Source organism: Vibrio sp. RE88 (assembly GCF_013113835.1).
In the GTDB taxonomy this organism is placed as follows: Bacteria; Pseudomonadota; Gammaproteobacteria; order Enterobacterales; family Vibrionaceae; genus Vibrio.
In genome coordinates, this window is the sequence record NZ_VTYQ01000003.1 from 285,301 (window position 1) to 342,971 (window position 57,671).

Consider the following 57,671-nt stretch of genomic DNA (forward strand, 5'->3'; position numbering starts at 1 on the left):
ACATCGTCAGTGCCAACTGTCTATTTATATTAATCATTTTTTGTCCAAAACTGACTGAACGACTCAAATTCTCATCAATCGATAAAGTTAATACTTATCTTTAAGCTCAATTCACCGTTAATATAAGAGTATATGTTCGCCTAAATCCAATAATTGTGAAAGCATCAGATTTAAAGAAACTACTCGACTCCCTTCCTGAAGGCCAAAACCCTAACATTGTCACGGGTGAAGAATGGCTGCCCGAACGGTTGGTCAATACTCACCTAGACGATGAGATGCTGTTTTTGGAGTTTGATAACGCACCGGAAGAAGCCCAAGGTGAAGAGGAAGGACGCGGTTTTGTCGAGCATGAAGTTGACATGATTCGTAAACGATTCGAACAAATTCTTGACGAAAGCTCCGATACAAAAACCAAAGCAGATGCTATGCTGGCCCTCTTTCTTATGGGTCATGAGATGTCGAGCTCCGAGATCATCGAAATCATGGAAGACCCTGAAGTACCTAAGGATCCAACAGAGAACCAATGAAACCGACGCCTGAATTACCCTTCCTATTAGCCGGCCCGATATTAAGAAAATCCACCGCAGAAGAGCTTGTCTTCTGGCTGGTCACCAGTCGCCCTCTTGAAGGCCAATTTGTCCTTCATCATGAACCGGATCATGGGGTGGTATTTCAGGAAAACCTCAGTCACTGCCATCAAATTCAAGTCGGTACTCACTGTTTTGTCACCTTGGCGCATTTCAAACATCATTTTCCAACCGATGTCGCGCTCAGTTACGAATTTGAGACTCAGCTAGGCCCGCTTAGTGAGCTAAATCCGCATTTACTGTACAAGGATGAAGAAAAACTCACGTTTAAGATTTCAACCAAAGCGGATTATGTCCTGCACGGTTCTTGTCGCAATCCACACCACCCAAGCAAAGATGCGTTAGTCAGCATCGACACTAAACTAGCCGCTCAATCACTGGACGAGCGACCAGACATGTTGGTCATGAGTGGCGACCAGATATATGCCGATCATGTTGCGGGGCCTATGTTGGATGTCATTCTTCAAACCATCGACATGCTTGGCTTACCTTCTGAATCGTTCAGTGACGCGCCGATTGATTCCGCTGAAGCTTTGTACGCGCATCCAGACTGCTTTTACGGACGGGATAAAATACTGCCCCACTATGTGGATGATGGTTCCTTACTAACCAAACTTTTCCCTAAACGGCATGTGCCGATCTTCAGCTCGCGTGAGAATGAAAACCATCTGATCACCTTCGCTGAGTTTTTCGCCATGTACATTTTGGTGTGGTCACCAACACTTTGGCCGTGCCTCAACCTGACACGTTTGCTCGACAAAGCATTCACTCACAATGGCAAAACACTATCGCCTAAATGGCAGCAGCAATGGCGTGAAGAAAAGCACATACTGGAAGATTTCATTCAGGGCTTACCTCAGGTCCATAGGCTGTTTGCTCACGTGCCGACTTATATGATTTTTGATGATCATGATGTCACAGATGACTGGAATCTGACGGTGGGATGGGAAAAAGCGGCGTACAGCAACCCGTTCTCTAACCGGATTATTGGTAACGGGTTAATCGCTTACTGGTTATGCCAAGGCTGGGGGAATGAGCCAGATAACTTCAATGATGAGTTTTTGTCTGTCGCTCTCAAGTATTTAAAAAGCCCCACAGAACAACACCAAGATAATTTCATTCGTTATCTATACAGTTTCGAAAGGTGGCACTTTACTATCCACACCTCCCCTAAGGTAGTGGTGTTGGATACCCGAACTCGAAGATGGCGATCCGAATCTCGAATGAACAAACCATCTGGCCTGATGGACTGGGAAGCTCTGATTGAGTTTCAACAAGAGCTGATGCATCAGGACAAGGTGATCGTTGTGTCTGCCGCGCCTATGTTCGGTGTGAAATTTATTGAAGCACTGCAAAAAGGCATGACGACCCTTGGTCAGCCACTGGTAATAGACGCAGAGAACTGGATGGCCCATCCAGGGAGCGCTAATACGCTACTGAGTATTTTCACCCACACCAAAACACCAACCAACTTTGTTATCTTGTCCGGCGACGTGCACTACTCTTTCGCTTACGACATTAAGCTGCGCTTTCGACGCTCCAGTCCTAATATTTACCAAATCACTTCCAGTGGATTTAAAAACCAGTTCCCAGAACCACTATTGGCGGTGTGTGATCATATGGACAGGCTACTCTACTCACCTCGTTCGCTACTGAACTTTCTGACCAAGCGAAAGAGATTAAAAATCAAAAAGCGCGACCCTAATACCGAGGGCGTTCGTCGTTTGGTCAACACCAGCGCCATTGGCGAGCTGAAACTTGACGACCACGGCAAGCCGCTACGCATTTCGATATTGACGGGGGACGGCAAGGAAATTGATTTCCCACCGATAAAAGAAAAGTAATCTTTTTGTAAAGACACTTGTGCTCGCCTCATATAATCACTATCTATAGAAATAGGAACAAATTTTGAGGCGCATCACATGTTGAATTCAATCACGACCCTATTTAAACAACTCATCGATGGTCAGGATCTGGGAAACCACGCAGGTACCGATCCAAATCTCGCCATCGCTTGTTTACTGTGCGAAGTCGCGGGGGCGGATCATCAAATCAATCAGACAGAGACCGAAGCCAAACTTCAACTGCTGACAAGATTGCTGGATCTAAGCAACGAAGAAGCCATAGCGCTACTCGACCGTGCAGAAGTAAAAAGTAAAGAATCTGCCTCCCTTTATGAGTTTACATCTCAGTTAAGAGAACTCAGTCAGGAAACCCGCTTCGACTTGATCAAAGCAATGTGGGAAGTTGCCCATGCCGACGGCGAGATTGACCCACTGGAAGATGCCGTCATTCGCAAAACCGCAGAACTATTGTATGTCGATCATAGTGAATTTATTCGCGCCAAATTGCAGATAGTTGAAGGGCAAGACGGGCAATAATCATGCGTCATTAATTGAGCCATTGTATCGGTTAGCACGCCTCAAAAGGGAATCTGCGATCTTTAAGCAAAAAGTTTACTTTTTATGTATTCAGTTACCTAACATACTGTTACCGTACGGAAAATACTAACAATACATGGTGAAAGTAAATGAACAAAGCGTCTCTCAAAGTAGCGATCATAGGGGCTGGACTTAACGGTCTGGCGCTGGCGTTATCGCTTCGCTCATTCGGCATCGAAGCAACGATCTATGAAAAGTCAGATAAACCTCGGATCGACGGCACAGGTATCATTATGTGGCCCGAGGGAATGCAGGTCCTCGCGGCATTAACGGATGCGGCCAAGATCAAAACGCTAGGCAACACTGTCGATATTATCACCACAGCGACCTTTAACTCCGATATCCTGAACCAGCTTTCAATGCGTCAGGCAGGGAGCAAAGTGAACGCCGATGTCGGCCTGTTCCATCGCCGCGATCTCTACCAATTGCTGCTTGATACCTACGGTGAAGATAACATTCGCACTGGCCAACATTGTACGGTCGAAAACGATACCATTATGATCAATGGTGAGCCGTTGATTGCAGATGTAATTGTGGGTGTAGATGGTGTCTTCTCTCAGGTGAGAAAGTTTGTTGCGCCAGAAGTTAACCTACGTCAACCAGGCGTTTACTGCTGTCGAGGCATGGTTGATTACCATAACCCTGCAATTAGCGACGACGAGTGTTATGTGTTTGCGGGTATGCAGTCACGCATCGTGACCTACACCTATGATCGTGAAACGCATGGCAAGTACTGGTTCGCCGCTTGTAAAGTTGAGCCGGGTGAAACACTCGACAAAGCCAAGATTCTCGATAAATTCAGCCACTACTCTCCATACCTACTGGAAATGATCGAGCAGACCCCAGAAGAACAGATCCTGCCCTCTCCTTTGGTCGACGTTGCCCCCTTTGAGCAATGGTCTCGTGATAATACGGTACTGCTGGGTGATGCCTGCTGCGCGGTACTGCCAACCATGGGAATTGGTTTTAGCCTTGGCATTGAGAATGCGTTTATCCTCGCGCAAAGCTTGGCTTCCAACTTCTACGATATTCCTGCGGCATTCGAACGTTATCAACTGCGAGCGCAGCAACGCTCTCACGAATTGCAAAACATCACACATCGTCTGAGTGAGTTAACGTATACCGAGGCGTTCAACCCCGTAGAAGTGGCAGAACTCTATCAGCAGTTCACTATCGTTAATAGCCGCTCTCCGTTCTAATTCAGGCTATGAAAAGAAAAGGCTACGCTTTGTGATAAAGCGTAGCCTTTGATTTAATGAGCCAAATCCGAATCGAATAAGCCTTACTACTCATTCTCTCGGAATATTACAGTTCCAGCTTAAAACCGAGCTTAGTCACAGACACTCCTGCTAACCCCAGTCTCACTGCGTCCAGTTGCTCCGCAATGGTCTGTGCATCCTGTTCGCTTTTTGCCAGTACCGCAATTGAGTAAAGAGGCCGGACGAACTCACTACCCGCCACCCCCTCGTTCTTCAAATATGCCGACGTCACCTTGCCTTGGTTAGTCCAATCGACCACTTTCTGTAAATCTGACGCCAACACTTTATCGACGAGCAACACGTCAGATGGTTCTTTCCATTCCAACTCTACTGAGTAATTTTCGAAAGCAGGGACACTGTCGAGCCATTTACTGCCCAGATCGCGAATCTCTTCTATCTCAACTAACTCTTGTCGGTAGAAAGGCAAATTGCCAACGCGATCTCGAACCTGTTGCTCACTATCAGCCTCCATCACAAAGCGAATGATCGGAAAGTCTTGCCCTCCAACCTGACTGGAAGACACGAACATATCTTTGATGTATCCGGCATCAATCAAGTTCGCAAACGCTTTTTTTTGTGAAGGCATATTATCGAAAATTGCCTGTGAGTCTTCGGTTTTCCAAGCAATTGAGACTCCATAGGAAGCGGCATTAACCTGTATTGGCACGCTCACTAATGCTGCCATCAGAAAGGCTCTAAAATTGAATTCCATTTTTTTCCTCATTGAATTGTTGTTCTGGTCAGCGAACAGTCGAGATACTAACAAGGAGTTATAGCGAGGTAAGGAAGGCACGACATTTTTAATATGAATTAAAAATTAATTTATAATGATCAAAGAGATATTGCGGTTTTTAGCTCTCTTTATATTACTTTTTAGGCTTCTAAAATCCAAAAAAGGGAGCCTAAGCTCCCTTTTTACATCTCTCTTTCATCACAGCATCGTCAATGCTAATTTGGCGAGGTTATACGCGTCAACGTACCCGGAATGCTGCCGCCCTTCCCACTCAATATTTTGCGCTTCCTGAGCAGCTTTGTGACCAATGCGTTTATCTTTGAGGCGGTGTTGAACGCGATACAAAGTGGCTAAGTTGATGAATTCTTTAAACGGCATTTCAATGCCTTTGTCTTGGCACTCTTGCGCCAAAATACGATCATCACGACCCCACGATGCGTAGATCTTATTCGCGCCGCCAAAGTTTTTGATCATCGACTTCAATACTTCTTCAAGCGGGCGGCCCTGCTTTTCAATTTTACGTGGCGTAATTCCGGTGAGCTGCGAACAAAACAGGGAGACTTCATCCTGTTCGGGTTTGACATAGTACTGAGCACGCTTAACGATCTCGCCTTTCACAAGATCGATTTCTGCCAGCCCGACTTCGATGATTTCACCCGTAGTACCGACACCGTTTTCATTCCAACAGCACATTTCCAGATCGAAACAAACTATACGGTTATGGTTCATTGCTCGCCTATGTTTAGTATTCTGATAAAGCGCCGAATTCTACCTCAGTTGAGGTCAAAACTCGAATGCCACCGAATTGATTGAGCAGATCTTCTGCAATCTTCTGTCGAACTGCCCAGTCATTTTGGTCAACTTACCTATAGTGTGACTAAAAATGACTAAAAACAAATCAATCAGGCCTGTTACCGCCTCTTTTCTGAAGGCCTGTAGACTTGAATGTGATAATATTTGCCCCAATTTAACCCAATAATTACGACAATAGCAGTCAAAGTGTGACTCCTATTTCTTCCATCAATTAAGAGAAATGTCATGACGTTCGATTTACAAATGATCCCTCAAACGTTCGATATGCTGCACGCTGGCCTGACGGCTTCAAGCGTCCTTTTACTTCTGATTGCGGTTTCGCGCAAATCTAAAGTCGTCGAAAAAGTGGTTGAGAAACCAGTTGAGAAAATCGTCGAAGTTGAAAAGCCTGTCGAAAAGATCGTTGAAGTAGAAAAAGTGGTCGAAGTTGAAAAAGTGATTGAGAAAGTCGTGGAAGTGGAATCAAAACTTGCTACAGCTTCTACTGACTCTGCCATGCAACTACTATCTATTATGCAGCAAGAAGCTCGCCTGATTGACTTCCTGAAAGAAGACCTAACATCGTTCTCAGACGAAGATGTCGGCGCTGCGGCGCGTGTTATTCACACTGGCGGCCAGAAAGTACTGAACGACTACGTGACGCTTGAACACATCCGTAATGAAGATGAAGAAACGCGCGTTACTATTGAAGAAGGCTTTAACCCACAAGAGGTTCGCTTAACGGGTAACGTGACAGGCAGTGCGCCATTCAGCGGCACTCTGGTTCATAAAGGCTGGAAAGCGCGCGAAATGAACCTTCCAAAACTGGCTGAAAACTACGATGCTTCTGTTATTGCTCCTGCTGAGGTTGAGCTGTAATGGAAAACCTGAACACCATTCAGGCTGAAACGCCAAAGTTTAGCGTGGGTATCGACTTAGGTACTACTCACTGCGTACTGTCTTATGTGGATACATCGAGCGAAGACGCGCGTGTTGAAGTCATGTCGATTTCTCAGCTGACCGCACCGGGCACCGTAGAAACTCGCAACCAGCTAGGCTCGTTCCTGTATCAACCACACGAGCACGAGATGAACCCTTCAGCTCGTGTATTGCCTTGGTCCTCTGAGCCTAAGGCGCTTGTGGGGGCAATCGCTCGTAACCTTGGTTCAAAAACGCCGATTCGCCTTGTAGCAAGTGCAAAATCTTGGCTTTGTCACGCTGATGTCAACCAACGTGATGCGTTCCTTCCAGCTGGCAGTCCAGAAGAAGTAGAGAAAGTATCTCCGCTTCGCGCAACGGAGCTGTACCTCGAGCATCTCAAAGATGCATGGAACCACACTCATCCTAGCGACCCGCTTTCAGAGCAAGATGTGACGATTACCGTACCGGCATCTTTTGATCCTGCGGCTCGTGATTTAACGGCTGAAGCTGCACGCAATGTTGGCTTAACTCACCTGACACTGTTAGAAGAACCTCAGGCGGCTCTATACAACTGGATCGACAACAGCAATGACAAATGGCGTGATGAAGTCGAAGTTGGCGACATCGTGCTGGTTGTCGATATCGGTGGTGGTACCACTGACCTTTCTCTGGTTGAAGTCACCGAAGACGAAGGCAACTTGACGCTAAACCGTATCGCGGTAGGTGAACACATCCTACTCGGCGGTGACAACATGGACCTTGCCCTTGCGTACCGCTTGAAGATGAAGCTAGCGCAAGATGGTAAAGAGCTACAACCATGGCAAGTTCAAGCGATGACGCACGCCTGTCGTGACGCTAAAGAAGCACTATTGAACGACAGCGAGCTTCAGTCAGTGCCTATCGTAGTACCAAGTCGCGGCTCTAAACTGCTTGGCGCAACCTTGAAGACGGAACTGACGCAAGAAGAAGTTCAGCAAACACTAGTGGACGGTTTCTTCCCGAAAGTTGCCGTTACTGAGCATCCAGTTCAGCGTAATCGCGGCGCCCTGACTCAAATGGGTCTTCCGTATGCACAAGATGCAGGGATTACACGACACATCGCGGCTTTCCTTTCAAAGCAGGCTAATGCTCAAGGTGGAGAAAGCGCTTCAACCGAGTTCAATCCATTTGCTGGAATGCCAGGTATGGGAGGCGCTGAAGCACCTTCAGCCGACTTTATCAAACCAACGGCCATTTTGTTCAACGGTGGCGTTTTAAAATCAGACCTGCTGGCGAATCGCCTTGAAGAAACCATCAATGAGTGGTTGATAGACGCTGATGCTGAAATGGCTCAACGTCTGACGGGTGTAGACTTGGATCTGGCGGTTGCAAGTGGCGCTTCTTACTATGGCTCCGTGCGTCGCGGCCAAGGTGTGCGAATTCGTGGCGGTATTGCATCGAGCTACTATGTTGGCATCGAGAGTGCGATGCCAGCTATTCCGGGCATGGCCCCACCAATGGAAGCTCTATGTGTAGCACCATTTGGTATGGAAGAAGGCTCTGCGGTTGAAGTACCAAGTCAGGAATTTGGTCTCATCATCGGCCAGCCTGTGAACTTCCAGTTCTTTGGCTCGACGGTTCGCCGTGAAGACGAAGCAGGTACACACCTTGATCACTGGGGCCCTGATGAGTTGGAAGAGCTACCAGAGATTCAAGTTACTCTACCTGTCTCTGAAGGTCGTCGTGAAGGTGAAGTGGTGCCAGTTACCCTAGCTTCTCGCGTGACAGAGCTTGGTACGCTTTACTTAGAAGCCATTGCCGCAGATAACGGTCAAAAATGGCATGTTGAGTTTGATGTACGCGAAGACGCGAAAAGCGACTCAAACGAAGAAGAATAAATAAAAATCAAACGGCATCCAATCGGGTGCCGTTTTTAAATACACGAAGGTTTGTATGGCATCTCCTCGTTTTCTTGTTGGTATTGACCTTGGCACCACAAACACTGTGGTTGCCTACTGTGAAATCACCGACAACCTTGAACAATCCGAAGTATCCCTATTTGATATCGACCAATTGATTGGTCCGGGTGAAGTGGTTCGTAAGCCACTGCTGCCCTCTTTCCGCTACCACCCAGCCGTTGGTCAAATCTCCCCTTCTGACCTGACACTTCCTTGGGAAAACGAATCCGTTTCTGGCGACATTAGTAATGTCATCGTTGGTGAATGGGCGCGTGAATTAGGCGCGAAGGTAGAAGGCCGACAAGTTTCCAGTGCCAAAAGCTGGCTCTCGCACCAAGCAGTAGATCGTAGCTCAGATATCCTTCCATGGGCTGGTGCACAAGACGTCGACAAAGTCTCGCCTGTCATTGCCAGCGCAAGTTACCTCAACCACATTCGCCAAGCGTGGAACTATCGTCACCCAAGCAACAAGCTAGAAGATCAAGACGTCGTCGTAACTGTTCCTGCTTCGTTTGATGAGACCGCGCGTAAGCTCACTCTGGAAGCCGCTGAACTGGCGGGTTTGAAGAAAATCGTCTTACTCGAAGAGCCTCAAGCGGTGTGTTACGACTGGTATGCACGCCACCAGCAAACGGCTGCAGACGAGCTCAAAGAGTTGCCGCTAATTCTGGTCTGCGATGTCGGTGGCGGTACCACCGACTTAAGTTTGATAGAAGCGAAGTATCACAACGATGAGTTAGCATTGGATCGAATTGGTGTTGGCGAACACCTGATGCTTGGTGGTGACAACCTCGACTTAGCATTAGCACACCTCGCGGAAAGCCGCTTCAATCAAAGTAAGAAGCTCACCGCAGCAAGCCTAACTAAACTGATTCAACAAACTCGTAAAGCAAAAGAAGATTTGCTGTCAGTGAGCGCGCCTGACGAAGTAAAAATCACCATGCTAGGCAGTGGGTCTAAGCTACTTGGTGGGACAAAGAGTATTGGCCTCAGCAAGCAAGAAGTCCATCAAATTGCTCTGGATGGTTTTTTCCCACTTTCTGATTTCAGTGAAGTACCAGACAAACGCCGCAGTGCGATGGTCGAGTTTGGATTACCGTATGTTGCAGATCCAGCGGTCAGTAAGCACGTAGCAGAGTTTCTTAATCAGCATCAACAAGTCTCTTATTCCGCACTGGGACAGGAAGTCACATCAACGCCTGCCGTTCCGGTCGGCCTGCTACTAAACGGTGGTGTATTTAATAGCGAGCTGGTTACTGAGCGAGTCACAACCCTACTTGGCAACTGGCGCGGCGCTCCCGTGACAGTACTCGATAACCCACATCCTGATTGGTCAGTCGCTCTTGGTGCCGTCGCATTTGGTAAGGCTCGCCGTGGCGCTCAGCTCAAAATTGGTGGCGGTGCTGCACGTTCCTACTTCCTGCATTTACAGGAAAAAAATAAGATGGGCAAAGCACTTTGTCTTCTGGCGAAAGGCACGGACGAAGGGCATGAGATTCGCTTAAGTGGACGTCGATTCTCCTTAACACTGGGTGAGCCAGTTCGCTTTAACCTGCTGACATCAACCCACGACACTCTGACCCATAACACCGAAATTCAAAACGGTGTGATGGTCGAAGTGGACCCAGATATCTTCTCGCCTCTTCCTCCCTATATTTCAACTCTGGAAAGTGAAGGGACTGATCTTCAAGCTAATCAGAAAGAACGTGTTGAAGTACAACTGGCCTGCCAGCTAACTGAAGTTGGCACGCTAAAAATGGAATGTGTCAGCGTTGAAGATGACAACAAACGCTGGGAGCTGGAATTCGAAGTTCGCAATCAACAAGCGGACGAAACAGAGCAAGAGCAACTGCACCCACGCCTGACAGAATCTAAAGAGCTCATCTCTCGCCTCTACAGCGGCAACAAGAAAAGCGCCGACGCAAAAGAAATCAAGACACTCGCAAAAGACTTAGAAAGAAAGCTAGGTAAACGAGACGACTGGGATTTCACGACCTTACGTCACCTGTTCGATGCTTTTGCACAAGGCCGTAAACGCCGTCGCCGCTCAGAAGCTCATGAAAAAAACTGGCTTCGCTTGGCTGGGTTCTCACTGCGACCTGGCTTTGGCGATGCCACCGACTCTTGGCGAATCGAACAAGTGTGGGGCCTTTACCAACAAGGTATTCAGTTCAAAAACCACCAAGGCTGGACAGACTGGTGGGTGTTCTGGCGTCGCATCGCGGGCGGGTTAAGTCAGGAGCAACAAGAAACACTATTGGCTGATATTGCCAAATACTTACACCCCGGTGCGATGAAGAATCCTCAGTCAGCCAAAGCGGCACAAGACATGGGTTACGAGTCGATGGTTAGACTTTCTGCATCACTTGAGCATCTTGAAGTGGAAGATAAAGTGCTGTTAGCCAGCTGGTTCTTAAGCAAAGCCATCAACCACAATCAATTTGAACAAGCTCATTGGTGGGCGTTGGGCCGCCTAGCGTCACGAACACCTTTGTACGGTAGCCAGCATAGTGTCATCCCTCGTGAACAAGCGGAACAGTGGCTGCCTAAATTGCTCGAACAGAACTGGCTCAAGGAGCCGATGATTGCATTTGCTGCCGTGATGATTTGTCGTAAGACAGGTGACCGTTTATTCGATATCTCAGATGACTACCGCGAACAAGTTCTAACTAAGCTAAAACAAAGTAAGGTTCCAGAATCTTGGGTCTCGCTGGTTGAAGAAGTCAAAGAGCTATCCGAAAGCGAATCGAAACGTGTCTTTGGTGATGCACTGCCAAGCGGTCTCACTCTCGTTCATAACTAAAACGTTATTACCAATCTGCCAGCCGTTTGCTGGCAGATTTTTTATTGCGCCGATCAATGCAACGCTGACACAGTTTTCCTACTCTCTTACTCCCTTTACTCGCTCTCTGTAGCACTTTTAGCATTTCATGCGGAAAAACCCACACTCCTCTGAACCGCCTAGTTGCATATATAGAATGTTCATCACATACTGCTCTCGACCTTAAAAATCGAACAATAAATCATCAAAACAAATACTATTAAGCAAGGGATAGCCATGAGAAATATTACTATTCTGGGTGCTGGGCAGGCAGGCTTACAGCTAGCGATTGGTCTACAACAACAGGGCTACCAAGTCCGACTTGTCACCGACCGACAACCGCAAGACATTGAGCATGGCTACGTAATGTCGACTCAGTGTATGTTCCATACTGCGCTGGAGTCAGAACGCAAACTCGGTCTGGATTTCTGGCAAGATGATTGCCCTAAAATCGAAGCAATTAACTTGTGCATCACAGCGCCAGATAACCCGGTTCATATCGCTATCGAGTGGCAAGGACAACTCGACAACCATGCCCAGTCCGTCGATCAGCGCATCAAATTTCCAGCTTGGATGACACAATTTGAAGAGTTAGGTGGAACTCTGGAATTCAAAACGCTTTCAGAGCAAGATCTCGAACACTACGCATCAACCAGTGATCTGGTCATCGCAGCTACTGGAAAAGGCAACATCGGTGAGATGTTCACACGAGACGAACAGCGCTCCGCCTTCACACAACCACAAAGACACCTTTCTCTGTTCTACGTTTCTCACCCGCAATCTGGAAGCCAGCTAGATAAAGTCAAATTTAACGTGATTCCTGGCATTGGTGAGTACTTTGTGATGCCAGTACTCGGCAGCTCTGGCCCTTGTGAAGCGATGCTATTTGAAGCGATTCCAGGTGGGCCAATGGATTGCTTTGATCCTAATTCTTCCCCTCAAGAGCGCTTCAATAAAGCCAGAGAGCTACTCCATACCTACCTTCCATGGGAACTTGAACGCATAGACCAAGTGGCCTTAACCGACGATAAAGCCGCACTCACTGGCCGTTTTACCCCTGTAGTCAGAAACCCTGTTGCTACATTACCTTCCGGGGCAGCGGTATTAGGTCTAGCTGACGCTATTTGCCTTAATGACCCTATCACAGGGCAAGGTTCGAACAACGCAGCAAAAGCGGCACAAATCTACCTGCACAGCATTATCGAGCAAGGAGATAAGCCGTTTGATGAAGAGTGGATGACGGCAACGTTCGAGCAGTACTGGGAGCAGGCACAATGGGTCACTCAGTGGACCAATATGATGCTGTCACCTCCACCGCCTTTTGTGCTCAATATTCTAGGTGCAGCGAGTCAGCATCAATCGCTGGCGGACCGTATTACCAATGCGTTTGACGATCCTAAAGACCTGTTCCCTTGGTTTGCCGATGAAACGGAAGCGGCTCGCTACCTCTCTGAGTTATCCGAAAACAGAGTAAATTCGCAAACCTAGTATGTCCATCTTCGCCTCTGAAATAAGAGCATTCAGAGGCGAAGAATGAATAAACTCCTTCCTCTTTCCCCCTAGTTTGGCATTGGCTCTTTTTTGACCTACATCAACAATAGAGCCTTTAGTTTATTTATTGATTTGTAAACAAAAAGTTATTGTTACCTTGCCAATGCCTTATGCATCAACGCCCTTAAGCTTATTGTTCATTTTAACATCGATTTTTACCATAAAATCTATCGATATTTTGCGTTTCATCGATAGCTGCTATTTCTTTATGTTGAGTTCCGAGCACGCCCCGTCAGAAGCGTGCCGATCTGGTGAGAATAAACCATCACATCAAAAGGAATTCATAATGAAAACACTATTAGCAGTGAGCATATTGTCAGTCTTAACTTTCAACGCACACGCTCAACGTCAGAACAACGAACCAATCAAAGTGATTGAGCCCGCAGCAGGGTTAGACAGTCAAAAAGTGGAGCTAGGAAAAAACCTATGGTTTGAGCCTCGCATATCCGCCTCTAATACCATCTCATGTAACTCATGCCACAACTTAGCCAAAGGAGGCGTAGACAATTTGCCGAGCTCAATTGGCCATAAATGGTCCATTGGTCCGATAAACTCACCGACGGTTTTTAACTCTGATTTGAATTTTGTTCAGTTCTGGAATGGACGTGCAAAAGATCTTCAGGAACAAGCTGCCGGGCCTATTGAAAACCCTCTGGAAATGGCGTTTAGCCACCAGCTCGCGGTAGACACCCTACAATCCATTCCGCAATATCGCGATTGGTTTAAGCAAGCCTACAACGCCGACACCATAACCATCACCGAAGTGACGGATGCTATTGCCACATTTGAAAAAACCCTTAGAACACCTAACGCCCCATTTGATCTATGGCTGAAAGGCGATGATTCCGCGCTCTCAGCAGCACAGATTGAAGGCTACGCGTTGTTTAAAGCCAAAGGCTGTACCGCTTGCCATAGTGGCCCGCTTGCTGGTGGACAGATGTATCAAAAAATGGGGCTGGTTAAGCCTTATGAAACGAGCAATCCAGACATCGGACGCAAAGCCATTACAGGTAAAGAGTTTGATAAGTACGTATTCAAGGTGCCAACGCTGAGAAACATTGAGCTGACTTACCCGTACTTCCACGACGGTTCCGTTTGGGACTTAAAACAGGCGGTAGAAATCATGGCAGACATTCAATTGGGTCAAAAGCTCACCAGTGACGAATCTGGAAAAATCACTGAGTTCCTGAAATCACTCACCGGTGAGCAGCCACAGGTGACGCTGCCCTACCTGCCACCATCAAGTAACGAAACGACACGACCGAATATCTAGATAAAGGCTGAGTTTCAGAATAAAACAAAGGAGTCGCACTGGCTCCTTTTCATTTTTCTCAATAACAACACCAATTTATAAAATTGATGGAATTTAAGTCACAATTCATTGATGAATCTAATGCTAACTTATACATCAGTTTCGCTACCGTATGTTCAGTTCTGACGTATAAACCTTGTTGTGTTGTCTGGCTTATCTCAGGATCTCCACCTTGCTTGGTCTTAGGAGAATGAAATGATAAGGATTTGGTTGATCATTGCTTCGGCATTTTTACTCTCAGCTTGTCAGTCTACACCACACAACGAAATCGGTGCTTTTGCTCAAGCAACACAAGAAATTATCTTGCAAGTCGATGAGGTCATCGTCGAAATTAACCAAAGTCATATCAACAAACAACTCATGGATATCGCCACGCAACATGGTAGTGGTCAAGAACCATTGACTAGAGAGGCATTGCAGTCAGTCACTCCACTCTTTGATCAATCAGCCCAAAAACAAATGGCTATCTATCGCGCTAATCACGCTTTGAATCGCTACGCTAAAGGGCTTCAGGCATTAAGCGGTGCAGTTAATCAGGCTGATATCGATATTGCGGCCGCTGAGCTAGCCAGCGCAATGAACGGGATGAATACCAGCTACACTCTCCTCACCAACAACGACGACCTATTCCAACCCAAAGACATGTCGATTGTGGCAAGCGCTGTTGCAGCATTGGGAACCTCCATCGTTGAAAAACAACGTCAGGAATCCTTGAAATCTGTCATTACTCAGGCCGATGAAAAAGTGAACCTCATTACCGATCAGTTAGTCATCCAATTGGCGGATTCAGGCTTGGAAGAGCTGTTGGTATCGAGCAGAAGTACCCACCTAAAACATGCCCTGAGGGACTATAGTAAGCGCGCTTCCAGTCAACCGATGGCCTTCGAACAGAGCTACAGCGAGACTCAGGCACTGTACGAGCTGTACATCATCATGTCCCAGACCAAGCTCTCACTACACCAGACCCGACAAGCTATCAAAGCCGTCAAGAAAGCACACAATGGCATCACCAAAGAAGTTCAGGCGGACAGGTTTAACAGCAAAGGCATTATCGCCATCGTCGGCGAACTGAAAAACCAGTGGGAGCGATACGACGATTTCCGAGAAGTCGTCACCAGTTGTGAGAAAGGCTACGAGCTAACAGGGGACGACCCTCGTACTCAAGTTGTGTCCTGTAAACCCTGATATTTTGAGAGGAGCCGAATATGGCAGAACTTCCTGAAACCAACCGCCGCTTGAAAGCCGATATCTTGTCGACCATTCTCGAACTCGATAAGCGCTATGAGTTGGAAATGAATGATCAGCTTGCGCTCAACCTAAACAATGCCAGTGCTGAGCTTCACCTGCGGTTGGCTCATATCATTCAACACCAACTAAGTGGTACCTCTGCTGAGTTTGACGCGGCATTACAGAGTCTTAGTCGGCTGGCACAGCGCTGTAATGACAAAGCCGACTCACTGGATAACACAACGGAAGTACTCGGCTCGATAACCGATGCCATCAATAAGGTCAATAAGCTGGCAGGAAAAGCGGCGAAACTGATAAGTTAATAGCAGCTACTTATTGAGTAGTGTCACACACTCATCAAAAGACGGGTTGTCACCTATTCCAATGTCCCATAGCTGCTTAGCGGCGTAATGGGAAAAGCTCGGATCCGCTGGAAACAGCGCCTGCCTGGAGCGTTTCTTACTCAGATAAAGCACTTTTATTTCTTTCAGTTCTGACCCGAGAATATGCCTCGAATTAGCACATATTTCCGCAAGCCCTTCGTATGCATAGGCGTTAACTTCTGCCATGTTGATACTTGCCAAAGCGCTAATGGGTGACATAGAAACCAACAGCAACACTTTTATGCGTTGACTCATGACACTTACCTCCGTACAGACTGCGTCTAGGTATGTTATGCCCTTTAACAGCGTGAGCCTCCGCCAAACACGTCAATTAGTCGGCATGGTTAGCCTTCGAATCACTCAACGTAAGTATAGCTACAGTCCGAACCGCTTATGTGATCGCTCAATGAGAGGAGCTTTGCGTTATCATCCTCTGTATTGGCTCGGCGCCCTGCCTGACCAGCGCCTAAAACTTCGCCTGAAATTGGCGCTGTCACTGAATCCAAGCCGAAAAGCGATTTCTTCTATCGTCAAATTGGTTCTTAACAAGAACTCTTTAGAAAGCTCAAAACGTACTTCATCCAGAAGTTCGCGGTAACTGGTTTGCTCCTGATTGAGCTGCCTTCTTAGAGTCCGAGCCGAGCAGCCATGTCGCACTGCAATGTCATCAATGGTAGGGAACACACCAACACTCTGATAGAGCAAGGCTTTGATTTGATTGCTCAATCGCGTAGGTGATTGCAATACTGCCATCACGGACTCACAAGAGTGGAGATAGGTACTGAGTAGATCTGAATTATGGGAAGCCAACTGCCAATCCATGACCTTGGCGTTAAACGTTAGCACGCACCGAGGTTGTTCGAACAGCACATTACAACGGAAGCGCTCTGCGTAGTGCGTGGCGTAATCGGGTTTTGGGTATGGCAGCTCTAGCTTCTGTAGCACCAACCGCTGCCCAGTCAGTTCAAAAAACAAAGAGGCAATAGAACTGAAAAAGTACTCCGTACAAAAAGGAAGTAGCTCGCCAATCTCTAAGTCATTTTCAATCTCAATTACTGCGTTGTCATCATCACGCCATACTCTTACAGAAAAAACAGTGCCATTGAGATCCAGATATTTAAACCCCGCTTTTATTGCCTCAAAGACAGTCTGACTACTCAGAACCGCATAGCCAAGAATACCAAAATGGCTCAGTGTCGCACGCTCGCCAAGCAACAAGCCCAGACCAATATTGGGGAAATACTTCTGTACATAGTGGAATAGCAAAAGCTTATCCGAGTAACTGATATGGCTTTCTTGGCTATGCAAATCTATATCACTTAAGCCAGCATGGTTTAGTAAGCTATCCGCATCTAGCCCATATTCCTCCACGACACTAAGCAGTAAAGAGATATCTAAGATCCCCAACTGATATCGATGATCAACGGGCAGATATTCTGCGATGACTTCCATGTCTACTCCTCGTGTAATCCAACATTCAGGATAACGGAGTTCACCCTCTCCAATCGTGACAATGATTCACTTTATGACCGAAAATGACCTGTTTAATAACACTCAAACGCGTAACACTGATTGAAATGTTATTGGATTGTGAACTTATCATGATACTTAGCCAAACTGCCCCTGAATACCTTATCCATTCAAATGGAAAGCCCTGTTTTGGTCATTTCGATGGTGTGCCAAAGCAATTGGGAATCCACCGCTTTGAGTACCGTAATAACATGGATCGCAAAGTCGGTAAGCTGAAAAAGTACTTTCACTACAAGCAGTTTCAATTTGTCAGCATCATGACACCACGCTATGTGATTGGCCTAGCTATTGCTGATATTCGCTATGTAGGCTCTGCGTTTTGCTATGTTTACGACGTCCAGACAGATACTCTGGTCGAGCAAAGCTGGTTAAGGCCTTTGAATATCGACAAGCAAATGTCCCCATCCCCACACGGAGGCTACAGCCATATCGCGGCCAAAAAGCTAGCGTTTGAGATTACTTACCCCAATTGGCAGGTCAAAGCCAATACCGAGCTATTACAACTGGATGTTTCCCTCCAACCGCCAAGCAGCAGCTTGCCGCTCTCACTGTGCACTCCTACTGGCTATAACGGCTGGACCTATACCAAAAAGCACAACGCGCTCGCAGTTAAGGGAAACATTACGGTAGGTGGAAACCAGATCGACACTTCTCTCGCATTGGGTGGCTATGACTTTTCAGCGGGCTTTATGAGGCGCGAGACGAGTTGGCGATGGGCCAGCATCAATGGCTGCAGTGACAAAGGCAAGCTTGGCCTCAACTTAGCCGCTGGGGTCAACGAAACGGGCAGTCACGAGAACGCATTGTGGGTTGATGAGGAACGGCACTTACTAGGGGCTGTCCACTTCCTTTTTGATCGCCAAGCGACACAAAAAAAATGGCGTATTTTCTCTGATGATGGTCGAGTCGAATTGACTTTTACGCCACTCAACAGCAGAAGTGAAAAGCTTAACCTATGGGTTTTGCAAAGTAATTTTCGTCAGTTTGTTGGCCACTTTTCTGGCTATATCGTGGATGGAAATGGTTTACGCCACACACTTCACCACCAGCTCGGGTTAACCGAAGATCACTTCGCTCGCTGGTAACATTTTCGGAGCTTTGTATGGACTTCAGTATTCTTATCGATAACCCTGAATGGCTTCTGATGCTATTAGCGCCTCTTTTCATTAGTTTGATGTTGGCTGAGTACTTCATCGGGCAAAAGCGAGGCCACCTTCCAGAAAACTCATCCTATTTGCTGCCTGAAGTATTATGTAACTTTGCTCTCGCGGGTATGCATCAGTTGGCGGATTTGCTAACCGGGCTTCTGATCGTTCAACTCTATATGTGGATATTTGGCTGGCGACTGATGGACATAGAAATGGGTCTTGCGAGCTTTATTGTTCTGCTCATACTGCAAGATTTCTTCTATTACTGGTTTCATCGTGCCAGTCATCGCACCCGTTGGATGTGGGCCGCGCACGTTGCGCACCACAGCTCTGAACGCATGAACTTCAGCACTGCTTTTCGCCAGAGCCTAATGTACCCCATTGCGGGAATGTGGCTTTTCTGGGTTCCTCTTGTGATCATCGGATTCGAACCTAAATGGGTCATTTTTGCCGTATTATTAAACTTAGGTTTGCAGTTCTTCGTCCACACACAATGGGTTCGCACTCTTGGACCATTGGAATATCTGTTTAACACCCCTTCTCATCACAGAGTGCATCATGGCAGTAACCCTCAGTACATCGATAAAAACTACGCTGGCGTACTGATTATCTGGGACAAAATGTTCGGTACCTTTGAACCTGAAGTTGAAACCGTACGCTACGGTGTCACAAAACCCGTCGAGAGCTTCAATCCGCTGGTAGTTACATTTAAGGAATGGGGTGAAGTTGGTCAAATCCTGCTAAATAAACAACTGAGCTACAAAGAGAGATTTCTCCGCATTTTTTCTCCGCCAAGCGATGACGCTTAATTCTAATTAGACACGAATTTGTTGTTAGAAAACCTTGAGTTCCATACGTAGCTAGGTGCCGACGCTGCACAATCATTACAAACAACCAGTAGCTCAGGAGAGGCGGCACCCCAAGGGGGCACTATCCACTCCGTTGTTAAAAGAGAACTACCACAAAAAGGGCAGTCCTCAAACTGTTGAGGCTCTATAGTCTCGCTGCTCATGTTACAGCCTAGAAGCAAAATTTTTTTCTATATCATCCAGCCAGGACTTACGCTTTTCTTGCGAAACTGACTTCACGCTGGCGAAGTTAATCCAGTTTCTTTTCTTCACTCCAATTTTCCAGAACGTTCCCATAAGCATCGCTTTCTTAATCGCATTACCAAATAAAAAACGATATATGAGTGATGGCGTATTCATGGTGGTAATCATGGTGACACCTGTTAGTTTAGAGAGAGTGCAATACATGGAAGAAGACTCGCCTTTGTAGTTATAGGCAATACTTGGAAAGATAAGCTTATCGATAAAACCTTTCGTCATGGCAGGCATGAGCTCCCACCAGATAGGGAAAATAAATACGATATGCTCCGCCTCTTCTAACCTTTCTTTGTAATGCATGACTTGGCCACTCAAAAGCTGCTGTGCTTCTTGGGGCGCTTTTCTCGCCAGCGCAAAAGCCTTGAGTTCCTGAGCTCTTATTACCGGATCAAACTCTTCGTTATCTAGGTGAATTAAATCAACATTGTGACCTGATTGATTAAGTGAACGAGTGACTGAGTTGAGGATGGCATTGCAGTAGCTACCCTCATATGGATGATTGAATACGACAAGTACACGCATGATTGGATTCCAGTAAAACGATAGGAATGCCAATCATATGGTCATATTCAAATTTCAAACGATAACATTTGTTATCAATGTGGATAATTTCGACACCTGATTCTGCTTAAAGATACCGAGGTAATACCCAGATAAGATGCAATATAGTGTTGAGGAATTGCCCGAATTAACTCCGGAGATTGTTTGACCAGTTCCTCATACCTTTGTTGAGGAGTATCTTTAATACGAGAAAGAAACAGGCGTTGATAGTGCCTCAACCTTTCGCTAAGGAGAGTAAAGGCAATGTCTTTTAAACTAACATTGTTATCCATAATATCCTTGAGCTCAGAAGCTTGAATGGAGTGGACTATAGAAGGCGTTAAAGTTTCGTAAGTGAAAGAGCTTGGCTCACCAAATAAAAAGCTGTCACATGCGGTGATGATGGTATCACTCATGAAAAACTGAAAAGAAACGTCTTTACCATCTTGATTAAACCAAGATCGAACACACCCACTTTCAATGAAATAGACAGTCTCACAAAAGGTTCCTTCATGAATAAGAGTGTGTTTCTTATTGACTTCTAACCTCTCAGTGAATGGCTTCACTATCTCCCAAATTTGTTTGGCGCTATTCATGGCGTAACTCATTTGTAAAAACAATTATAATAATAAGCTACGCGACTTTAACTTTAAAACAAACCCTTGCGTTAATGTCTGCCTGCTAATCGATTCATTGTAGTGAGCCGCATGCTCTATACTGAGTTTCACCCAACAACCAAGAAACCCAACGCCTTCTGGAGTTAAGGACAAACGCTTCATGAAGGCTGATGCCATCAACAATCCAGACATCCGCTTCACCTTCACCAAACTCAGTGAACCTCCACTCTTTGCTGTTGACTCGCTCCCCTTGGACAAGAGCCTCATTCAGCTCTTTACTCATGACAATCATCTTCATACCGCCAGCACTGCCGATGCTCAAACCAGAATCAGCAATTTGGCCAATTGCAACGGGCACTTTCATCGTACAGTGGTTACCAGTTTGGTCCACCCAAGTGTAGCTCCCCTCACCCACACGACCATGTAACCAAAGCAGTTTACCAGATGTCATATCATTAACTTCCAATACACCAATCGCCTCTTCTGGCAAAAGATGGGGTTCTTCATCCGCTATCACTTGATAAGCAAATATAAGCGTGCTTAAAAGTATCCATCTCATAACAAACGTCCTCCATTATTTAATGGCAAGCTGCTTTGTTGAAGGAGCAGATATGTGAACCAGAATGGCCCAATAGCCGGAATAAAAAACACCAATCCCCATAAGCCAGATTTACCAATATCATGCATACGCCTCACGATTAATGCGACGAGCGGAATGAAACTTACCACACTATAGAGAACATCAAGCCAAGGTAATGAAAAGCCTACATCCATGGCAATAAGCACCATACTTACTGCCATGTGTACGATTACGAACATCCAAAATTCTCGCCTTGAAGAATGGCCCGAAAAGTCCAAACCTCGTTGCCACGCCAGCCAATAGAAATACATTTTTAATCTCCCCAATACGTAAAATGAGTCTCTATTCTGAGTTCGAAGGGGTAATAAATACGTCCTCAAACTGGTTTTAGGACGTCCTGATACCGGTTTTGGTCTAGCGTGGGCTTCTAATTCAGTTTCATATCGTTATGCTATGACGAATTCAGAAACTATATTCTTCTCCAACTCAGGACCAACTATGCTCGCGATTCCTGTCCCTTTTGTTGTATCACTGCTTTTAGGGCTGCTGGCAGTGACTTTGTATTTGGGTAACCGAGAGCAAGCCAGATTTGCTTGTTGTTTTTTAATTTTATGTGCCTTAACCACAGCTATAGTTGGGTTGAGATGGACCTTCCAATCCTCTCTATTCTTAATTACTCAACCAATATTCGCAGCTTTGATTCCCATCTCAGCGTGGTACGCGTTCGCACGCACAGGGGACAGGCATTTGAAATCAACATACAAGCATGCTTTAGCACCCATAGTTGTGGTGCTTTTTGTCTTCACCCAAACATTATGGCTTCCACCTCTCGATGAATTGCTAACGGCTATCTACCTTTTTTACGGTATTGCATTAATGAGGGTGTCGTCTGAACAGGATTTGTTGGTTAACGTAACACTGGGACGTTGGGAAGGAGTTCAAAAGGCAAGAATTGTCGCTGGATGGATGCTCATTTTTTCCGCCTTTATTGATGCTTTTATCTCGCTCGATTTTGCCTATAACCGTGGAGATTTAACGCTTTATATACTGACGCTGGGGCATCTAATCCTATTACCCATACTCTCTTTGGCCGTTGTTATCACAGGAATAAACACAACACCTAGTCCTGATGAAACTGAGCCTGAGCAAAAGTCGCCAGTGCCTCAATCTGTTATGTCTGAGCATAGGGCAAAGGAAGTCACAACACTGTTGAATGAAAAGATCCTAGAAAAATCCCTCTATCTAGACCCAGAACTGACGCTCTCACGATTATCTCGCATAATCGGTGTTCCAGCTAAACAGATATCGACGGCCGTCAATCAGGTACATGGAAAAAACATATCAAAGCTGGTCAACGAATATCGCATACGTCATGCGCAACAAGCCCTTGCTGAAACCGATGAATCGGTGACACAGATTTTGATGAACTCCGGTTTTCAGACCAAATCCAATTTCAATCGAGAGTTCAGTCGAACTACCGGAACAAGCCCGAGCGAATATCGAAAGCAGTTAAAACAAAAAAATGGCGAATAACCTAATAGCTAGAGTCATTTTTGTTTTAACCTGCGGCTAAATTGTCCCGGAGTAATCAACGCGAAGTTTTTGAACTCTCTCGTCATATGCGCTTGGTCGGAAAAACCTTGATAGACTGCCAGTTCGGCCAAAGAGAGTTCAGGGTTGTCTCTCAGCTCTTGAATGCTGGCGTGGACTCGACGAAGACGTTGGAAATGCTTTGGGCTCATACCCACCCAATGTTTGAATTTACGTTCGACCTGCCTTTGGTTTTCTCCAAAGCTCTCGCCTATCTTGCCATCCTGCGCAAGATGAATCAGTTTAGCCCTGTCTATATCGGTATCTATTTGAGATACATTTTCTAAACACCAATCCATAAGCAGCGCTATTCGCTTGTTGTGGCTCTGGTGCTCGGATAGTTGCTTAACCAAAGCCTCTGAAGGTTCGAAACAAAGCACGTCTTGATGGTTTTTTCTATTTGCTTCAACGAGCTCTTCAAAAAATGAAAACTGCATACCTGGGTGAAAACGGACGCCGCAAAGCTGAGCCTCGCAGGAAATCGTGATGTTCTTGGTGACTCTGCTGTATGGCTGATACATCACGCTTTCACCATATATTTTGCCTTCTAAACTCACCTGCCCTTGCAATACAAACATCACCCCAGAGCCTCCATCACAATAGAGAGGTTCGGAGACAGCTTGTCCACAAGACACTTTAGCCGACCATATTGCCTGAACATGGTCGGCTAGCAGGCCGTCTGGATTGACTATTTCAAAATCCATTTGTTGAGCAATACTCCTGTCGTTACTCTGCCGACAGACTGCCTATCTCAGGCTTGAACGTTTTGGCAACACGATTCCAGCTGTTAATTGCGTTAATCGCCAGCGTGAGGATTACCAGCCCCTGTTCACCAAACGTATTCAGTGTTGCCTGATAGGCACTTTCGTCGACATCGCCGCCTTTTGTGATACATTCAGCCCAATGTAGCGCAACTTTTTCCTCATCGCTATATTCAGGCATATCCCGCCAAGCATTAAGCCCGATTAGACGAGAGTATGACTCTCCTTGCTTCAGTGCATCTTTACTGTGCATATCAATACAAAACGCGCACTGGTTAATCTGCGATACGCGAAGCTTAACCAACTCCCATATTGTTATCGATAGAGTGTTTTGTTGCTCAAACTGGGTGCGAAGGTAATTTTCCTGCTCCATCAGAATTTGGATGCCTTCAGGTGCGGCGTTGAAGTAATTAAGTCTTGGTGTCATATGGGTATCTCCTGGTTTGATACCGATAGCCTATCTGTTGCATCAAGCGAAATATTGAATATTTTCGACATCTGCAATGAGCCACAGCCCCCACACAAACTGAAGTTTCATGAATAGAGTTTCCTCTTCCTCCGGTCATATTCATGAAATGAATTGTCCAAATATTCTAAACTGATATCTTAGTGGCTTACAGCCTTAAAAAATCAATAAGATAACAGCCTGGGCTTAGGTCAAGTTCAACGTATCTAATCAAATCCAAGCAGGAGAAAGTGCAATGGATTACCTCTCAACACTGAAAGTGAAAACACGGCTAGGGATCGGCTTCGGTATCTTAGTCAGTTTGATGGTGACGCTAACCGTTCTGGGTATTCAGAAAGTAAACTTCATCGACATGGTACTTTCAGAAATGACCGACATTAACTCGGTAAAACAACGTTACGCCATCAACTACCGTGGCAGTGTTCACGACAGAGCCATCGCGATTCGAGATATCGCCATCGCACGCAACCCTCAGGAAATTTCCGCATTAGAGCAAGAGATCAAAGAACTGGAAGATTTTTATCGTGAGTCCGAGCAAAACATGCAAGCCATGATAGCTAAAGGGGTGATGTTTACTGCTGAAGAGCGCCAGATCCTCGCCCACATTGATCAAATCCAAGCCAAAACACTCCCTCTTGTTCGCCAGATCATCGCTGATAAGAAAAACGATCAAGTGATGACAGAGGTTGTTCTCGATCAGGCAAGACCCGCTTTTATTGAATGGCTCAACACCATTAACCAGTTTATTGATTACCAAGAGAACCTGAACCAAACCCTTACTCCTGAAGCTCGTGGCGAAGCTGGCGGTTTCCAAGATTTGATGCTTCTATTAACCGCTATCGCGTTAGCGATTTCTGTCGTTGTCGGTATCGCTATCGAACGTAGTTTCCGCAAGTCTCTAGGCGGAGAACCCTATGAAGCGCAAAGTGCTATCCGCTTAATGGCAGATGGCGATTTGACCCACAATTACGGCGAACGCGTCAATGGCAGTATTCTTAATTCTCTCTCTGGTATGTCGACGAAGCTCACTCAAATAGTCAGCAATATCGTATCGGCGTCTGGTCAGTTGGTTGAGCAAGTGGATGAAGTGGCAGATGGCTCAAGCCGTGTTTTGCGCTCTGCGCAGCAACAAGCTAGCTTGACTCAAGAGACAGTCGATAAACTGGATACCATGCGTCACAGCATTGACCAGATTGCCCAAGTAACAACACAGACAGAAAACAACTCGGTCATGACGACAGACAACGCACGCAGTGGCCGCGAATTGGTGTTTGATGTCGCAGCAGAAATGGAAAATATCTCCGCAACGATTTTTGCAACTGTGGAGCAAGTAAAGCAATTGGAAGCTCGCACCAAAGACATTGGTGGCATCGTTAACGTGATCAGTGAGATTTCAGAGCAAACCAACCTACTGGCTCTGAATGCTGCCATTGAAGCCGCGCGTGCGGGAGAGTCCGGTCGTGGTTTTGCGGTTGTCGCCGATGAAGTCCGAAGTCTGGCTCAACGCACCAATGATGCAACCTCGCAGATTGAGTCAATGATCAACGAAGTTCAAACTCAAACCGCTGCCAGCGTAATCGCGATGGAAAATACCCAGCCTCAAGTAGAAAAAGGCAAAGAGAAAACCTCTCAAGCCAGCCAATTATTGGTTGATATTGAACATCAGGCCGAAGACACGCTTAGCCATATCCGTGACGTCGTGCAGGCAACCAATGAACAGGTAGAAGGTGTCAGAGACATAGCCGCGGCTATGGAGCAGATTTCGAGTATGTCGGATGACTCCGTTAACTCCATGGAGAGTAACGAAAACGCTGGCAGAAAGCTCAATCAGCTCGCCAACCAACTCAAACAGGAAGTGGGCTTCTTCAAAATTTAACCCTTCCTCGTCTCGTACCTAGAACCTCAGGCGTAAGTCTGAGGTTTTTTTATGTGCCTTTTCGTTTCAGGACTGCATCTGCCTTTAGATAAATATTGTCTATGCTGTTAAAGCAGCAACTGAGATAAGGAATGAGTCAATGCACAATCTGAAACTGATGTTCTTTAGCCTGATGTTATTAGCGTTACCAGTCCGTGGGGATGTCCTCACTCTCACTTCTCTGGAATGGCCTCCCTACGCTGGAAGAAGTCTCGACTCTCAAGGCGCTTCTGTAGCCGTTGTCAAAGCCGCTGTTGAAGCAATGGGGCATGAGTTAACCGTTGAATTTTACCCTTGGGAACGAGCCGTTCACCTTGCAAAGAATCAAGCCAAGTACGCCGGTTACTTTCCTGAATATTATTTTGAAGCGTCGGACCTAATCTTTTCAGAGCCGATAGGAACAGGCCCTCTAGGCTTCGTTGAAAACAAAGCTAATCAGATATCATGGAGCAGTTTACAGGACTTGAAATCGACCAAAATTGGCGTGGTTCGCGGTTATGTCAACACCGAAGAACTCGACAGCATGATTGCCAGTGGCGCGCTTCAATCCGAAGCAGTAACCAGCGACAGTCAAAACCTGAAAAAAGTCTCGGGCCAACGTATCCCTCTCGCTGTAATAGACAGTAATGTTCTCAGCTATTTGCTGGCCAGTGATAAGAGCCTCAAAGGAGCGAAAGACAAGTTACAGATGAACGCTAAGCTATTGGAAGAAAAACAACTATTCATTGCATTTGGCAATGACGAAACTGGTAAGAAATGGAAATCGATCGTTGATCAAGGGCTGAAAAAGATCGATGCCAATCAAATTATGTCTGACTACTTCAATAAATAACCTTTGTGTTACGTAAGCAAATGGGAGCAAAGCTCCCACTTGCCGTTTGTACCAACCCGAATCACAGATAACGATGACTGATCGCTGTCCATTCCTTATCACCTATTTCCTCACTTACTGCGGTAACAAACTCTGCTGATAAGCTTCCATCAGTTTCAAAGTTCAATTGACTCATCAAGCTGTCTAGACTTGAGCCTATGTGATTCAAAGCTGAATCCAATTCATACCAAAACGCAGAGCCTTTAAAGTAAAACAATGGGTAATATTGACCTGCTCCTTGTTCATTGTAGAGGCGGTTTGCTTCAACCAACCCTGTTTTCGAGAAAGGAAACTTTTTAGCAAAGCCAAGCCAGAAATGAGTCGGTTCCTCCGCAGCATAAGGTGTTGTTTGCAGTGATTTGATCGCGTAATACTCTGCAAGACTTTCCGCAGCCCAAGTCGGCCTGCTGGCTGTATCTAAAACATGGACTGACTCATGCGCAGCAATCTTAAGAAGCATCTTTAGTGAAACTGGTGTGAGTTTTCCTTGCTCTAGCCAGGCATTAATCAAAATCATGTTCTGACCCGCGGCTCCACTTAAACTCCCTGACGAGCGATCCTTTTTGAAGAACGCCATCTGCCAGTCTTGTCGCTGTGTATTCGAGAATACGCTGCTCAAGTAACGTAGTGACGTTTCCAATACCGGCTTCCATCGCTCTACTTGCTGCATCACTTGAGGCGCATCGCTGAAAACGGTGACTTGTTTATCGTTGATGTTTAGTTCTGTACTTTCCATTCCCCAAACAACAAACAATGGTGGCTGTGATAACTCAGGAATCGTCTGGCAGTTCTGCTCAGGGGTACAAACGCGAATCTCGTTAATCCCTTTGACACGCGGCAGGGAATTCCACTCACTAATGAAATACCAACCATCACCGATACTCCGGCTGTCAATTTGTTGCGAGATATCCATTCCCTGTTCAGGCGTATATTCCATTTGCAACGACCATTGAATCTGCTGGCACTTCTGAGGACTAGGTTGGTCTAAAGCCGTGATCCTACCCGAAGGCAATTGGCACGATATCAACGGCTGAACTGCACTGGTTAAAGTGCGAGCAGGGATCATCTCTACTTGCTCTAAACCACTCGTGTCCACTGTGACGATGACTTTATCAGCGTCATCAGGATCGACAGATAATTGATAAGTCAGAGACGGGTTAGCGAACACCCCAGTTGAGGCAAGCAAAGATAAAACGAGCAAAACACCTTTAAAATTAGACATAAACGAGTGGAGTTAAGAAATTTGCTAGATAGGACATCCAATGCATAAATAAAGTTCGACCAGCAAAACGAAAAACTGAATATTTATCATCGCTGGCAAATCAGGTAAGCTAGACGCAATTCGCTTTTGGGTTCATTGTGTTGTTAAAGAATCGTTCATTACCTATTGTTTTTCTTATCACTTTTGCACTATTTTTTACTGGTGCAGCGGTAGGCGTACAATCTGGCGAAAAAGCATTAATCCAGTTGACTCACAGTACTCTGAGTCAAGAAATCCTCACTCAGATTCATCCAATAGAATGCCCAAAGCCCAATCACAATGAGGCTCAATCATCGCATCACTGCTGCGCCTCAGTTTGCCTGCTGAAAGTGCCTTATATCTCCGGCCTGTCATTGGCAGGTACCATCCCTACTTCACTGGCACTTATCAATCAAGATAAGGCCGAAAAAGCAGTGGCTCGAATTCAGACTCTGTTCCGCCCTCCTATTGCGTAATTCTTAATTTTCACATTCAACTCCGGCTTTACACCGGTAAATAACTGTATTTATTAGGAATTAATTCAATGAAAAAACTATTCGCCCTATTTGCCACATTGGTATTTTCACTGGCTGCTAATGCCGCTAAGTTCGAAGAAGGCACACATTACAAAGTGCTTGAAACGGACAAGTCGAAAACTCCGAAAGTCACCGAGTTCTTCTCTTTCTATTGCCCACATTGTTATAACTTTGAACCTGTGATCGATCGCCTCAAAACATCGCTTCCAGAAGGCGCAAAATTCGAGAAAGTGCACGTTGCCTTTATGGGTAGCGACATGGCGATTCCAATGGCCAAATCCTACGCGACCATGGTGGCACTGGATGTAGAAAAGAGCTTGGTTCCGGCCATGTTTAAGCAGATTCACGAGCGTCGTAGTGCACCTAAAGATGAAAAGGCACTTCGCCAAATCTTTATCGATAATGGCGTTGATGCGAAGAAATTTGACTCGGCTTACAACAGCTTTGTGGTGAATTCGATGCAAAAGAACTTCGACAAGCAGTTTAAGCAAAGTACGCTGACTGGCGTACCGGGTGTGTTGGTAAACGACAAATATATTGTTAAAGCCGATAAGATTCGCTCATTTGAAGAATACAATGAGCTGGTCAACTACCTGTTGACGCTGTAACTGCCAACTAACCCAGAATCTCTGGGCTATAAAGTAACAACACAAAAAAGATCTCCATTTGGGGATCTTTTTGTATTTTGGACAACTGCTCTCATTGATGCGTTTAGTGCAAATACACCGCTCCCCTCTATATAAACGCTTAGCCATACATTAACTTCTTTCTTATCGAAGAACATGATGAAAGTTGCTGTTTTAGGGAAATCACTAAAGAACAGAAATCGTCATTAGCTTTTGAGTCAAATAATCCAGAAACACCCGAAGCTTAATAGGCATATGTTCACGCTCAGGAAAGATCGCATAAATGCTTTTTTCTGGCATGGCGTAATCGGGCAGCAACTGGATCAGCTCACCTGATTGGAGATAAGGTGCGGCAATAAAATCAGGTAGCCGAGCGATTCCTAAACCCTGAATCGCAGCAGTTAACAAAACCTCACTGTTGTTGACACGATAGTTACCCTCTACCGCGACACTTTCGATTTGATTCCCCTGAGCGAATGTCCATTCCGAGGTTTCAGATGTGTGTCGATAAATTAACGCATTATATTGAGTCAATTCTGACGGGTGAACTGGAGCAGCCCGTGACGTCGTCACGAAATAACTGGGAGACGCGCATACCACGCTATGACTTGTGATGAGTTTACGTGCAATTAAGCTGGAGTCGTCTAGGTCTCCACCGCGAATAGCCAAATCGTATCCGCCCGCCACAATGTCCACGTAATCATCACTCATTGTCATATCAATTTGAATACTAGGAAACTGTTCGAGAAAAGACGGTATGAGCGGGGCGAGCGTCAGCCGTCCAAAAGACATCGGCGCACTGATCTTCAAGGTGCCAATCGCCTTACTTTGCTGACTGGTTGCTGCGTCTTCGGCTTTTTGTAACCAATAATACGCTCGATTGACGTGCTGGTAAAAATGTATCCCAGCTTCTGTAAGAGACACCTGACGAGTCGTTCGGTGCAACAAACGGACACCGAGACTATCTTCCAACTGAATAACACGCTTGTTGACGGCTGAGCGAGAAACGCCCAGCTCCCTAGCTGCTTTGGCAAAACTGGCATGCTTTACCACCTCAAGAAAAAAAGGAATAGCGTCTAAGTTTGTCATGATTGTCGCCTATTTGGATACAGTATGAATATTATATGCTCTATTCTCTATACATACGAACCATCGTAAGCTTTCTTTAACCGATAACCGAGGAAAGCAGACGATGAAGGCATTCCCCACAAAAGCCATGCCACAAGAAGGCGCTTGGTCAAAGAAGCTGGTCTATATCCTCTGTATTGGCGTGCTAGTGGCAATCAACTTTGCTTTGTCCAAATACGCAGTAAACCACGGAGTGGATCCGCTAGACGTCGCCGTCTTTCCCATGGCGGGCGCCGCAGCCCTATTAATGGCACTATTAACCGGCCAACGTCAGTGGAAACACGCTGAATTTCGTCACTTTCGCTATTACATCATCGCAGGGATGTTAGGTGTGAGCCTGCCTAACTTGGCCGCCAGTCTCGCTTTGAAGAGTCTCAATACCAGTACGTTCAGTGTAGTGGTGACCCTATCACCCATTTTTACTCTGCTGTTTGCCATTCCCTTTGAGCGACAAACACTAACTATGTCGAAAGTTATAGGCGTCTTCATGGGGTTGCTGTCAGCTCTACTCGTGACAGTTGTCCCTTCAATAGAGAATCAGGTTGATGGCCGTAGCATCATGGTTGCGTTGCTGGTGCCGCTTTTATTAGGCGCGGGCAACGTATATCGAAGCCGGGCATTTCCTCTCGGCGCTAACCCTCTCGCCCTTGCAGCGGGCATGCTCGCTGTACAGAGTGCACTTTGGCTCCCCGCTGCAGATCTTTCTTTCTGGTTTGAGCCGAATGATACCAAATGGGTACTGGGAGTGATGTCCATCAATACCGCCCTCAGCTATTTGCTCACTTTTCGATTCCAACGAGTGACCGATGGAGTTGGGCTTAGTCAGGTTGGCAATGTCGTCACGATAACGGGCGTCTTACTGGGTGTCGTCGTGTACGGAGAAGCAATCACGATTGAGCTCTGCGCTGCGGTTCTACTTCTCGGGGTCAGTTTATACCTATTTAACAAAACTTAACCACCTACGGAGAAACACCATGTCTCACCATAATGAATTCGTTCTGAACCTGTATCGTATCGTTGATAATAAAGACGTAACGGCTTTAGCAGAACTGCTTCATCCAAACGTTGTTTTTACTTTCTCCAATGCGGAGAGCATTACTGGTCTCGAAGCGGTAAAAGCCGCAAATTCTCAATTTTTTGCAAGCATTCACTCAATGAGCCATACCTTTGCAGGTGTTTACGAAGCAAACGGGATTCTCATCTGTGATGGGCAAGTGAACTATGTGCGCCTAGACGGAAGTTTGCATAGCGCCAAATTCGCCACGATTTTGGCATTAAAGGATGGCTTAATACACCAGTATAAAATCTTTGCCGATATATCAGAGCTCTAGCGCTTTCATCACAATGCTAGACACTGAGCTGCTAGTTTTTACTCCAAGGTCAGAAGCTTAATACATTTACGCCCTCTGTAAGCGCTTGTTTGATCACTAACAGAGGGTCGAATGGGCGCTAAGATCTGGCCTTCTATTATACTGACGCAGCCTGTTCCCAGCCGGTAAGCAACTTCATGATCTGGTAGGAGTCTTCAAGGGTAGCACTTGGTCTGCTCAAGCTCTTCTTACCCTCTTCAATGGCTTTGCGTATGTTAGCCACTTGATAGAAGAATCCGTCCCCTTGCGCCTCTACCTCTACTTGTCGCTGTAACGTTTCATACACTTCCACACTGAACTGGTTGCATTGGGTTGCCAGCCAAGGGTTTGAATCAAGTGTGATAGCCCCTTTGCTTCCCAAAATCGTGAAACCATGTTTCAAGCCATGATCTTCCGCTGTGTGAATTTGAACTGTGAGAGCATCACTAAAGCGAATTAACGCAGAAGATTCACAAATATTGCCATCCTGACCAAGGCGACCTAACGCCTGCATCGAGTAGTTATCGAATATTTGATCACCAAACTGCGATTGAAGAATCAAATGCACCAGAGACATTGGGTAACAGCCAAGGTTGTATAGCGCACCTTTACTGCCCGGATTGGTAAACTGTGAGATCGCCGCGATATACGAGGCCTGAATTGAGCGAATTTCGCCAATAGTGCCTTGTTTCAGCTCTTCGAGAATAGCGCTAGCCAGCGGATGGTTCAGGTACATCAAACCCTCTGCAAAGAAGACACCACTCTGTTTAACAGCATTTAGTGCCTGCAGCGTCTTTTCCATGTCCACCGACAGAGATTTCTCGCACAGAATCGCTTTGCCTTTTTGCGCAGCTTTGACAACGTACTCGTGGTGAACATGATTAGGCAGCGCGATGTAGACGATATCAATCGCGTCATCATTCAAAATTTCATCGTAGTTCGAATACGCTTTAGCTGGGCTGTAGTTCGCCACAAAATCATCTAGAGGTTGTTGAGAGCGCCCTGCTACTGCGTAGAGCTCACTGCCTTCATCATTATTGATCGCTTCCGCCATCACACCTGATATAAAACTGGTTCCGAGTACACCCCATCTCATCCTGCTATCTCTCCACTTTGCGATTCAAATACTTGCACTAAGTCCGTTATACCCAAGGCAATAAACGCTTGCGTATGAGGCATGGTAAAATGCGCTTCAATCGCCGCTCTATCCTGATACTTTTCCCAGAGAATGACACGGCTTGGTTCCTTAAGATCGTACGTTGCTTTAGCTTGTAAACAGCCCGCCTCACTTTCCATATCACGACAAAATTGCTCAATGGCATCTTGCGCATGTTGTATTTCCATTTCAGGCTTTATTTTCAGCTCGGCGGTCACGTAAATCATCTCATTCATATCGGTATTCTATTCATTATTCAGACTTCATAATGTAATTATCTCCGCTCAATTGATAAACTTAGCTTTAGTTGATTATTTATAAACTCTGAGTGTTCAATGGACAAATTCACCAGTATGAAGGTCTTTGCTTACGTGGTCGAACATGGCAGTTTTCGTAGTGCTGCCAGCCACTTTGCTCTTTCCCCGACTATGATCAGCAAGCACATTAGCCATTTGGAAAATCATCTGGCGACTCAACTGATCCATCGCACTACGCGCAAACAAACCTTGACCGAGTCAGGCCAGCTTTATTACAAAGAGTGCCAACGCATTCTCGAAGATCTCGCCAATGCAGAGAATCTGATTCAAACCTTAGAGAACAGCCCAAAAGGAGTGGTGAAAATCAATTGCCCAGTCACCTATGGCAACAAGGTTATCGCACCACTCATTGCTGACTTTCTCGCGCAGCATCCGAACATCAATGTCGAGATGGAGCTCAGTAACGAACTGATCGACCCACACTTAACCGATGCGGATATGATGATCCGTATCGGTAACCTTGAAGACTCAGCGCTAGTCGCACGTTACCTTGGCGACTACACGCTTATTTTTTGCGCTTCTCCGACTTACCTTGCGGCAAATGCCCCTATTCAGTCAGTGTCTGATCTCACTCAACATCAATGTCTCGGCTTTAGTTACAGTGAAGGCAGTGCGAGCTTAACCACACAACTGGCCAGTAGCGCTTTTCTGCGTGGCCAAACCCGACTGGCTTCAAATAATGGCGAAGTGTTACGTAGTGCGGCTCTATCAGGAGCTGGAGTGATGTTGCAGCCCACCATTTTGGTTGAAGACGATCTCGCCAATGGTCGGCTAGTGGAAATTCTCAAACAAGACGTGCCTGCTCCCAAGCCTATTCACTTGCTGTACAAGAGCAAACGACTCTCTTTGAAAAATCGGACCTTTGCCGATTTCATCCTTAATAATTGCCGACAAGGTCAATTGAGATAAGGCATAACAGGCTGTTATGATAATGAAAAATACAAGGACACAGCACATGACAGTTGAAAAGTTTGAACATATCTATCAACGAGCAGCAGAGCGTAAAGGTGGCGAAGACCAGCTGGAAGCCTTGCTTTCTACCCCACTGAGCAAAGAAGAAATCGCGGCCATTCCGAACGATCGCTGGCTATCTGCATTCAGTATGAAGGTATTTCAAAGTGGCATTTCATGGAGTGTGGTTCGAAACAAATGGCCTAACTTTGAAGAGGTATTCTTCGGTTTTAAGATCGAACCACTATTGATGTTGTCTGATGAGCAATGGGATAACAAAGCGGCGGATAAACGCATTATTCGTCATCACGCTAAAGTGAAGTCCATACGCGCTAATGCACAAATGATTCATGAAGCGTCTCTGGAACATGGCTCTTTCGGTAAAATGATCGCCGAATGGCCAAGCGAAACCATTACCGAATTATGGAGTTTCCTAAAGAAGAAAGGCAATCGACTGGGAGGCAACACCGGCCCATATAGCCTTCGCCAAATGGGTGTCGACACTTTCATTATGTCTGGAGACGTCGAAGCCTACCTAAGAAACTGTAAAATTATTGAAGGTGGTAGAGACACTAAACGCTCTCTGGATGCTGCCAATAAGGCGTTCGCCGAATGGCAACAACAAAGTGGGCGCAGCCTGACCAAAATCAGCCAGACGATTGCCTTTAGTTCAGGGGATAATCGCGTATAGCCTAGACTAGATTGTTCAGAACCTTCTCGCATAGTTGCTTAAGCGTCACCAGTTCATCGACCTCAAGATCAATTTTGCATCGCATCGCGTTAGGCACTGATTTCGCCGAATCCTTGAGCGCCTGACCAGCATTGGTCAGGTTAAGTACTCTTACACGCTCATCCTCTTGGCTTCTGCCTCTGGCAACAAACCCTTTCACTTCCAGCCTTTTCAGCAATGGGGTCAATGTGCCTGAATCAAGATGGAGCCTTGTTCCCAAATCTTTTACGCTGGCGCCATCTTTTTCCCAAAGCAACATCATCACCAAATATTGAGAGTAGGTAAGATCCAGCTGTTCAAGCATAGGTCGGTAAGCGCGAATTACTGCATTTGCCGCACTGTAAAGCGGGAAACAAAGCTGATTATCCAGCAATAGCTTCTCTTCATCCGTCATGTTTTCTACATTTTGACACTTACTCATTCGACACCTATCAAATAAAAACAATTAAATTGCGCACAATATAGTTGCATTCCAGATAATTTTCGATCTAATATTGTAGGCAATTAAATTGCACACAACTTAAATAAAAGGAAGATGACATGACAACTCTATACAAAACTTCAGCTAAAGCGCTTGCAGGTCGTAACGGTCAAGTGAAAACTGACGATGGCTTACTTGATCTAGAACTTGCTTACCCTAAAGAAATGGGTGGCAGTGGCGCAGCGACTAACCCAGAGCAACTATTTGCGGCTGGTTACTCTGCCTGTTTTTCTAATGCCATTTTGCACGTTGCTCGAGAAGCGAAAGTGGCGATCAGTCAAGCACCAGTCACTGCAGAAGTCGGGATTGGCCCAAATGATAATGGCGGATTTGCGCTGACTATTAGCCTCGCTGCAGAAGTGAATTTACCTCAGGAACAGGCTCTAGAATTGACTCGCGTTGCTCATCAGGTGTGCCCTTACTCTAACGCTGTTCGCGATAATATTGATGTTCAAGTAACTGTGAATGGCGAATCTATCTAACTCTATCCAAACACAAAAATGCCGATCGATAGATCGGCATTTTCACATCAACGGTGTCCCTTCGTTACGCAAACTCTTTACGCAGTTTTTTCGCCGCCGACACCATATTAGCTAGCGACGCTTCTGTTTCAGCCCAGTTTCGTGTTTTCAAGCCACAATCTGGATTCACCCATAACCTTTTCGCTGGGATCTTCTCAGCCGCTTTGTTGATCAATCCTTCAATCCACTCGTCACTCGGGATGTTAGGCGAGTGAATATCGTAGACACCTGGGCCAATCTCATTCGGGTAATTAAACTCTTCAAACGCTTTAAGGAGCTCCATGTTTGAGCGCGACGTTTCAATCGTAATCACATCTGCATCCAGTGCTGCGACTGAGTCGATGATCTCGTTAAACTCTGAGTAACACATGTGCGTATGTATCTGAGTTTCTGGTTTTGCACTGGCTGCGGAAATTTTGAAAGCATCCACCGCCCATTCTAAATACTCTGCATGGTCACGTTTTTTAAGTGGCATACCTTCACGAATCGCCGGCTCATCAATCTGGATGATATTGATGCCCGCACCCTGCAGATCAGACACTTCATCACGCAATGCAAGCGCTAGTTGATTGGTGATCTCCTTGCGACTGATGTCTTCACGAGGAAACGTCCAGCAAAGGATGGTTACAGGCCCAGTTAACATGCCTTTCATTTGTTTGGAGGTCAGCGATTGTGCATAGGTCGACCACTCAACGGTAATAGGCTTCTCGCGTTCAATGTCTGCAACGACAATCGCAGGCTTCACACAGCGAGACCCGTAACTCTGAACCCAGCCAAACTTTGTTGTTTGAAAACCGGCCAAGTTCTCAGCAAAGTACTCAACCATGTCATTTCGCTCAGCTTCGCCATGAACCAGTACGTCGAGATCCAATGCTTCTTGCCGTTTTACCGCATCTTCGATATGCCCTTTTAGGGCTTCTACATATTCATATTTCGGTAATTTACCAGTACGGTAAGCGCTTCGCTGAGCTCGTATCTCGTTAGTTTGAGGGAAAGAGCCTATGGTTGTCGTTGGAAACAACGGCAAACCTAACACAGTACTTTGATGCTCTGCACGTTCCTCATAGGATGCGCTTCGCTCTGCCAGCGATTTGGTGATTTGATTTAATCGCTCCTGCACCTGAGGCTTGTTGACGTGTGCTGCGGTTTTTCGTGCATCAATCGGAGCACTATAGGCAGCACATTCTTGAATGGCTTGTTGGTTACCGTCCAATGCTTTACCTAACAAAGCAACTTCATGCACCTTCTGTTTGGCAAAGGCGAACCAACTGCGAACTTCTTCCGACAACGCAGGTTCAAGATCTAAATCAACTGGGCTATGCAGTAATGAACATGAACTCGCGACCCATAACCTATCACCTAATTGCTGCTTAACAGGCTGCAAAAGCTCAAGCAGTGTACTGAGATCAGCGCGCCAAACGTTGCGTCCATTAACCACGCCTGCGGACAGTACCCACTCTTTGGGTAAACGAGATACTACGGTGCTCAGTTGCTGAGGTGCGGCCGCTAGGTCAATATGCAAACCATCAACATCGAGTTCAACAATCTTATCTAATGTGTCATCGACGGAATCAAAATACGTTGTCAGCAGCACTTTTATGTCGCTGCGAATCACCTGATAGGCGAGTTTGAATGAAGATAGCCAAGGTTTTTCGAGTTCTAGTGACAAGACGGGCTCATCTATCTGAACCCATTCGACCCCTTGCTTAGATAGCTTTGATAAGATGTTCTGATAAGCCGTGAGAAGACGCGGTAGCAAGGTTAGGCGGTCGAACCCTTCATCCACCTCTTTGCCAAGATAAAGATAGCTGATGGGGCCCAGTAGAACGGGTTTCACGTTGTGACCAGCTTTCGTTGCTTCATTCACCTCTTCAAACAGCTGCGGCCAACTGACATCGAAGCTATCATCTTCACTGAACTCCGGCACAATGTAGTGGTAATTGGTGTTGAACCATTTGGTCATGTCTGATGCCGCAGAGCCATTACAATCGCAACTCACCTTTGACTGCCCACGCCCCACTTTGAACAATGTATCCAGATCCGGGAAGCCGTCGCGATGGCGTTTAGGTACATGCCCCAACAATAAAGTCGTGGTAAGCACATGGTCATACCATGCGAAATCACCGGCAGTAACGAAACTCAGATCTGCATCAGATTGCGTCTGCCAGTTCTTGTTACGTAGCTCAGCGCCAACGGCCTTTAACTCAGCCTGTTCAATTTCACCACGCCAGTACTTCTCCAACGCAAACTTAAGTTCACGCTTTTCACCAATTCTTGGGTATCCCAAAATGTGAGTTGTTGTCATAGTCCTAATCCTTCTGGTTTGTAATCGTAGATGCATGTGCTGTTCAGACGGCATAAAAGGCGTCTGGATGGCTAAACTATCTCGCCAACCTCGTGACGGAACAAGTTCCAATTATTCAACCTGTTTATTAGATTATTTCATGTTACTTATGCTCTACATGTAAAAGCTCCATATTAAAAATCATTTGAACTTTTAGACGTCTAGATGTTTACACTCCTAAAAAATGCAGGTAAGTTAGTTATATTCATCATCAGTGATTACGGTTGAAGGGATTTCATGATTGAGCTTAAGCATCTGAAAACATTAGCAACGTTGCGAGATACGGGATCGTTAACCGCCACCGCAACGACGTTACATCTGACTCAGTCAGCTTTGTCTCATCAAATCAAAGATCTCGAAGCCAGAATTGGCGGCCAACTGTTTCTACGCAAAACACGCCCGGTAAGGTTCACGTCTGAAGGCGAGATTCTTCTGAGTTTGGCGGATCAAGTACTGCCACGATTAGCGCGAGCTGAGAATGAACTTGCCAGCCTGAAAGAAGACGTCAACGGACGCCTGCACATGGCGATTGAATGTCACTCTTGCTTCCAGTGGTTAATGCCAGCGTTGAGGGAGTACCAAGTTGCTTGGCCAAGCGTGACTCTGGATTTCTCATCCGGATTTGGTTTCGAGCCTCTGCCTGCGTTGATGAGTGGCGAGTTAGATTTAGTCATCACCTCGGATATCCAGCCAAGGTCAGAAGTCCATTATGAACCCTTGTTTGATTTTGAAATGCGCCTTGTCACCGCGACCAATCACCCATTGGCGGCTAAAACGTCTATCCAGCCAAGTGATTTGGAAAACGAAACCATGTTGTCTTATCCGGTACAAAAAAGCCGACTTGATGTGGTGAAGCATTTTCTTCACCCAGCAGGCATTGAACCGGCAAAATGGAAACAGGCTGACAACACTCTGATGTTAGTCCAAATGGTGTCAGCAGGCTTGGGGGTTGCCGCATTACCAAACTGGGCCATCAGCGAGTTCTCTCGTCAGGGGTTGATAACCAGTATTTCGCTTGGTGATGGTTTATGGCGCCGCCTTTTCGCCGCCACTCGCAACTCAGACAAAGATAAACGTTACCTTCAGGCGTTTTTTAATACTGCAAGACAGCAATCGAAGAGTCATTTGGAAGGGATAAAAACGGTATAAAAAAGGAGGCAATCAGCCTCCTTTTTACGTGTTATCTGTCATAAGATTTGAACTGATTGGTGAGAGGATCATACTGATAGCCGAGGACATCGAGCTTACCAATCACAGTTTCGACATCCATTTCATACATGGTCACAAGCTCTTCAAAGCTGTTACATTCGAGTCTCAGCTTTTCATTAACGATACCAAGCAAGATGATGCTATCTAACCTTCCAACGTTACTCAGATCCATAGCCACACTCCTGTGCTGATCGCCTACCTCAAGCGTAGCTTCAAATCCTCAAATTTAAAGTGAGCCGCTTCTAAAGAACGAACAAGCCTTGATTAAACGTCGTGGCCGAAACCAACGTCAGCAGGGCTACTGCCAACTGAATTTTGTTGACGGTTTTCGACACAATGATGTGCCAGCACCAGATGAGGACGGACGTAATAAGAAGAGCAAAACCTATCAACAAAGGCTGAGTCGCCTGAGTGAGGGCAACTTCTTCTAGACCAAAAGCTTTTAAGAGAATCGCTAGGCTCATCAGCATTGCCGAGATAACACCTGTTACTGGCAAAATACGATGAAAAGCCTGAAGCCTAGTGCGGGCTACAGTGAGAAGTAAATGAGCAAACAGAGCGCCTAGAAGAATGATCTGAACGAATACGTTTAGGCCAGCCGCTAAATCAGGTTGCTCACCAATACCAATCGCGACATACGCCAGCGCCAGACCATTGGCAAGATACATCACCCACAATGGGCCTTGTACCCGAGTTTTTTTGGTCTGAACCTGCGAGTAAAAGTAAGCAATCGCAAACACCACCATCATGGCTTCGATTTTCAACGACGCGACGGCCAGCCACATAATGGCGAGCACAGGGAGTACTTTATGAATACGGCCTCGCTGGCCGGGGCAAATATCCCCTTTGACTAAAATAAGCGTCAAAATCAACTGAGCGCCTAAAAGCATAGGAGGAAACACTGCTAACAATTGCTGAACCATGATGTGAGATATCACTATTGTTTTTAATGGAAGCGGATAATAACAGACTTGCTAAGACGAGTGCCACCAGCGTTTAACTCAAACCCCAGCGATCAATTGGCAGCTGTTGTGACGCAAAGCTTGGCAATAGTAAGCTCCAATTCCCAGTCGTGCTTTCAATCTTTTATTGATGAGAGGAGCTTGCGCACTTTTCAGTAACTGTATTAAAACCAACCGCATGTGTAACCTATCTACCTTAGCTTAAACGCTCATCATCCCTGCTATAACAATGGGGACATAACGGACGCCACTTCGTTAAATCTCGAACAGAACTTGGATCAACCGAATATTGAGTTAAATGAAGGGGTTTTAGACATGAAAAATCTAAGGACATGTTGAGGTAGATAGAAGGCTCGCAAGCCGCTATAATTCGCGCTCCCTGGAACAGAGAACAAAATATGTACAGCAATATCACCCCTATTCATGAGCACAAAAAATACTGGGCAGAATGCTTCGGTAATGCCCCTTTCCTACCGACAAGTCGCAAGGAAATGGATGCCCTAGGATGGGACAGCTGTGACATTATTATCGTGACAGGCGATGCTTACGTCGATCACCCGAGCTTTGGTATGGCAATCATCGGTCGCTTACTTGAAGCGCAGGGGTTCCGTGTCGGTATCATTGCGCAGCCTGAATGGCACAATAAAGACGCTTTCACTCAATTGGGTCGACCAAACCTGTTCTTCGGTATCACCGCGGGCAACATGGACTCAATGATCAACCGGTATACGGCCGACCGTAAGTTGCGCCATGATGACGCCTACACGCCAAATAACGAAGGCGGTAAGCGCCCTGACCGCGCAACGTTAGTGTACTCACAGCGCTGTCGCGAAGCTTATAAAGGTGTACCGCTTGTTCTTGGGGGAATCGAAGCCAGCTTACGTCGTTTAGCCCACTACGATTACTGGTCAGATAAAGTTCGTCGCTCCATTTTGTTTGACGCAAAAGCAGATATCCTACTGTTTGGTAACGCAGAGCGCGCACTGGTTGAAGTCGCTCACCGACTGGCAGATGGCGAAGAGATTGGCACGATGACCAACATTCGCGGTACGGTTGTCAGCCTGCCAGCGGAGCCAGAAGGCTACAAGATCATTGACTCTTCACGTATTGAAAAACCACGTAAAGAAGCCTTCATCCCGCCGAACCCATATGCGGTAGAAGAGCAGTGTGACACTAAAGCGAAAGCTGAAGAGCCTGAAGCGAAACCTATCGCTATTCGCCCTTCTCGTCACGATGCGGCAACAACCGCCGTTCGTATTCCCCATTTTGAAAAGTTGAATAACGACCGAATTCTCTATGCCCACGCCAGCCGTATTATGCACCTTGAGACAAACCCGTATTCTGGCCGTGCATTAATTCAACGTCATGGCGATCGTGAACTTTGGGTTAACCAAGCACCTATTCCGCTTTCGACGGAAGAGATGGATTACGTTTTCGGCCTGCCTTACGCACGTGTTCCACACCCGCAATATGGTAAAGCGAAGATTCCTGCCTACGACATGATCAAAACGTCCGTGAACATCATGCGTGGCTGTTTCGGTGGCTGCTCTTTCTGTTCAATTACCGAACACGAAGGTCGTATCATCCAAAACCGTTCTCAAGAGTCGATCATTAACGAGCTTGAAGAGATCCGAGACAAAGTCCCAGGTTTCACTGGTACCATTTCCGATCTTGGTGGCCCAACTGCAAACATGTATCGACTTGGCTGTAGCGACCCGAAAGCAGAAGCAAACTGTCGTCGTCCATCTTGTGTCTTCCCGGGAATCTGTAACAAGCTGAACACCGACCACAAGCACACCATCGATTTGTATCGCGCAGCGCGTAAAGTGGAAGGTGTGAAAAAAGTGATGATTGCGTCTGGCGTTCGTTACGATTTGGCCATCGAGTCACCAGAATACGTTAAAGAGCTAGTTACTCACCATGTTGGCGGATATCTAAAAATCGCACCTGAGCACACAGAAAAAGGTCCACTGAACCTAATGATGAAGCCAGGCATGGGCACCTACGATCGTTTCAAAGAAATGTTTGAGAAGTACAGTGCAGAAGCCGGGAAGAAACAGTATCTGATCCCTTACTTTATCTCCGCGCACCCGGGCACCGAAGATGAAGACATGCTGAACTTGGCACTGTGGCTTAAGAAGAACGACTTCGAGTGTGATCAGGTACAAAACTTCTATCCATCACCGATGTGTAACGCCACATCGATGTACTACTCGGAAACTAACCCGCTTAAGCGCGTTAAGTACAAACAACGTGAAGAAGTGCCAGTAGCAAAAGGTGAGCGCCAGCGCCGCTTACACAAAGCTCTACTGCGTTACCATGATCCAGCTAACTGGCCTCTGATTCGCGAAGCGCTCATCAGCATGGGCAAAAAGCACTTAATCGGTGACAAGCAGAGCTGTCTGGTACCAGCAGAAGACAATGAAGCGCTGACTCCTGCTCAGCGTAGAAAATCAGGTCGTCATGGTTCAAACCGTTTCGCGACTAAACATACCAAAAGTCAGCCGGGGTTTGAAAAAATGAACGGCTCCGGTCAGAAAAAGCCAAATAATAGCCGTAATTCTGGCAACGGTGGTAAACCAACAGGTAGTCAAAATGGTAAACCGGGCGGTCAAGGTAACGGTAAGCCACCAGCGGGCGGTAAACCTTCGGCAAGTCGTAAGCCTAAACGTCGATAGTCGACTCACTTTGGCACATTTTGAAATCGCAGCTTAGGCTGCGATTTTTTATTGCCGCCACCCCCTACTACTCGCTCATTATGGATAAATTTATTAATTATTTTGCACCTTGGTTCATAAGCTCCATACTTAGTTCATTGGAATCCAACCTCCGATGGAGAGATAGAGATGAACGTTCGTCTGTCCCATGCCCTCTACATGGGCTTTTCAATCATAATTATCACCACCCTGATTTTAGCTTTCATCGTCTGGTCTCTTGTTAACAAATCTGCCACCATTTCACAGGAAATAGAGTCTGACGACGTACCCGGAGTGTTGGCCTATTTCAACGTATTGGATGCAATAGGAGGTCTACAAACTAACGCTCTGGAATATCTCAATGGCGATGCAGGACAACGTAATGCTTTTGAAGTGAATGCCAATGAGTTCCAGCAACACTACTCGCGATTACGAGCGCTAGAGTCAGCTAAAACCTCTGATGTAGAAAAAATGGATCGCATCATTACTCTCGCGAACCAATACATCGATCGCGTTAATCAAGACATCTTCACCAAATTCAATCCTGCCGATGAGCAGAAGGCCATCGATAAAATCAATCAGCTGACCAAAAATGTTGGAGCACCGTTAGAAGACTTACTCGATCAACTGGCAGAAAAACGCTTCACCGAGGCCTACAAAAGCACCGAGCTCAATAAGACATTGAATCAGGATTTACCGAGTATTCGTTATTATCTTGAGCTGGTCGACGAAGCCGGCGATATGATTGCCACGCTTAATGCCTACATTATGGGAGACCCAGCGGCACGAGACACCTTTAATAATGATGCAGGCGCCTTTGCAGGCTATCTTGATAAGCTTCGTCCGCTAGAGCCTGACCCACAAGCTTCAAGCCAAATCGATGAGGTTGAACAGTATTATTACGATATTATTCGTATTGCTCAGGAAGTATTTGAAGGTTATGACCCTTCAGGTAAGAGGTCAGCAAACATGCTGGTCGGCGAACTAAAGCAATCCATCATTCTTCCGCTTGAAGAAATCCTCAATAACTCCGCCACTGAAGAAACCAACGACTCTATCCAAGCCTTAGCAGAACTCAACAACAACATGTCGACCATTATCTTTTGGCTGACCGTCAATGTTGTCGTGGTGTTGATTGTCGGTATTGCCGTCGCTTGGGGCCTATCCAATATCATCCGTCAGAGACTGGATGTAATTGCAGCTAAAGCTAAGTCCATTGCCGACGGTGATTTGTCAGAACCTCCGATCAACGAAACCAACAAAGACGAACTGGGTGAACTCGCTCGCGCAACGGATGCAATGCAACAATCTCTCAGAAGTGTGTTATCCAATATCACGAGTGTTGCTTCTGAAGTTGCCAGTAACACGCAGATGGTTGAAGACACAACCAAACTGGTTGCTTCTGGTATTGAAGAGCAAGCAGACAAAGCCACGCTTATCGCCAGTGCCGTCGAAGAGATGACAGTCACCGTCAATCAGGTTGCCGATCAAAGCACTGACGCTGCAGCAAGTTCACGTCAAGCTGGCGAGGAAGCAACCAATGGCGGTAAATTGATGCAAGAAACTGTCAATGGCATGAATCGAATCTCCGAAGTCGTCAATGAAACCGCAGAAACGGTCGACAGTTTAGGTAAACGCGGAGAAGAGATCGGTAACGTTATCAAAGTCATTAATGACATCGCCGAACAAACCAACTTGCTCGCACTCAACGCAGCCATTGAAGCCGCACGAGCCGGTGAACTTGGTCGAGGATTTGCCGTCGTAGCTGATGAAGTGCGCAGTCTGGCTGAGAGAACCTCAAAAGCGACCGAAGAAGTAGGCGGTTTGATCAGCTCGATTCAGAACGAAACACGTCAGGCCGTAGAGCGGATGAGCGAAGGGACTCACTTAGTTGCGGAAGGCGTAACCCTGTCTAATTCCGCTGGGGACGCCCTGACACAGATCGTGTCCCGTGCTCAGGATGTCAACCAGATGATAGATATGATCGCAACAGCCGGAAACGAGCAAGCCACAGCCGCACAAGAGATGTCGCGTGACATCAATACCATCAGCCAAATTGCCGACAATTCGGTACGCACTACCCAAGATGGTGCTCAAGCGGTCAGTCAGCTTTACCGAAAAGTGGAAGAATTGGAACAGGTTGTTGCTCGTTTCAGGCTTTAATCAAATAAAAAAGGCTTAGCCTCCATGGCTAAGCCTTTCTTCTTCTGTCTCAGGATTACGCGTTTGCCGCTTCGAATTCCTTCATGAATTCAACCAACGCTTTTACACCTTCTACAGGCATCGCATTGTAAATAGAAGCACGCATACCACCGACAGCGCGGTGACCTTTCAATGAAACAAGGCCTTTCGCTGCTGCCTGTTCTAGGAATAGGCCGTCCAATTCAGGCTTAGCAAGTTGGAAAGGTACGTTCATTCGTGAACGGTTCTGGGCGTAAACCTCGTTTTTATAGAAATCAGAGCTATCAATACATTCATAAAGAATCGCTGCTTTCTCACGGTTCATCTGCTCCATAGCGGCGACACCGCCCTGCTCTTTCAACCACTTGAACACCAAGCCAGACAAGTACCAAGCGAAAGTTGGTGGCGTGTTAAACATCGAGTCTTTTTCTGCCAGAATCTTGTAGCTGATGAAACTCGGTAACAGCTCGTGAGCAAGATTTAGCAAGTCATCACGGACGATGGCAATACAGATTCCCGCAGGGCCAATGTTCTTTTGAGCGCCAGCGTAAATAACGCCGTATTGAGAGACGTCGATCTCTCTTGAAAGTATGTTGGATGACATATCCGCAACGATGGGTTTATCCGTCTTAGGCAGTTCTGAAATCTCAATACCATCGATAGTCTCATTTGGACAAAAATGCACATAAGCGGATTGAGGGTCAATCTTCCATTCTGACGTATCAGTGACAGCCAATTTGCCTTCTTTTGTGGTCTTGGCATTAAATACATCCACTTCGCAGTATTTTGCCGCTTCTTTGATTGCACTTTCTGCCCAGTACCCAGCATCAACGTAGGTCGCTTTCTTAGCGCTACCTAGCAGGTTTAGTGGGACGGCAGCAAACTGAGCACGAGCACCACCCTGACAGAACAGAACTTTGTAGTTGTCAGGGATGTTCAGTAGGTCACGAAGATCTTGTTCTGCATCCTCAGCCACCTTAATAAACTCTTTGCTTCGGTGGCTAATTTCCATCACAGAGGTACCCAATCCGTTCCATTCAACGAATTCGGATTGCGCTTTTTCCATTACAGCTCTAGGCAGCCCCGCTGGTCCGGCACTAAAGTTATAAACATTGTCCATTTCGAGATTCCTTGCTCATGCTTTCAATAAGTAATGACAGGATTAATAGCACGTTTTCTCACGTATAAAAAGCAAGAAAAGAGGTCTTTAGACCTCTTTTTCATGTAAGCGATAAAAATCCTAACTTATGGCTGCATCATCGCCGGTAGTAGTATCGCCATTAAAGGGATTTGCTGTCCGTTTTCGAATACAAGATTGCCATCCTTTAGCTCAGCCTGGATCTGGTAGCCCTTGTCATTCTGACTAATAAACTCCATCACCATCGCTTCATCGACACCTTGTTTAATGAAAGGATACTGTTCAACCAAGCCGTTGGAGAAGAACGTATCTAAATTCCCCGTTAAAGAAGGGAGAATGTTGGCAGGGTTTTGAGTAACATTAGTGGTGCCTTCTGGCACGGTAATTTTCCAAGTACTTTCGAACTCTCCATTGTCACCTAAGGTCAGAGCCATTTTGTTCATAGACAAGTAGAAACCTTTTGAAAATAGGGTTTCCACGTAAGGAATCGCATCTTGGATATCGTCTGCCGTCAGCACCGGGTTATTCTGATACATGCTCACCAAATGCTCAAATGAGCTGCTGTCTAAATCGCCAAATTCCAAATCCAGCACCAAGTTGTCCACTTCGTCTTCAGACATAAGTAACTTATCAACGCTCACAACATGTTTGCTATTCACACGTTGAGAGGCATCATCAAGTGAAGAAGCAAACTGATATTGACCGCTTTTCAGTGAGAACAAAGGGGTTTGAGTGGAATCGAGAACCGACATATCCGCAATGTTGATTTTCTGATCGCCAAGCCAAAAACTGTTTTGCTTTCTGCCGAGACCTGAGCCCGTAATGTTCGACAGCAGCATTTTTTCGCCTGTATTGAAATCGACCTCAACAGAAGGAATATTTAGGTCGTAGCTAACTTCACCCAATACCGTAACGTGACCTTTTAGAGACGAAGGCGTCACTGATACCATAGCGCCGCCGTCACCTTCCATCGTTTGATGCCAGTTACCCAACTCCAAAGCATAATCCGTATTGCCATTGAGCTGAGTCACCGTTGTCATGGTTAAAGGAAACTGCTCGGCATTTTCCAATGTGGATTCTGCCTTCAAACTAAACAAACCATGGGTGACATGGCTATTCACTACGAATTCCGTTGGCAGTCCATCGATTTCCAGTTGGCTGACAAGCTCTGGATCCGCAACCGTATAACGAGTTTGTACTTCAGAAGAGAGGTAGCCGCGGTCGTAGGAGACAACTTCAGCTTTCACCGAGTCGTTGCTTAGATGTGCAATGCCATCATGGATAACATTTTGTCCAATTTGTCCTACTGCCAAAGGCCAGCATAAAGCCAGAGCAATTGCGCCACCAATAGCGCCGTATTTTTTCAACTGATGCATGTCATTATCTTCACTTAGGTATTTCTTGCAGTTTACACCAAAAAACATTGAGTTAAATCAGAGTATTGGCTTTCTTCACAAATCGAAGACGAATCTAAAACCTGTGTCTCAGTCACTCTGAGTAATCCTTGTTAGAGTAATTTCAGATCAGGGAGTTCATTAGAGACAGGCGACAATCGTGAATCAGTATGCCTTACTGTGCTTAGACAACAATCCTATTAGTGTAGAGCAACTCCGACGAGAGCTGGGTCAATTCGCTGCAAGGTTCGACATTCATACGGCGGATACATTAGAGGATGCACACGCATCGCTGGCTTACTGTCAGGAAAACCAGCAACCTGTTGCTCTGGTACTGGCCAGCCATCATGAAAACTTTAATGGCGCTGAATTTCTAATCCAATTAGACAGAAACCACCATACGCAAAGTGCACGCAAAATTTTGCTCAGCTGCGGACAGGACATTCAAGCGATATTGTCTGCCGTCAATGAAGGTCGGCTGGATCATTGCCTGACTAAGCCGTTGCAGGACAACTTGGTGTACAAAACGGTCAAAAAAGAACTCACGACTTTTATTCTAAAACACGACCCAGAAAACCTTCTCGCATATAGTCAGATACTCGATCAGCAGCGTCTTCTCAGAGCGCACATCGAACTCAAAATGCGCAGCTACCGCGAAGGCTTTATCACTGATCATCACACGCTCTCCGATCAAGAACTCGCCGAACAAGTCATCTCTGCTTTACACGATTTCTTCTCAGATCAGGACGACACCCGCGCTTGCCGAACTTATTCGTCCGAACATCTACTCACGATTGAAGGTGAAGAAAATCAATTTCTCTGGTTCATTACTAAAGGGGAAGTTGCGCTATACAAGAAAGACGACCTCGGCATACAGCGCGAAGTCGTCAGACACACTAAAGGTAATATTGTCGGGGGAATGTCGTTTGTTACAGGTGAACCCTCCTTCTCGACGGCGCTGACTCTAAAACAAACTGAGGTGATTAAACTCGACCGAGACATTTTCGCTAAAGTCATGCATTCCAACACTGCCCTGCTTCCTCTGTTTACTAACCTACTTTTGCGCCACTTTAATCGTCGTCTACAGCGCAGTATCAACACTAAACTTGAACTGCAAAAGACGCTTGAATCCCTAGAGTCTGCCCATCAACAACTCATTGAGCGTGAAAAGATGGCAATGCTAGGTCAACTGGTCGCGGGCGTTGCTCATGAGCTAAACAATCCGGTTGCGGCCATTCTTCGCAGTACAGAAACGCTAACGGCTAACATTCATAAATTAGTCGGTGATACTGAGCAATCCAAACTCAAAGCTCTAGGCGCGGATCTTCTAGCTAAATCGCTCGATTCCAAACCGAGGTCAACTTCTGACGAACGGCAATTAGCCAAAAATATAGAACCTCAGGTGGGTGAACGCCGCGTCGCTAAAAAGCTGGTCAAACTCGGGTTAGAAGACAATCACGAGTGGTTGAAGCGCGCTCAAAATAACAAAACCGATGTAGCGCACGAACTCGACGTTCTCGAGAGTTACCACATTACAGGAACAACACTACGGTCCATCAATGTTTGTGCTCAACGTATCGCCGATATGGTGAAAAGCCTTAAAGGCTACGCGCGACCAGACGATGAGACGTTTCGACTATCGGATCTTCATGAAGGGATTGAAGATACACTGGTCATCTTTGAAAATAAGCTCAAGATGCACAGCGTAGAAAAAGAGTACGGTGACTTGCCACCGATACGCTGTATGCCAATGGCTCTACAGCAAGTCTGGACTAACCTCATTTCCAACGCTATCGACGCTCTTCCTGAAAGAGGGACACTTTTGATTCAATCTGAAATTCGCAGCCATAACGACCAACAATGGGCTGTCATTTCAATTGCAGACAATGGTTGTGGTATCTCCAAAAAGCTACAGCGTCAAATTTTTGCCCTCAACTTTACCACCAAAAAGGAAGGCAATTTTGGATTAGGCATAGGCCTATCAGTTTGCCAGCAAATTGTTCATCAGCACGGGGGGCGGATTGAAGTAGAGTCTCAACCTAATCAATTCACCAAAATGTCAGTGTGGCTCCCACTGCAGACACACGACACAATGTAAGGATTCAATATGACTAAATACCTAATCTTATGTGTCGATGACGAACGCGAAGTGCTAGACAGCGTGATTCAGGATCTCGACTGCTTTGAAGAACACTTTGACCTTGAAGCAGCGGAATCTGTCGCGGAAGCGAAATCCATAATTGAAGAGATTGAGCAAGACGGAGGAAAGTTGGCGCTGATCCTATGCGACCACATTATGCCTGAGCAAACTGGCATCAGCTTTCTCATCGAACTGAATGACAATGCATCCACTCAAACGGCTCGCAAAGTATTGTTAACTGGCCAAGCCGGATTGGAAGACACAGTAGAAGCTGTGAATCACTCCAGCCTACATTTTTACATTGCAAAACCCTGGCGAGGGGACAGCTTACGCGATGTCATCAAAAAGCAACTGACCCAGTACATGATAGAAAACAATACAGATTTGATGCCCTGGGCAGCCATTCTCGATACGGAACAAATCTTAGATGCTGTCGCAAAAAATCGAATCAATTTTGGAGAATAGATCACCAAATTGTGCGCATTTTGGCATATTGATTGCTTCAACATGTAAATAACGACAAAACAATGACATTTTTGTAGTGTAGGACTACGACAATGCATTATGATGTCTCGATATGGCAGCGCTCCGTCGCACCAAACCAAGGAAATTAACAAGAATAGGTTTTTCTTTCGTATGCGTAAAACAATCTTAGCTGCAGCCCTTGTGCTAGCATCTGGTCAAGCTTTTGCAGAGACCGACCCAAACAGCCCAACCGTAATGAGTAACTTCAGCTACGATTACCTGGAAGCTCGCATTGGCGCAAGTCCTGTAACGTTCGGCGCGGCTGCAAGTAAATCTATCCACCCAAACGCTCATGTGATTGGTCGTGTTGATTCAGAGTTTGAAGGTGATTATGACGCGGCAGCCGGTTTTGGCTTCCATGCGCCAATCAACAACTGGGCTGATTTTACTGGTGAAATGCTATTCCGCCTTGTTGATTTTGGTGGCAAAGAAGGTAAAGGCACTGACACAGGTATGGAATTGAACCTAGGGGTTCGCCAATGGCTAGGCCCACAATTAGAAGTGGGCGGCAAAGCGGGCTATGTCTCCATCGAAGATAACGATGACTGGATTGGTTCAGCGTATGTACGCTTCCACTCAACAGAGCTTTTCTCAATTGGTGCTGAAGCGCGCATTAATGATTTCTACGGTGACCAGCTAATGTTCACCACGCGATTCAAGTTCTGATAATACGTTTCAGGACGAAACAACCAAATACTAAAAAGCCGAGGTCATTGACCTCGGCTTTTTTATGTCTGTAACTCAGCGATTGTATTACGCACAACTCGCTAGAAGCTGACGTTTACGCGGCTCTTGGATAAGCTTCCAATGTACCCCATCAATGGCACCAGCAAATTTCCAAAGTAACTTAACATCGACATCATTGCCGTATGTCGCTTTCACTTTGGAGAACACTTCAGGTGCGCCAAGCTCTAAGAAGGTGTCAACATCAACAACACCCGCTTTCTTCACCATGCGTTCAAGTGTGAGCTGCATGTTCGGCAAATCTCTTAAACGACGGCTCGCTGACGACTTCTTATAGTGACGCTGAGACACCGAAAACTTGATCGAATTCTCGACAATCTCATCTAAAAGCTCATTTTTATTATTAAATAGATGAGTAATATCGTAGTAATTCACCGTCGCAGTCGTTTGTTTTTTAACATGACGGTACTTGATACAGCCTAAATCCGTCAATTTGTCATCTAAATAGTCACCACCTCGAATAAACACCTTGTCAGCACTCATTAGGGCAAACATTGCGTCCTGTTTGAATAAACCCGTTCCACCAAACATTGAACGTTTTTGGAAACTACCAAACTTGTTAACGTAATTAATAAATTGTTGCTCTGTCATATCCATTGATCCTTCTAATCTAGAAAACCCCGATTATTTATGATCACCAGATAGCAGCAGCTTTAAGCGAAAAATGTAAATCAGCCAGCGAAGCTATGGTTTATGTTTTTATTAGCATACCGACTGCAAGTACTATAAATGATAGTTAACGTTACAAAATAAGTCTGTGCACAGCTCACACCAATAAAACTAAATTCATATAAAATCGGGACTGACATCACACAAGTGTGGTTTCCATACTTCACTGCCAAAAATACATCGGACAAAAACTCTCAATTAACTTATCAATAATTTGCATAATAATGGTCTGGGAAGTTAAACTGTAACTAGTAGAATCTTTAGCTGATCAAGCATGAACCACCTATCTTTTTATTGGCTTCCTGAAAACAACGAACTTCTGGTTAAAGGCATCGAGTCAGAATTTTCAACATTAGTTGAACACGCCATCAACTCGGGCAAGATTACCCTGCCACCGATATCAGATGTTGTTTTAAAAATACAAAAATTATGCACCCAAGACGCAACCACAGTATTGGACGTTGCGGACAGCTTGCTAGAAGACCCAGGCCTTGCGGCCATTGTTATCCGAGTCGCTAATTCGGTCATCTTTAACCGCCGCAATATTACGTGCACCGACTTGGTCACAGCGGTATCGCGTCTCGGCATTTTGCGAGTACGCGATATTGTGACTGCACAAGCCATCGAACAGCTTAAGCACTCCGTGAATTTAAGCCGTAGCTGCAATGAAGTTCTGATTAACAGTGCTCACAATTCTAGAGAACTGGCAGCCACCATGGTGATGGTAGTGAAGGGCTTCAAAGAGTCAAACGACCCAAGATATAGCAATCTGGAAACAGATAAGGCTTTATTGACAGGTCTACTGGCTGATATTGGCTTATTTTGCATCGTGAACGAATACCATATGTACTTGGAGCAAGGTAATTACCTCGCAGAAGACATTGCGTTTCAGATATTTAATAACCAGTGTTCCAATGCAAGTCGACTTGTACTAGAACATTGGGGCTTTGATAGTGATTTCCTCGAAGTCGCCACCAATCAAACCACGCAAAGGCAAAGTGTGGATGTCAGTTACTTGGATATCGCCCGTATCGCCAATCATATCCTGATGTTTCGTCGTCAAGATGACAAGATCGATGAACACACCGTTGAATTTGACCTGACTGGTGCAGATATACTGTACAAACTCAGCAATTTAAGTGATATTGAGTTCAATACACAAATCAATGAGTTAATTAGCGCTAGCGGACTCTAGCGCTAAACGTACCAGTATACAGGAAGCCACATGTTTTCAGGGATGATATTCATCTTTGCCCCGCTCGTTGTGGGGTATCTGATATCGATTTCCAAACCATCAATTCTCGATAAAATTAACGCCACGACCTCCAACCTTATCTATGTCATTTTGGCATTAATGGGGCTGAGCCTCGCCGCGCTCGATAATCTGGGTCAAAATCTACAACTGATCCTTCAATACGTCGCAGTCTTCTTCGTTTGCCTGAGTTTGAGTAACTTAGCGGCACTCCCATTTATCGACAAACTTCTCCCTATTGAAACGGACGCAAAGCAAACCAAGCTGCCTTTATCCAGTATGGCGATGGAATCGGCCAAGCTGATCATTGTTGTCGGTGGTGGACTAGTCGTAGGCATGATGCTTCCTATCGATTTGAGTTGGGTCGATACCGCCAGTGAGTGGATTTTGTTTGCCCTACTCTTTTTCATTGGTATTCAATTACGCAACAGTGGCTTGACTCTTCGCCAGATACTGTTGAACAAGCATGGCATGATCATCGCCTTAGTGATCATTGCCACGTCGATGATAGGCGGCGCGATTGCAGCCATGATTTTAGACATCGATCTTTACCGTGGCTTGGCAATGGCATCTGGATTTGGCTGGTATTCTTTAGCAGGCATCCTGATGGGTGATGCTTTTGGCCCTGTCTACGGTGGAGCCTCATTTATGATTGAACTCCTCCGTGAACTGGTTGCCTTAGTATTGATCCCCCTCGCTATACGCACTAAGCCCTGTACAGCAATTGGCTATGCTGGTGCAACGGCGATGGACTTTACGTTACCCGTTATACAAACCACTGGTGGGGTACGTTGTGTCCCAATTGCGATAGTGAGTGGATTTATATTAAGCCTATTAGTGCCTGTTTTGATGCTTTTCTTTGTCTCTCTTGCAGGCTAGATCGCATGATTTTATGTTCAGATTCACTATATTAGGGCTCAACCACACGTTATAATTTAGCGCTTGCTAATTTAGTGGGTTTATAATAACTATTCTTCAAAAGGAATCATTATGACACGTCTACTTATTGCTTTGCTGCTGGGCGCGACCTCTACTATGGTTGCCGCAGCTGACAATGCATGTTTGTCCAAGAAATACGACGCCTATGTTGATGCTTCTCTACACTGGTACGAAGATCTCGCAAAGCTAACTTCTGAACAATACCCTGACTTAAAAGAAGTCAGTGAGTGGTTTCTGGAAGGTCGAAAAAACCATTTTGAGTTGAACCGCGCAGCTGTTCACTACTACCTTGAAAACGACCCATCTAAGATTGCTACCAGTCAGCCCGTTGAAGCTTGGCTTCAGCTAGAGCAGAAGGACATTAAAACCTTGTCCTCGCGTAGCGATGAACTCGGTCGACTGGCACAGGTCACCTTCAGTGATCGTCAATCAAAGCCGCATGAGAAGAACTACGATCTTCGCTCGGCTTTCGCCGATTTGTTGAGCCATCCAACAAAGATTGATGACGCACTAAAGCGCTACAATGAAGCAATTAAAGACCTAGAAACCATTTCATGTGATACATAATGGATATTGCCGCTGGACCTTTTCTTCAGCGGCAATGTTCAAATCACAGTATCTAAGATCAAACAATTAAGACGGGACTTTGCGCCCGTTTTCGTTTAGATTGTCCCGCTGCAACAAAAAAGATAAGAGCAATGTAGCTGTATGGTATCGGAACATAAAACGGCTGACGCGAGTTTCGAGAGTTTACTCCGAATCTTTACCGTCCCTGAAGGGCCAGACTCAACACTGACAAAAATCGAAGAAAAGTTATCGCAAAACCTTAACCAGTTTTTGCGCGAACATATCGTCGCGGAAGAGAAACCACTTAGAGAAATTGAAAAAGACTTCTCCAATGCGTCGCTTCCAGAGCAACCCGAGTTCGTTTCCGAGCATACTCAACATTTGCTTGATACCCTAGTATCACATTCCGTCCATACTTCTGCACCGAGCTTTATCGGCCACATGACTTCGGCACTGCCCTACTTTTTAATGCCACTGTCTAAGATCATGATCGCGCTTAATCAAAACTTGGTCAAAATCGAAACATCCAAAGCTTTTACACCTTTAGAGCGCCAAGTACTGGGCATGCTTCATCGCCTAATATACAACCAAGACGATGAGTTTTACGCCAAATGGATGCACAGTGCTAATCACTCTCTGGGCGCTTTTTGTTCTGGAGGAACTATCGCCAACATTACGGCACTTTGGGTCGCGAGAAACAACGCGTTAAAAGCGCAAGGTGATTTCAAAGGTGTAGAAAAAGAAGGACTATTCAAAGCCATAAAGCATTATGGCTATGAAGGTCTTGCGGTATTGGTCTCTGAACGCGGCCACTATTCACTGAAAAAAGCAGCGGATGTTCTTGGCATAGGTCAAGAAGGTCTGGTTGCCATTAAAACAGATGCCAATAACCGTATCTGTCCTCAAGCTCTGCAGGAAAAAATATCTCAACTTAAACAGCAAAACATCAAGCCTTTTGCAGTGATTGGTGTTGCCGGTACAACAGAGACTGGCTCGATTGACCCAATCGCCGATATCGCGGCTATTTGTCAGCGTGAAAGTTGTCATTTCCATATTGATGCCGCATGGGGCGGTGCGACACTGATGTCTAACAACTACCGTCACCTCCTAGACGGCGTAGAGCTTGCAGACTCGATAACCATTGATGCTCACAAACAGCTCTACATCCCGATGGGTGCGGGCATGGTGTTGTTTAAAGATCCTGAAGCGATGAAATCTATCGAGCACCACGCACAATATATCTTGCGTAAAGGTTCGAAAGACCTAGGCAGCCACACGCTAGAAGGCTCCCGTTCTGGTATGGCCATGCTGGTTTACGCCGCCATGCATATCATCAGTCGCCCTGGTTACGAGCTACTGATCGATCAGAGTATTGAAAAAGCGAAATACTTCGCCGAGTTGATCAAACAGCAGAGCGATTTCGAACTCGTCTCAGAGCCAGAGTTATGCTTACTGACCTATCGATACATTCCAGCTGAGATCCGCAGCGCGCTTGAGAAAGCTGACCCTCAACAGAAATCGGAATTGAATGAGCTGCTCAATGAGCTGACAAAGTTTATTCAGAAGCGACAACGCGAAACAGGTAAATCTTTTGTATCTCGAACTCGCCTCAACCCCGAGCAGTGGGACAGAATGAATACTATTGTATTCCGAGTTGTTCTGGCCAATCCTCTGACTGGACGAGACATCCTGAGCATGGTTCTCGAAGAGCAACGAGAGATTGCAAAACAAGCACCAAAATTGATGGCGAGAATCCAATCTGCCACTCAAAAAATCAAAGAAAACTGAAAATTTCTTTCGAAAAAGCTGTAACTTGCCGAACATCGACAGCCTAAAACCACGAAAATCTTTGCATATAACACGCATTTATGTAGTTTTGGCAAAATTTAGTTTGAGGCTTGTCATATTCTCACTAATTGAACCGTATAAAAATTACTGTAAACCTTTTGCTTAGGTTTATACTGGACCCATGGCGCTGGATAGTTATTGCCTTTAGGTGACGACTTGTGACCTCTTTTACCAACAGGTATATCCAGTGAGTTGTTCTCTATACCCTCGTGAACACTATGAATACATTAGAAAAAATTCAGAAAAACCTAGAGAATTTCAGCAAGTCTGAACGTAAGGTTGCCGAAGTCATTATGGCATCTCCTCAGACTGCGATTCACTCTAGTATTGCTACACTGGCCAAAATGGCTGATGTGAGTGAGCCAACTGTTAACCGTTTTTGCCGCCGTTTGGATACCAAAGGTTTCCCCGACTTTAAACTTCACCTGGCACAAAGCCTTGCAAATGGTACACCTTATGTGAACCGCAACGTTGAGGAAGATGATGGCCCAGACGCCTACACACATAAGATTTTCGAATCAACCATGGCTTGTCTCGATGTAGCCAAGAATAGCCTCGATTCAATGCAAATCAACCGTGCTGTTGACCTGTTGACTCAAGCGAAACGCATTTCGTTTTTTGGCCTTGGCGCTTCTTCTGCCGTTGCACGTGATGCGCAGAACAAGTTTATTCGCTTTAATATCCCGATTACCTGTTTTGAAGATATCGTCATGCAACGCATGAGCTGTATCAACTGTACAGACAATGACGTGATTGTACTGATTTCTCACACTGGTCGTACTAAGAGCCAGGTCGAAATTGCCAACTTAGCACGCGAAAATGGTGCAACGGTCATTGCTATCACAGCGAAAGATTCACCTTTGGACAAAGCGAGCTCATTGTCGATTTCACTTGATGTGCCTGAAGACACTGACGTTTACATGCCGATGGCGAGTCGTGT

The 57,671-nt window shown here is 45.9% G+C and carries 56 protein-coding genes (2 of these 56 only partly in view); 34 read left to right on the forward strand and 22 right to left on the reverse strand.

Going from position 1 to position 57,671, the window contains the following annotated elements:
- Positions 1-4: the 5' end (the start) of a MipA/OmpV family protein gene (locus tag F0265_RS07420; RefSeq protein ID WP_171748761.1), read on the reverse strand. The gene continues 1,289 nt to the left of window position 1, outside the view; 4 of the gene's 1,293 nt are visible here — the first part of the coding sequence; the start codon lies at positions 2-4; the stop codon falls past the left edge of the window.
- A gap of 151 nt (positions 5-155) precedes the next feature.
- On the opposite strand from F0265_RS07420, the gene F0265_RS07425 reads away from it, so the two are divergent.
- From F0265_RS07425 to F0265_RS07440, 4 genes are all read left to right on the forward strand, one after another.
- Positions 156-527: a hypothetical protein gene (locus F0265_RS07425; protein ID WP_019275911.1), complete on the forward strand. Its 372-nt coding sequence runs from the start codon at positions 156-158 to the stop codon at positions 525-527.
- Complete coding sequence (locus tag F0265_RS07430) at positions 524-2,431, forward strand: alkaline phosphatase family protein (protein WP_171748408.1); 1,908 nt, start codon at positions 524-526, stop codon at positions 2,429-2,431. Before F0265_RS07425 ends, F0265_RS07430 begins: the two co-directional genes overlap by 4 nt.
- Positions 2,432-2,509: 78 nt before the next feature.
- Positions 2,510-2,968, forward strand: a complete 459-nt coding sequence (locus F0265_RS07435; RefSeq protein WP_021456630.1) for a TerB family tellurite resistance protein — start codon at positions 2,510-2,512, stop codon at positions 2,966-2,968.
- 149 nt (positions 2,969-3,117) lie between these two features.
- Positions 3,118-4,227: an FAD-dependent monooxygenase gene (locus F0265_RS07440; protein WP_171748409.1), complete on the forward strand. Its 1,110-nt coding sequence runs from the start codon at positions 3,118-3,120 to the stop codon at positions 4,225-4,227.
- A 106-nt stretch (positions 4,228-4,333) separates the two neighbouring features.
- On the opposite strand, the gene F0265_RS07445 is transcribed toward F0265_RS07440, so the two are convergent.
- Both F0265_RS07445 and F0265_RS07450 read right to left on the reverse strand, forming a co-directional pair.
- Positions 4,334-4,999, reverse strand: coding sequence for a hypothetical protein (locus F0265_RS07445; protein ID WP_253809371.1), 666 nt, complete (start codon positions 4,997-4,999; stop codon positions 4,334-4,336).
- Positions 5,000-5,218: 219 nt separating this feature from the next.
- A complete protein-coding gene (locus F0265_RS07450; protein ID WP_006958954.1) occupies positions 5,219-5,749 on the reverse strand; it encodes a 3'-5' exonuclease in 531 nt (176 codons plus the stop codon).
- Between the two features lie 309 nt (positions 5,750-6,058).
- Here F0265_RS07450 and F0265_RS07455 point away from each other — a divergent pair, with 309 nt between their 5' ends.
- The 7 genes from F0265_RS07455 to F0265_RS07485 all read left to right on the forward strand — a co-directional run bounded on the left by F0265_RS07455 (position 6,059) and on the right by F0265_RS07485 (position 15,904).
- A complete protein-coding gene (locus F0265_RS07455) occupies positions 6,059-6,691 on the forward strand; it encodes a DUF2760 domain-containing protein (RefSeq protein ID WP_006958955.1) in 633 nt (210 codons plus the stop codon).
- The gene (locus F0265_RS07460; protein WP_171748410.1) at positions 6,691-8,610 is read left to right on the forward strand and encodes an Hsp70 family protein; all 1,920 of its coding nucleotides are present in this window, start codon (positions 6,691-6,693) and stop codon (positions 8,608-8,610) included. The genes F0265_RS07455 and F0265_RS07460 overlap by 1 nt, the downstream gene beginning before the upstream one ends.
- A 55-nt stretch (positions 8,611-8,665) precedes the next feature.
- Positions 8,666-11,473, forward strand: coding sequence for an Hsp70 family protein (locus F0265_RS07465; RefSeq protein ID WP_171748411.1), 2,808 nt, complete (start codon positions 8,666-8,668; stop codon positions 11,471-11,473).
- A 255-nt stretch (positions 11,474-11,728) separates the two neighbouring features.
- Positions 11,729-12,979, forward strand: a complete 1,251-nt coding sequence (locus tag F0265_RS07470; protein WP_171748412.1) for a styrene monooxygenase/indole monooxygenase family protein — start codon at positions 11,729-11,731, stop codon at positions 12,977-12,979.
- A 349-nt stretch (positions 12,980-13,328) separates the two neighbouring features.
- Positions 13,329-14,315, forward strand: a complete 987-nt coding sequence (locus F0265_RS07475; RefSeq protein WP_171748413.1) for a cytochrome-c peroxidase — start codon at positions 13,329-13,331, stop codon at positions 14,313-14,315.
- 234 nt (positions 14,316-14,549) lie between these two features.
- Positions 14,550-15,539, forward strand: coding sequence for a hypothetical protein (locus F0265_RS07480; protein ID WP_171748414.1), 990 nt, complete (start codon positions 14,550-14,552; stop codon positions 15,537-15,539).
- Positions 15,540-15,559: 20 nt separating this feature from the next.
- A complete protein-coding gene (locus tag F0265_RS07485) occupies positions 15,560-15,904 on the forward strand; it encodes a hypothetical protein (protein WP_171748415.1) in 345 nt (114 codons plus the stop codon).
- Between the two features lie 6 nt (positions 15,905-15,910).
- Here the strand turns inward: F0265_RS07485 and F0265_RS07490 are convergent, their stop codons facing one another.
- Together F0265_RS07490 and F0265_RS07495 are read right to left on the reverse strand one after the other, a co-directional pair.
- On the reverse strand, positions 15,911-16,219 hold the full coding sequence (locus tag F0265_RS07490) for a hypothetical protein (RefSeq protein ID WP_065740357.1): 309 nt from the start codon (positions 16,217-16,219) through the stop codon (positions 15,911-15,913).
- Positions 16,220-16,390: 171 nt separating this feature from the next.
- Positions 16,391-17,416 carry an AraC family transcriptional regulator gene (locus F0265_RS07495; RefSeq protein ID WP_171748416.1) on the reverse strand — a complete coding sequence of 342 codons (1,026 nt, stop codon included), beginning with the start codon at positions 17,414-17,416 and terminating at the stop codon, positions 16,391-16,393.
- A 149-nt stretch (positions 17,417-17,565) separates the two neighbouring features.
- Here F0265_RS07495 and F0265_RS07500 point away from each other — a divergent pair, with 149 nt between their 5' ends.
- Both F0265_RS07500 and F0265_RS07505 read left to right on the forward strand, forming a co-directional pair.
- Positions 17,566-18,579 (forward strand): DUF2804 domain-containing protein, encoded by a 1,014-nt coding sequence (locus F0265_RS07500; protein ID WP_171748417.1) that lies wholly within the window; start codon positions 17,566-17,568, stop codon positions 18,577-18,579.
- A gap of 17 nt (positions 18,580-18,596) precedes the next feature.
- Complete coding sequence (locus tag F0265_RS07505) at positions 18,597-19,451, forward strand: sterol desaturase family protein (RefSeq protein ID WP_171748418.1); 855 nt, start codon at positions 18,597-18,599, stop codon at positions 19,449-19,451.
- Between the two features lie 204 nt (positions 19,452-19,655).
- Here the strand turns inward: F0265_RS07505 and F0265_RS07510 are convergent, their stop codons facing one another.
- The 4 genes from F0265_RS07510 to F0265_RS07525 all read right to left on the reverse strand — a co-directional run bounded on the left by F0265_RS07510 (position 19,656) and on the right by F0265_RS07525 (position 21,796).
- Positions 19,656-20,270: an NAD(P)H-dependent oxidoreductase gene (locus F0265_RS07510; RefSeq protein WP_171748419.1), complete on the reverse strand. Its 615-nt coding sequence runs from the start codon at positions 20,268-20,270 to the stop codon at positions 19,656-19,658.
- Between the two features lie 74 nt (positions 20,271-20,344).
- The gene (locus F0265_RS07515; protein WP_171748420.1) at positions 20,345-20,884 is read right to left on the reverse strand and encodes a Crp/Fnr family transcriptional regulator; all 540 of its coding nucleotides are present in this window, start codon (positions 20,882-20,884) and stop codon (positions 20,345-20,347) included.
- 94 nt (positions 20,885-20,978) lie between these two features.
- Positions 20,979-21,464, reverse strand: coding sequence for a hypothetical protein (locus F0265_RS07520; protein ID WP_171748421.1), 486 nt, complete (start codon positions 21,462-21,464; stop codon positions 20,979-20,981).
- Complete coding sequence (locus F0265_RS07525; protein ID WP_171748422.1) at positions 21,461-21,796, reverse strand: DUF805 domain-containing protein; 336 nt, start codon at positions 21,794-21,796, stop codon at positions 21,461-21,463. The genes F0265_RS07520 and F0265_RS07525 overlap by 4 nt, the downstream gene beginning before the upstream one ends.
- Before the next feature lie 187 nt (positions 21,797-21,983).
- Between F0265_RS07525 and F0265_RS07530 the strand changes: the two genes are divergently transcribed.
- Positions 21,984-23,018: an AraC family transcriptional regulator gene (locus F0265_RS07530; RefSeq protein WP_171748423.1), complete on the forward strand. Its 1,035-nt coding sequence runs from the start codon at positions 21,984-21,986 to the stop codon at positions 23,016-23,018.
- A gap of 14 nt (positions 23,019-23,032) precedes the next feature.
- On the opposite strand, the gene F0265_RS07535 is transcribed toward F0265_RS07530, so the two are convergent.
- A complete protein-coding gene (locus F0265_RS07535) occupies positions 23,033-23,779 on the reverse strand; it encodes a helix-turn-helix domain-containing protein (RefSeq protein WP_171748424.1) in 747 nt (248 codons plus the stop codon).
- Positions 23,780-23,801: 22 nt separating this feature from the next.
- A complete protein-coding gene (locus tag F0265_RS07540; RefSeq protein ID WP_171748425.1) occupies positions 23,802-24,263 on the reverse strand; it encodes a carboxymuconolactone decarboxylase family protein in 462 nt (153 codons plus the stop codon).
- 274 nt (positions 24,264-24,537) lie between these two features.
- Here F0265_RS07540 and F0265_RS07545 point away from each other — a divergent pair, with 274 nt between their 5' ends.
- Both F0265_RS07545 and F0265_RS07550 read left to right on the forward strand, forming a co-directional pair.
- Positions 24,538-26,178, forward strand: a complete 1,641-nt coding sequence (locus F0265_RS07545; RefSeq protein WP_171748426.1) for a methyl-accepting chemotaxis protein — start codon at positions 24,538-24,540, stop codon at positions 26,176-26,178.
- A 139-nt stretch (positions 26,179-26,317) separates the two neighbouring features.
- Positions 26,318-27,049, forward strand: coding sequence for a transporter substrate-binding domain-containing protein (locus tag F0265_RS07550; RefSeq protein WP_171748427.1), 732 nt, complete (start codon positions 26,318-26,320; stop codon positions 27,047-27,049).
- A gap of 61 nt (positions 27,050-27,110) precedes the next feature.
- Here F0265_RS07550 and F0265_RS07555 read toward each other — a convergent pair whose 3' ends face one another.
- Entirely contained in the window at positions 27,111-28,310 is a 1,200-nt protein-coding gene (locus tag F0265_RS07555) for a hypothetical protein (RefSeq protein ID WP_171748428.1), read from the reverse strand.
- 137 nt (positions 28,311-28,447) lie between these two features.
- Here F0265_RS07555 and F0265_RS07560 point away from each other — a divergent pair, with 137 nt between their 5' ends.
- Positions 28,448-28,804, forward strand: a complete 357-nt coding sequence (locus tag F0265_RS07560) for a hypothetical protein (protein ID WP_065740368.1) — start codon at positions 28,448-28,450, stop codon at positions 28,802-28,804.
- Positions 28,805-28,872: 68 nt separating this feature from the next.
- Positions 28,873-29,472 (forward strand): thiol:disulfide interchange protein DsbA/DsbL, encoded by a 600-nt coding sequence (locus tag F0265_RS07565; protein ID WP_065740369.1) that lies wholly within the window; start codon positions 28,873-28,875, stop codon positions 29,470-29,472.
- Between the two features lie 204 nt (positions 29,473-29,676).
- Here the strand turns inward: F0265_RS07565 and F0265_RS07570 are convergent, their stop codons facing one another.
- The gene (locus F0265_RS07570) at positions 29,677-30,579 is read right to left on the reverse strand and encodes a LysR family transcriptional regulator (RefSeq protein WP_171748429.1); all 903 of its coding nucleotides are present in this window, start codon (positions 30,577-30,579) and stop codon (positions 29,677-29,679) included.
- A 103-nt stretch (positions 30,580-30,682) separates the two neighbouring features.
- Here F0265_RS07570 and F0265_RS07575 point away from each other — a divergent pair, with 103 nt between their 5' ends.
- Both F0265_RS07575 and F0265_RS07580 read left to right on the forward strand, forming a co-directional pair.
- The gene (locus tag F0265_RS07575; protein ID WP_171748430.1) at positions 30,683-31,573 is read left to right on the forward strand and encodes a DMT family transporter; all 891 of its coding nucleotides are present in this window, start codon (positions 30,683-30,685) and stop codon (positions 31,571-31,573) included.
- Positions 31,574-31,592: 19 nt separating this feature from the next.
- Positions 31,593-31,949, forward strand: a complete 357-nt coding sequence (locus F0265_RS07580) for a nuclear transport factor 2 family protein (RefSeq protein WP_171748431.1) — start codon at positions 31,593-31,595, stop codon at positions 31,947-31,949.
- Between the two features lie 136 nt (positions 31,950-32,085).
- Here F0265_RS07580 and F0265_RS07585 read toward each other — a convergent pair whose 3' ends face one another.
- Both F0265_RS07585 and F0265_RS07590 read right to left on the reverse strand, forming a co-directional pair.
- On the reverse strand, positions 32,086-33,063 hold the full coding sequence (locus F0265_RS07585) for a Gfo/Idh/MocA family oxidoreductase (RefSeq protein WP_171748432.1): 978 nt from the start codon (positions 33,061-33,063) through the stop codon (positions 32,086-32,088).
- Positions 33,060-33,359, reverse strand: a complete 300-nt coding sequence (locus F0265_RS07590) for an antibiotic biosynthesis monooxygenase (RefSeq protein WP_171748433.1) — start codon at positions 33,357-33,359, stop codon at positions 33,060-33,062. The genes F0265_RS07585 and F0265_RS07590 overlap by 4 nt, the downstream gene beginning before the upstream one ends.
- A gap of 99 nt (positions 33,360-33,458) precedes the next feature.
- On the opposite strand from F0265_RS07590, the gene F0265_RS07595 reads away from it, so the two are divergent.
- Positions 33,459-34,349, forward strand: a complete 891-nt coding sequence (locus tag F0265_RS07595) for a LysR family transcriptional regulator (RefSeq protein ID WP_065740377.1) — start codon at positions 33,459-33,461, stop codon at positions 34,347-34,349.
- Between the two features lie 46 nt (positions 34,350-34,395).
- A complete protein-coding gene (locus tag F0265_RS07600; RefSeq protein WP_171748434.1) occupies positions 34,396-35,082 on the forward strand; it encodes a DNA-3-methyladenine glycosylase I in 687 nt (228 codons plus the stop codon).
- A 1-nt stretch (position 35,083) separates the two neighbouring features.
- Here F0265_RS07600 and F0265_RS07605 read toward each other — a convergent pair whose 3' ends face one another.
- Positions 35,084-35,542, reverse strand: a complete 459-nt coding sequence (locus F0265_RS07605) for a MarR family transcriptional regulator (protein ID WP_038512427.1) — start codon at positions 35,540-35,542, stop codon at positions 35,084-35,086.
- Positions 35,543-35,661: 119 nt separating this feature from the next.
- Between F0265_RS07605 and F0265_RS07610 the strand changes: the two genes are divergently transcribed.
- Positions 35,662-36,084: an organic hydroperoxide resistance protein gene (locus F0265_RS07610; RefSeq protein WP_171748435.1), complete on the forward strand. Its 423-nt coding sequence runs from the start codon at positions 35,662-35,664 to the stop codon at positions 36,082-36,084.
- A 64-nt stretch (positions 36,085-36,148) separates the two neighbouring features.
- On the opposite strand, the gene metE is transcribed toward F0265_RS07610, so the two are convergent.
- Positions 36,149-38,428: a 5-methyltetrahydropteroyltriglutamate--homocysteine S-methyltransferase gene (gene metE, locus F0265_RS07615; protein WP_171748436.1), complete on the reverse strand. Its 2,280-nt coding sequence runs from the start codon at positions 38,426-38,428 to the stop codon at positions 36,149-36,151.
- A 276-nt stretch (positions 38,429-38,704) separates the two neighbouring features.
- Here metE and metR point away from each other — a divergent pair, with 276 nt between their 5' ends.
- Positions 38,705-39,616: an HTH-type transcriptional regulator MetR gene (gene metR, locus F0265_RS07620; protein ID WP_065740383.1), complete on the forward strand. Its 912-nt coding sequence runs from the start codon at positions 38,705-38,707 to the stop codon at positions 39,614-39,616.
- Positions 39,617-39,647: 31 nt separating this feature from the next.
- Here metR and F0265_RS07625 read toward each other — a convergent pair whose 3' ends face one another.
- Both F0265_RS07625 and F0265_RS07630 read right to left on the reverse strand, forming a co-directional pair.
- The gene (locus tag F0265_RS07625; RefSeq protein ID WP_006959008.1) at positions 39,648-39,848 is read right to left on the reverse strand and encodes a DUF4250 domain-containing protein; all 201 of its coding nucleotides are present in this window, start codon (positions 39,846-39,848) and stop codon (positions 39,648-39,650) included.
- Positions 39,849-39,918: 70 nt separating this feature from the next.
- Positions 39,919-40,599: a hypothetical protein gene (locus tag F0265_RS07630; RefSeq protein WP_171748437.1), complete on the reverse strand. Its 681-nt coding sequence runs from the start codon at positions 40,597-40,599 to the stop codon at positions 39,919-39,921.
- 437 nt (positions 40,600-41,036) lie between these two features.
- Between F0265_RS07630 and F0265_RS07635 the strand changes: the two genes are divergently transcribed.
- Together F0265_RS07635 and F0265_RS07640 are read left to right on the forward strand one after the other, a co-directional pair.
- On the forward strand, positions 41,037-43,316 hold the full coding sequence (locus F0265_RS07635) for a YgiQ family radical SAM protein (protein WP_171748438.1): 2,280 nt from the start codon (positions 41,037-41,039) through the stop codon (positions 43,314-43,316).
- A 168-nt stretch (positions 43,317-43,484) separates the two neighbouring features.
- Positions 43,485-45,497: a methyl-accepting chemotaxis protein gene (locus F0265_RS07640; protein ID WP_171748439.1), complete on the forward strand. Its 2,013-nt coding sequence runs from the start codon at positions 43,485-43,487 to the stop codon at positions 45,495-45,497.
- A 55-nt stretch (positions 45,498-45,552) separates the two neighbouring features.
- Here the strand turns inward: F0265_RS07640 and serC are convergent, their stop codons facing one another.
- Together serC and F0265_RS07650 are read right to left on the reverse strand one after the other, a co-directional pair.
- A complete protein-coding gene (gene serC / locus F0265_RS07645) occupies positions 45,553-46,635 on the reverse strand; it encodes a 3-phosphoserine/phosphohydroxythreonine transaminase (RefSeq protein ID WP_171748440.1) in 1,083 nt (360 codons plus the stop codon).
- Positions 46,636-46,760: 125 nt separating this feature from the next.
- Positions 46,761-48,029, reverse strand: coding sequence for a DUF945 family protein (locus F0265_RS07650; RefSeq protein ID WP_171748441.1), 1,269 nt, complete (start codon positions 48,027-48,029; stop codon positions 46,761-46,763).
- Between the two features lie 178 nt (positions 48,030-48,207).
- Here F0265_RS07650 and F0265_RS07655 point away from each other — a divergent pair, with 178 nt between their 5' ends.
- The 3 genes from F0265_RS07655 to F0265_RS07665 all read left to right on the forward strand — a co-directional run bounded on the left by F0265_RS07655 (position 48,208) and on the right by F0265_RS07665 (position 51,378).
- Complete coding sequence (locus F0265_RS07655; RefSeq protein WP_171748442.1) at positions 48,208-50,145, forward strand: ATP-binding protein; 1,938 nt, start codon at positions 48,208-48,210, stop codon at positions 50,143-50,145.
- A 9-nt stretch (positions 50,146-50,154) separates the two neighbouring features.
- Entirely contained in the window at positions 50,155-50,652 is a 498-nt protein-coding gene (locus F0265_RS07660; RefSeq protein WP_171748443.1) for a response regulator, read from the forward strand.
- 171 nt (positions 50,653-50,823) lie between these two features.
- Entirely contained in the window at positions 50,824-51,378 is a 555-nt protein-coding gene (locus tag F0265_RS07665) for a hypothetical protein (RefSeq protein WP_006959030.1), read from the forward strand.
- 87 nt (positions 51,379-51,465) lie between these two features.
- Here the strand turns inward: F0265_RS07665 and F0265_RS07670 are convergent, their stop codons facing one another.
- Positions 51,466-52,053: a TfoX/Sxy family DNA transformation protein gene (locus tag F0265_RS07670; protein WP_029236136.1), complete on the reverse strand. Its 588-nt coding sequence runs from the start codon at positions 52,051-52,053 to the stop codon at positions 51,466-51,468.
- Between the two features lie 346 nt (positions 52,054-52,399).
- Between F0265_RS07670 and F0265_RS07675 the strand changes: the two genes are divergently transcribed.
- The 5 genes from F0265_RS07675 to F0265_RS07695 form a co-directional block, all read left to right on the forward strand.
- A complete protein-coding gene (locus F0265_RS07675) occupies positions 52,400-53,320 on the forward strand; it encodes an HDOD domain-containing protein (protein ID WP_006959033.1) in 921 nt (306 codons plus the stop codon).
- Positions 53,321-53,350: 30 nt separating this feature from the next.
- The gene (locus tag F0265_RS07680) at positions 53,351-54,256 is read left to right on the forward strand and encodes a lysine exporter LysO family protein (protein ID WP_171748444.1); all 906 of its coding nucleotides are present in this window, start codon (positions 53,351-53,353) and stop codon (positions 54,254-54,256) included.
- A 111-nt stretch (positions 54,257-54,367) separates the two neighbouring features.
- On the forward strand, positions 54,368-54,883 hold the full coding sequence (locus F0265_RS07685; protein WP_006959035.1) for a hypothetical protein: 516 nt from the start codon (positions 54,368-54,370) through the stop codon (positions 54,881-54,883).
- 141 nt (positions 54,884-55,024) lie between these two features.
- The gene (gene panP, locus F0265_RS07690; RefSeq protein WP_171748445.1) at positions 55,025-56,671 is read left to right on the forward strand and encodes a pyridoxal-dependent aspartate 1-decarboxylase PanP; all 1,647 of its coding nucleotides are present in this window, start codon (positions 55,025-55,027) and stop codon (positions 56,669-56,671) included.
- A gap of 278 nt (positions 56,672-56,949) precedes the next feature.
- Positions 56,950-57,671 carry the 5' portion of a MurR/RpiR family transcriptional regulator gene (locus F0265_RS07695; RefSeq protein WP_019276064.1) on the forward strand. 133 nt of this gene lie beyond the right edge of the window, so only the first 722 of its 855 coding nucleotides appear in the window; it begins with the start codon at positions 56,950-56,952; its stop codon lies beyond the right edge, outside the window.

Coding starts and splice junctions, on each gene's coding strand:
- F0265_RS07430 (WP_171748408.1), top strand. CDS start 524: ATGAAACCGACGCCTGAATTACCCTTCCTATTAGCCGGCCCGATATTA.
- F0265_RS07435 (WP_021456630.1), top strand. CDS start 2,510: ATGTTGAATTCAATCACGACCCTATTTAAACAACTCATCGATGGTCAG.
- F0265_RS07440 (WP_171748409.1), top strand. CDS start 3,118: ATGAACAAAGCGTCTCTCAAAGTAGCGATCATAGGGGCTGGACTTAAC.
- F0265_RS07445 (WP_253809371.1), bottom strand. CDS start 4,999: ATGGAATTCAATTTTAGAGCCTTTCTGATGGCAGCATTAGTGAGCGTG.
- F0265_RS07450 (WP_006958954.1), bottom strand. CDS start 5,749: ATGAACCATAACCGTATAGTTTGTTTCGATCTGGAAATGTGCTGTTGG.
- F0265_RS07455 (WP_006958955.1), top strand. CDS start 6,059: ATGACGTTCGATTTACAAATGATCCCTCAAACGTTCGATATGCTGCAC.
- F0265_RS07460 (WP_171748410.1), top strand. CDS start 6,691: ATGGAAAACCTGAACACCATTCAGGCTGAAACGCCAAAGTTTAGCGTG.
- F0265_RS07465 (WP_171748411.1), top strand. CDS start 8,666: ATGGCATCTCCTCGTTTTCTTGTTGGTATTGACCTTGGCACCACAAAC.
- F0265_RS07470 (WP_171748412.1), top strand. CDS start 11,729: ATGAGAAATATTACTATTCTGGGTGCTGGGCAGGCAGGCTTACAGCTA.
- F0265_RS07475 (WP_171748413.1), top strand. CDS start 13,329: ATGAAAACACTATTAGCAGTGAGCATATTGTCAGTCTTAACTTTCAAC.
- F0265_RS07480 (WP_171748414.1), top strand. CDS start 14,550: ATGATAAGGATTTGGTTGATCATTGCTTCGGCATTTTTACTCTCAGCT.
- F0265_RS07485 (WP_171748415.1), top strand. CDS start 15,560: ATGGCAGAACTTCCTGAAACCAACCGCCGCTTGAAAGCCGATATCTTG.
- F0265_RS07490 (WP_065740357.1), bottom strand. CDS start 16,219: ATGAGTCAACGCATAAAAGTGTTGCTGTTGGTTTCTATGTCACCCATT.
- F0265_RS07495 (WP_171748416.1), bottom strand. CDS start 17,416: ATGGAAGTCATCGCAGAATATCTGCCCGTTGATCATCGATATCAGTTG.
- F0265_RS07500 (WP_171748417.1), top strand. CDS start 17,566: ATGATACTTAGCCAAACTGCCCCTGAATACCTTATCCATTCAAATGGA.
- F0265_RS07505 (WP_171748418.1), top strand. CDS start 18,597: ATGGACTTCAGTATTCTTATCGATAACCCTGAATGGCTTCTGATGCTA.
- F0265_RS07510 (WP_171748419.1), bottom strand. CDS start 20,270: ATGCGTGTACTTGTCGTATTCAATCATCCATATGAGGGTAGCTACTGC.
- F0265_RS07515 (WP_171748420.1), bottom strand. CDS start 20,884: ATGAATAGCGCCAAACAAATTTGGGAGATAGTGAAGCCATTCACTGAG.
- F0265_RS07520 (WP_171748421.1), bottom strand. CDS start 21,464: ATGAGATGGATACTTTTAAGCACGCTTATATTTGCTTATCAAGTGATA.
- F0265_RS07525 (WP_171748422.1), bottom strand. CDS start 21,796: ATGTATTTCTATTGGCTGGCGTGGCAACGAGGTTTGGACTTTTCGGGC.
- F0265_RS07530 (WP_171748423.1), top strand. CDS start 21,984: ATGCTCGCGATTCCTGTCCCTTTTGTTGTATCACTGCTTTTAGGGCTG.
- F0265_RS07535 (WP_171748424.1), bottom strand. CDS start 23,779: ATGGATTTTGAAATAGTCAATCCAGACGGCCTGCTAGCCGACCATGTT.
- F0265_RS07540 (WP_171748425.1), bottom strand. CDS start 24,263: ATGACACCAAGACTTAATTACTTCAACGCCGCACCTGAAGGCATCCAA.
- F0265_RS07545 (WP_171748426.1), top strand. CDS start 24,538: ATGGATTACCTCTCAACACTGAAAGTGAAAACACGGCTAGGGATCGGC.
- F0265_RS07550 (WP_171748427.1), top strand. CDS start 26,318: ATGCACAATCTGAAACTGATGTTCTTTAGCCTGATGTTATTAGCGTTA.
- F0265_RS07555 (WP_171748428.1), bottom strand. CDS start 28,310: ATGTCTAATTTTAAAGGTGTTTTGCTCGTTTTATCTTTGCTTGCCTCA.
- F0265_RS07565 (WP_065740369.1), top strand. CDS start 28,873: ATGAAAAAACTATTCGCCCTATTTGCCACATTGGTATTTTCACTGGCT.
- F0265_RS07570 (WP_171748429.1), bottom strand. CDS start 30,579: ATGACAAACTTAGACGCTATTCCTTTTTTTCTTGAGGTGGTAAAGCAT.
- F0265_RS07575 (WP_171748430.1), top strand. CDS start 30,683: ATGAAGGCATTCCCCACAAAAGCCATGCCACAAGAAGGCGCTTGGTCA.
- F0265_RS07580 (WP_171748431.1), top strand. CDS start 31,593: ATGTCTCACCATAATGAATTCGTTCTGAACCTGTATCGTATCGTTGAT.
- F0265_RS07585 (WP_171748432.1), bottom strand. CDS start 33,063: ATGAGATGGGGTGTACTCGGAACCAGTTTTATATCAGGTGTGATGGCG.
- F0265_RS07590 (WP_171748433.1), bottom strand. CDS start 33,359: ATGAATGAGATGATTTACGTGACCGCCGAGCTGAAAATAAAGCCTGAA.
- F0265_RS07595 (WP_065740377.1), top strand. CDS start 33,459: ATGGACAAATTCACCAGTATGAAGGTCTTTGCTTACGTGGTCGAACAT.
- F0265_RS07600 (WP_171748434.1), top strand. CDS start 34,396: ATGACAGTTGAAAAGTTTGAACATATCTATCAACGAGCAGCAGAGCGT.
- F0265_RS07605 (WP_038512427.1), bottom strand. CDS start 35,542: ATGAGTAAGTGTCAAAATGTAGAAAACATGACGGATGAAGAGAAGCTA.
- F0265_RS07610 (WP_171748435.1), top strand. CDS start 35,662: ATGACAACTCTATACAAAACTTCAGCTAAAGCGCTTGCAGGTCGTAAC.
- metE (WP_171748436.1), bottom strand. CDS start 38,428: ATGACAACAACTCACATTTTGGGATACCCAAGAATTGGTGAAAAGCGT.
- metR (WP_065740383.1), top strand. CDS start 38,705: ATGATTGAGCTTAAGCATCTGAAAACATTAGCAACGTTGCGAGATACG.
- F0265_RS07625 (WP_006959008.1), bottom strand. CDS start 39,848: ATGGATCTGAGTAACGTTGGAAGGTTAGATAGCATCATCTTGCTTGGT.
- F0265_RS07630 (WP_171748437.1), bottom strand. CDS start 40,599: ATGGTTCAGCAATTGTTAGCAGTGTTTCCTCCTATGCTTTTAGGCGCT.
- F0265_RS07635 (WP_171748438.1), top strand. CDS start 41,037: ATGTACAGCAATATCACCCCTATTCATGAGCACAAAAAATACTGGGCA.
- F0265_RS07640 (WP_171748439.1), top strand. CDS start 43,485: ATGAACGTTCGTCTGTCCCATGCCCTCTACATGGGCTTTTCAATCATA.
- serC (WP_171748440.1), bottom strand. CDS start 46,635: ATGGACAATGTTTATAACTTTAGTGCCGGACCAGCGGGGCTGCCTAGA.
- F0265_RS07650 (WP_171748441.1), bottom strand. CDS start 48,029: ATGCATCAGTTGAAAAAATACGGCGCTATTGGTGGCGCAATTGCTCTG.
- F0265_RS07660 (WP_171748443.1), top strand. CDS start 50,155: ATGACTAAATACCTAATCTTATGTGTCGATGACGAACGCGAAGTGCTA.
- F0265_RS07665 (WP_006959030.1), top strand. CDS start 50,824: ATGCGTAAAACAATCTTAGCTGCAGCCCTTGTGCTAGCATCTGGTCAA.
- F0265_RS07670 (WP_029236136.1), bottom strand. CDS start 52,053: ATGGATATGACAGAGCAACAATTTATTAATTACGTTAACAAGTTTGGT.
- F0265_RS07675 (WP_006959033.1), top strand. CDS start 52,400: ATGAACCACCTATCTTTTTATTGGCTTCCTGAAAACAACGAACTTCTG.
- F0265_RS07680 (WP_171748444.1), top strand. CDS start 53,351: ATGTTTTCAGGGATGATATTCATCTTTGCCCCGCTCGTTGTGGGGTAT.
- F0265_RS07685 (WP_006959035.1), top strand. CDS start 54,368: ATGACACGTCTACTTATTGCTTTGCTGCTGGGCGCGACCTCTACTATG.
- panP (WP_171748445.1), top strand. CDS start 55,025: ATGGTATCGGAACATAAAACGGCTGACGCGAGTTTCGAGAGTTTACTC.